General features: G+C 67.3%; 54 protein-coding genes (2 of these 54 only partly in view). 21 read left to right on the top strand and 33 right to left on the bottom strand.

Annotated elements, in window-relative coordinates:
* Together yedA and rarD are read left to right on the top strand one after the other, a co-directional pair.
* Positions 1-230 carry the end of a drug/metabolite exporter YedA gene (gene yedA, locus AC13GI_RS08900; RefSeq protein ID WP_346578470.1) on the top strand. It extends 676 nt beyond the left edge of the window, so only the last 230 of its 906 coding nucleotides appear in the window; the start codon falls outside the window, past its left edge; it ends in the stop codon at positions 228-230.
* Entirely contained in the window at positions 227-1,153 is a 927-nt protein-coding gene (gene rarD, locus AC13GI_RS08895) for an EamA family transporter RarD (protein WP_482996058.1), read from the top strand. Before yedA ends, rarD begins: the two co-directional genes overlap by 4 nt.
* 151 nt (positions 1,154-1,304) lie before the next feature.
* On the opposite strand, the gene AC13GI_RS08890 is transcribed toward rarD, so the two are convergent.
* The 5 genes from AC13GI_RS08890 to AC13GI_RS08870 form a co-directional block, all read right to left on the bottom strand.
* A complete protein-coding gene (locus tag AC13GI_RS08890; protein WP_099819630.1) occupies positions 1,305-4,163 on the bottom strand; it encodes a TonB-dependent receptor plug domain-containing protein in 2,859 nt (952 codons plus the stop codon).
* Between the two features lie 503 nt (positions 4,164-4,666).
* Positions 4,667-5,983, bottom strand: coding sequence for an ABC transporter permease (locus AC13GI_RS08885; protein WP_482996057.1), 1,317 nt, complete (start codon positions 5,981-5,983; stop codon positions 4,667-4,669).
* Positions 5,984-5,996: 13 nt separating this feature from the next.
* Positions 5,997-7,154: an ABC transporter permease gene (locus tag AC13GI_RS08880; RefSeq protein ID WP_099819632.1), complete on the bottom strand. Its 1,158-nt coding sequence runs from the start codon at positions 7,152-7,154 to the stop codon at positions 5,997-5,999.
* A 14-nt stretch (positions 7,155-7,168) separates the two neighbouring features.
* Positions 7,169-7,858, bottom strand: a complete 690-nt coding sequence (locus AC13GI_RS08875) for an ABC transporter ATP-binding protein (RefSeq protein ID WP_025878346.1) — start codon at positions 7,856-7,858, stop codon at positions 7,169-7,171.
* A gap of 102 nt (positions 7,859-7,960) precedes the next feature.
* Positions 7,961-9,208: an efflux RND transporter periplasmic adaptor subunit gene (locus AC13GI_RS08870; protein ID WP_265952129.1), complete on the bottom strand. Its 1,248-nt coding sequence runs from the start codon at positions 9,206-9,208 to the stop codon at positions 7,961-7,963.
* A gap of 202 nt (positions 9,209-9,410) precedes the next feature.
* Here AC13GI_RS08870 and AC13GI_RS08865 point away from each other — a divergent pair, with 202 nt between their 5' ends.
* Genes AC13GI_RS08865 through AC13GI_RS08850 form a run of 4 tightly spaced genes read left to right on the top strand, consistent with a single transcriptional unit; the run spans position 9,411 to position 12,903 of the window.
* Positions 9,411-10,307, top strand: coding sequence for an ABC transporter ATP-binding protein (locus tag AC13GI_RS08865; protein WP_482996056.1), 897 nt, complete (start codon positions 9,411-9,413; stop codon positions 10,305-10,307).
* Positions 10,304-11,083 carry an ABC transporter permease gene (locus tag AC13GI_RS08860; protein WP_482996055.1) on the top strand — a complete coding sequence of 260 codons (780 nt, stop codon included), beginning with the start codon at positions 10,304-10,306 and terminating at the stop codon, positions 11,081-11,083. Before AC13GI_RS08865 ends, AC13GI_RS08860 begins: the two co-directional genes overlap by 4 nt.
* 6 nt (positions 11,084-11,089) lie before the next feature.
* Positions 11,090-12,304 (top strand): sensor histidine kinase, encoded by a 1,215-nt coding sequence (locus AC13GI_RS08855; protein WP_482996054.1) that lies wholly within the window; start codon positions 11,090-11,092, stop codon positions 12,302-12,304.
* A complete protein-coding gene (locus AC13GI_RS08850; RefSeq protein WP_025878350.1) occupies positions 12,301-12,903 on the top strand; it encodes a response regulator transcription factor in 603 nt (200 codons plus the stop codon). Before AC13GI_RS08855 ends, AC13GI_RS08850 begins: the two co-directional genes overlap by 4 nt.
* 566 nt (positions 12,904-13,469) lie before the next feature.
* Here the strand turns inward: AC13GI_RS08850 and AC13GI_RS08845 are convergent.
* From AC13GI_RS08845 to AC13GI_RS08800, 10 genes are all read right to left on the bottom strand, one after another.
* Positions 13,470-14,006, bottom strand: a complete 537-nt coding sequence (locus tag AC13GI_RS08845) for a cytochrome b (protein WP_482996053.1) — start codon at positions 14,004-14,006, stop codon at positions 13,470-13,472.
* Positions 14,003-15,109 (bottom strand): catalase family peroxidase, encoded by a 1,107-nt coding sequence (locus AC13GI_RS08840; RefSeq protein ID WP_482996052.1) that lies wholly within the window; start codon positions 15,107-15,109, stop codon positions 14,003-14,005. Before AC13GI_RS08840 ends, AC13GI_RS08845 begins: the two co-directional genes overlap by 4 nt.
* 193 nt (positions 15,110-15,302) lie before the next feature.
* The gene (locus tag AC13GI_RS08835) at positions 15,303-16,670 is read right to left on the bottom strand and encodes a leucyl aminopeptidase family protein (protein WP_482996051.1); all 1,368 of its coding nucleotides are present in this window, start codon (positions 16,668-16,670) and stop codon (positions 15,303-15,305) included.
* A 3-nt stretch (positions 16,671-16,673) separates the two neighbouring features.
* The gene (locus tag AC13GI_RS08830) at positions 16,674-17,402 is read right to left on the bottom strand and encodes an HAD family hydrolase (RefSeq protein WP_089241387.1); all 729 of its coding nucleotides are present in this window, start codon (positions 17,400-17,402) and stop codon (positions 16,674-16,676) included.
* Positions 17,403-17,470: 68 nt separating this feature from the next.
* Entirely contained in the window at positions 17,471-17,938 is a 468-nt protein-coding gene (locus tag AC13GI_RS08825; protein WP_191078273.1) for a hypothetical protein, read from the bottom strand.
* 93 nt (positions 17,939-18,031) lie between these two features.
* Complete coding sequence (locus AC13GI_RS08820; protein WP_100461931.1) at positions 18,032-19,138, bottom strand: AI-2E family transporter; 1,107 nt, start codon at positions 19,136-19,138, stop codon at positions 18,032-18,034.
* Positions 19,139-19,205: 67 nt separating this feature from the next.
* Positions 19,206-19,649: a protein sip-5 gene (locus tag AC13GI_RS08815; protein ID WP_482996050.1), complete on the bottom strand. Its 444-nt coding sequence runs from the start codon at positions 19,647-19,649 to the stop codon at positions 19,206-19,208.
* Positions 19,646-20,116, bottom strand: a complete 471-nt coding sequence (locus AC13GI_RS08810) for a phage holin family protein (RefSeq protein WP_025878358.1) — start codon at positions 20,114-20,116, stop codon at positions 19,646-19,648. The genes AC13GI_RS08815 and AC13GI_RS08810 overlap by 4 nt, the downstream gene beginning before the upstream one ends.
* An 8-nt stretch (positions 20,117-20,124) precedes the next feature.
* Positions 20,125-20,487, bottom strand: a complete 363-nt coding sequence (locus AC13GI_RS08805) for a hypothetical protein (RefSeq protein WP_025878359.1) — start codon at positions 20,485-20,487, stop codon at positions 20,125-20,127.
* Positions 20,488-20,589: 102 nt separating this feature from the next.
* Positions 20,590-22,023, bottom strand: coding sequence for a Do family serine endopeptidase (locus AC13GI_RS08800; RefSeq protein ID WP_099819644.1), 1,434 nt, complete (start codon positions 22,021-22,023; stop codon positions 20,590-20,592).
* 490 nt (positions 22,024-22,513) lie between these two features.
* Here AC13GI_RS08800 and AC13GI_RS08795 point away from each other — a divergent pair, with 490 nt between their 5' ends.
* Both AC13GI_RS08795 and AC13GI_RS08790 read left to right on the top strand, forming a co-directional pair.
* Positions 22,514-23,428: a histone gene (locus AC13GI_RS08795; protein WP_099819645.1), complete on the top strand. Its 915-nt coding sequence runs from the start codon at positions 22,514-22,516 to the stop codon at positions 23,426-23,428.
* A gap of 137 nt (positions 23,429-23,565) precedes the next feature.
* Positions 23,566-24,258, top strand: a complete 693-nt coding sequence (locus AC13GI_RS08790) for a hypothetical protein (RefSeq protein ID WP_375068401.1) — start codon at positions 23,566-23,568, stop codon at positions 24,256-24,258.
* 15 nt (positions 24,259-24,273) lie between these two features.
* Here the strand turns inward: AC13GI_RS08790 and AC13GI_RS08785 are convergent, their stop codons facing one another.
* On the bottom strand, positions 24,274-24,633 hold the full coding sequence (locus AC13GI_RS08785) for a DUF1428 domain-containing protein (RefSeq protein ID WP_482996049.1): 360 nt from the start codon (positions 24,631-24,633) through the stop codon (positions 24,274-24,276).
* 278 nt (positions 24,634-24,911) lie between these two features.
* On the opposite strand from AC13GI_RS08785, the gene AC13GI_RS08780 reads away from it, so the two are divergent.
* Positions 24,912-25,484 carry an OmpO family porin gene (locus tag AC13GI_RS08780; protein WP_089241369.1) on the top strand — a complete coding sequence of 191 codons (573 nt, stop codon included), beginning with the start codon at positions 24,912-24,914 and terminating at the stop codon, positions 25,482-25,484.
* Positions 25,485-25,674: 190 nt separating this feature from the next.
* Positions 25,675-26,352, top strand: coding sequence for a response regulator (locus AC13GI_RS08775; protein WP_482996048.1), 678 nt, complete (start codon positions 25,675-25,677; stop codon positions 26,350-26,352).
* Between the two features lie 9 nt (positions 26,353-26,361).
* On the opposite strand, the gene AC13GI_RS08770 is transcribed toward AC13GI_RS08775, so the two are convergent.
* Positions 26,362-26,751 (bottom strand): DUF6165 family protein, encoded by a 390-nt coding sequence (locus tag AC13GI_RS08770; RefSeq protein WP_099819649.1) that lies wholly within the window; start codon positions 26,749-26,751, stop codon positions 26,362-26,364.
* A 165-nt stretch (positions 26,752-26,916) separates the two neighbouring features.
* On the opposite strand from AC13GI_RS08770, the gene AC13GI_RS08765 reads away from it, so the two are divergent.
* Positions 26,917-27,615, top strand: a complete 699-nt coding sequence (locus AC13GI_RS08765; RefSeq protein ID WP_482996047.1) for a TorF family putative porin — start codon at positions 26,917-26,919, stop codon at positions 27,613-27,615.
* On the opposite strand, the gene AC13GI_RS08760 is transcribed toward AC13GI_RS08765, so the two are convergent.
* Complete coding sequence (locus AC13GI_RS08760) at positions 27,612-28,760, bottom strand: MFS transporter (protein WP_482996128.1); 1,149 nt, start codon at positions 28,758-28,760, stop codon at positions 27,612-27,614. The genes AC13GI_RS08765 and AC13GI_RS08760 overlap by 4 nt on opposite strands.
* A gap of 145 nt (positions 28,761-28,905) precedes the next feature.
* Between AC13GI_RS08760 and AC13GI_RS08755 the strand changes: the two genes are divergently transcribed.
* A complete protein-coding gene (locus AC13GI_RS08755) occupies positions 28,906-29,793 on the top strand; it encodes a LysR family transcriptional regulator (protein WP_099819652.1) in 888 nt (295 codons plus the stop codon).
* On the opposite strand, the gene AC13GI_RS08750 is transcribed toward AC13GI_RS08755, so the two are convergent.
* Positions 29,762-30,229 (bottom strand): YehS family protein, encoded by a 468-nt coding sequence (locus tag AC13GI_RS08750; RefSeq protein WP_089241357.1) that lies wholly within the window; start codon positions 30,227-30,229, stop codon positions 29,762-29,764. The genes AC13GI_RS08755 and AC13GI_RS08750 overlap by 32 nt on opposite strands.
* Positions 30,230-30,314: 85 nt before the next feature.
* On the opposite strand from AC13GI_RS08750, the gene AC13GI_RS08745 reads away from it, so the two are divergent.
* Both AC13GI_RS08745 and AC13GI_RS08740 read left to right on the top strand, forming a co-directional pair.
* Complete coding sequence (locus AC13GI_RS08745; protein WP_482996046.1) at positions 30,315-30,809, top strand: hypothetical protein; 495 nt, start codon at positions 30,315-30,317, stop codon at positions 30,807-30,809.
* A gap of 88 nt (positions 30,810-30,897) precedes the next feature.
* Positions 30,898-31,650: an SDR family NAD(P)-dependent oxidoreductase gene (locus tag AC13GI_RS08740; RefSeq protein WP_482996045.1), complete on the top strand. Its 753-nt coding sequence runs from the start codon at positions 30,898-30,900 to the stop codon at positions 31,648-31,650.
* Positions 31,651-31,720: 70 nt separating this feature from the next.
* On the opposite strand, the gene AC13GI_RS08735 is transcribed toward AC13GI_RS08740, so the two are convergent.
* The 4 genes from AC13GI_RS08735 to AC13GI_RS08720 all read right to left on the bottom strand — a co-directional run bounded on the left by AC13GI_RS08735 (position 31,721) and on the right by AC13GI_RS08720 (position 35,837).
* A complete protein-coding gene (locus AC13GI_RS08735) occupies positions 31,721-32,608 on the bottom strand; it encodes an SPOR domain-containing protein (protein ID WP_236509358.1) in 888 nt (295 codons plus the stop codon).
* Between the two features lie 21 nt (positions 32,609-32,629).
* Complete coding sequence (argS, locus tag AC13GI_RS08730; protein ID WP_099819656.1) at positions 32,630-34,318, bottom strand: arginine--tRNA ligase; 1,689 nt, start codon at positions 34,316-34,318, stop codon at positions 32,630-32,632.
* 116 nt (positions 34,319-34,434) lie between these two features.
* The gene (radC, locus tag AC13GI_RS08725) at positions 34,435-35,139 is read right to left on the bottom strand and encodes a RadC family protein (protein ID WP_099819657.1); all 705 of its coding nucleotides are present in this window, start codon (positions 35,137-35,139) and stop codon (positions 34,435-34,437) included.
* A 71-nt stretch (positions 35,140-35,210) separates the two neighbouring features.
* Complete coding sequence (locus tag AC13GI_RS08720; protein WP_482996044.1) at positions 35,211-35,837, bottom strand: response regulator; 627 nt, start codon at positions 35,835-35,837, stop codon at positions 35,211-35,213.
* Positions 35,838-36,061: 224 nt separating this feature from the next.
* Between AC13GI_RS08720 and coaBC the strand changes: the two genes are divergently transcribed.
* From coaBC to AC13GI_RS08705, 3 genes are read left to right on the top strand one after another with little or no spacing between them, the layout of a single operon-like run.
* Entirely contained in the window at positions 36,062-37,324 is a 1,263-nt protein-coding gene (coaBC, locus tag AC13GI_RS08715) for a bifunctional phosphopantothenoylcysteine decarboxylase/phosphopantothenate--cysteine ligase CoaBC (protein WP_100461946.1), read from the top strand.
* A complete protein-coding gene (dut, locus tag AC13GI_RS08710; RefSeq protein WP_482996043.1) occupies positions 37,321-37,809 on the top strand; it encodes a dUTP diphosphatase in 489 nt (162 codons plus the stop codon). Before coaBC ends, dut begins: the two co-directional genes overlap by 4 nt.
* Positions 37,810-37,821: 12 nt before the next feature.
* Positions 37,822-40,164: a phosphomannomutase/phosphoglucomutase gene (locus AC13GI_RS08705; RefSeq protein WP_482996042.1), complete on the top strand. Its 2,343-nt coding sequence runs from the start codon at positions 37,822-37,824 to the stop codon at positions 40,162-40,164.
* Between the two features lie 211 nt (positions 40,165-40,375).
* Here AC13GI_RS08705 and AC13GI_RS08700 read toward each other — a convergent pair whose 3' ends face one another.
* The 8 genes from AC13GI_RS08700 to pyrE form a co-directional block, all read right to left on the bottom strand.
* Complete coding sequence (locus AC13GI_RS08700; RefSeq protein WP_025879418.1) at positions 40,376-41,089, bottom strand: response regulator transcription factor; 714 nt, start codon at positions 41,087-41,089, stop codon at positions 40,376-40,378.
* Positions 41,070-43,730 (bottom strand): ATP-binding protein, encoded by a 2,661-nt coding sequence (locus tag AC13GI_RS08695; protein WP_482996041.1) that lies wholly within the window; start codon positions 43,728-43,730, stop codon positions 41,070-41,072. The genes AC13GI_RS08700 and AC13GI_RS08695 overlap by 20 nt, the downstream gene beginning before the upstream one ends.
* Before the next feature lie 51 nt (positions 43,731-43,781).
* The gene (gene kdpC, locus AC13GI_RS08690) at positions 43,782-44,426 is read right to left on the bottom strand and encodes a potassium-transporting ATPase subunit KdpC (protein WP_099819664.1); all 645 of its coding nucleotides are present in this window, start codon (positions 44,424-44,426) and stop codon (positions 43,782-43,784) included.
* Positions 44,423-46,483 (bottom strand): potassium-transporting ATPase subunit KdpB, encoded by a 2,061-nt coding sequence (gene kdpB, locus AC13GI_RS08685; protein WP_099819665.1) that lies wholly within the window; start codon positions 46,481-46,483, stop codon positions 44,423-44,425. The genes kdpC and kdpB overlap by 4 nt, the downstream gene beginning before the upstream one ends.
* Positions 46,484-46,493: 10 nt before the next feature.
* Positions 46,494-48,203: a potassium-transporting ATPase subunit KdpA gene (kdpA, locus tag AC13GI_RS08680; protein ID WP_089241333.1), complete on the bottom strand. Its 1,710-nt coding sequence runs from the start codon at positions 48,201-48,203 to the stop codon at positions 46,494-46,496.
* Positions 48,204-48,215: 12 nt separating this feature from the next.
* Positions 48,216-48,308 carry a potassium-transporting ATPase subunit F gene (locus AC13GI_RS08675; RefSeq protein WP_005407770.1) on the bottom strand — a complete coding sequence of 31 codons (93 nt, stop codon included), beginning with the start codon at positions 48,306-48,308 and terminating at the stop codon, positions 48,216-48,218.
* A gap of 218 nt (positions 48,309-48,526) precedes the next feature.
* Entirely contained in the window at positions 48,527-49,186 is a 660-nt protein-coding gene (locus AC13GI_RS08670) for a hypothetical protein (RefSeq protein ID WP_482996040.1), read from the bottom strand.
* A gap of 18 nt (positions 49,187-49,204) precedes the next feature.
* Entirely contained in the window at positions 49,205-49,864 is a 660-nt protein-coding gene (gene pyrE, locus AC13GI_RS08665) for an orotate phosphoribosyltransferase (protein ID WP_025879424.1), read from the bottom strand.
* Positions 49,865-50,027: 163 nt separating this feature from the next.
* Between pyrE and AC13GI_RS08660 the strand changes: the two genes are divergently transcribed.
* The 3 genes from AC13GI_RS08660 (at position 50,028) to AC13GI_RS08650 (ending at position 52,437) form a co-directional block, all read left to right on the top strand.
* On the top strand, positions 50,028-50,828 hold the full coding sequence (locus tag AC13GI_RS08660; RefSeq protein WP_099819668.1) for an exodeoxyribonuclease III: 801 nt from the start codon (positions 50,028-50,030) through the stop codon (positions 50,826-50,828).
* Entirely contained in the window at positions 50,825-52,129 is a 1,305-nt protein-coding gene (locus AC13GI_RS08655; RefSeq protein ID WP_099819669.1) for an AmpG family muropeptide MFS transporter, read from the top strand. Before AC13GI_RS08660 ends, AC13GI_RS08655 begins: the two co-directional genes overlap by 4 nt.
* Positions 52,130-52,206: 77 nt before the next feature.
* On the top strand, positions 52,207-52,437 hold the full coding sequence (locus AC13GI_RS08650) for a hypothetical protein (RefSeq protein WP_025879428.1): 231 nt from the start codon (positions 52,207-52,209) through the stop codon (positions 52,435-52,437).
* A gap of 55 nt (positions 52,438-52,492) precedes the next feature.
* On the opposite strand, the gene AC13GI_RS08645 is transcribed toward AC13GI_RS08650, so the two are convergent.
* Together AC13GI_RS08645 and AC13GI_RS08640 are read right to left on the bottom strand one after the other, a co-directional pair.
* Positions 52,493-53,620: an anhydro-N-acetylmuramic acid kinase gene (locus AC13GI_RS08645; protein WP_482996039.1), complete on the bottom strand. Its 1,128-nt coding sequence runs from the start codon at positions 53,618-53,620 to the stop codon at positions 52,493-52,495.
* 64 nt (positions 53,621-53,684) lie between these two features.
* On the bottom strand, positions 53,685-55,154 hold the full coding sequence (locus AC13GI_RS08640) for a M23 family metallopeptidase (RefSeq protein WP_380658108.1): 1,470 nt from the start codon (positions 55,152-55,154) through the stop codon (positions 53,685-53,687).
* Between the two features lie 167 nt (positions 55,155-55,321).
* On the opposite strand from AC13GI_RS08640, the gene tyrS reads away from it, so the two are divergent.
* Positions 55,322-56,224 carry the 5' portion of a tyrosine--tRNA ligase gene (tyrS, locus tag AC13GI_RS08635; protein ID WP_482996038.1) on the top strand. The gene runs 306 nt beyond the window's last position, so 903 of the gene's 1,209 nt are visible here — the first part of the coding sequence; it begins with the start codon at positions 55,322-55,324; its stop codon lies off the right edge, out of view.

The raw sequence follows: 56,224 nt of genomic DNA, 5'->3' as shown, positions 1-56,224 counted from the left end.
CCTACCTGTGCGTGTTCGGTTCGATCGTGGCGTTCACCGCCTACGTCTGGCTGCTGCAGAACGTGCGCCCGGCGCTGGCCGGCAGCTATGCCTACGTCAATCCGGTGATTGCCGTCCTGCTGGGTGCGGCGTTGAACGGCGAACGTTTCGGCTGGCGCGACTTCCTGGCGATGGCGGTGATACTTCTGGGTGTGGTGGTACTGACGATGGCAAGGACACGCAAGCGATGAGCATGGACGAGAAAGAACAACGCCGGGGCCTGCTGGTCACCGCGTCCACCTTCGTGCTGTGGGGGCTGGTGCCGGTCTACTGGCATCTGCTGAACGAGGTGCCGTCGTTCCAGATCATCGCCCACCGCATCATCTGGAGCACGGTGCTGGTGGTGGCCTGGCTGCTGATCGCCTCGCGGCTGGGCTGGTGGAAGAAGATCGCCGCGCAACCGCGCGCGCTGCCGATCCTGGCGATATCGAGCCTGACCATCGCCTTCAACTGGGGCCTGTACATCTGGGCGGTCAACGCCGGTCACGTGATCGAGACCAGCCTGGGCTACTTCATCAACCCGCTGGTGAACGTGCTGCTGGGCGTGCTGGTGCTGAATGAGCGCCTGCGCCGCGTGCAATGGGTGGCCGTGGCCATCGCCGCGGTGGGCGTGGCCTGGCTGACCATCGATGCGGGTACGCCGCCGTGGATCGCGCTGGGCCTGGCCTGCTCGTTCGGCTTGTATGGGCTGCTGCGCAAGCTGGTGTCGGTCGACCCGGTGGCGGGGCTGGGGGTGGAAAGCCTGTATCTGTTCCTGCCGGCGCTGGGCTTTGCGCTGTGGGCCGAGAACGGCCATGGCGGCGGCTTCTTCGGTGGCTGGGGCTGGGGCAACGATCTGCTGTTGATCTTCGGTGGCGTGGTCACGGCGGTGCCGCTGATCGGTTTCGCCTACGGGGTGAAGCGCATTCCGCTGTCGCTGGTCGGCATCCTGCAGTACATCGCTCCGAGCCTGCAGCTGCTGCTGGGCGTGTTCTTCTTCCACGAGGCTTTCGACACCGGCAAGGCGATTGGTTTTGCGGCGATCTGGGCCGGGTTGATCCTGTTCGTCGCAGACAACATCCGCACGATGCGCGCGGCGCGGGGTCGGATCCCTGCGCAACGCGGAGGGCTTTGACCCCGAACCCTGGAAAGGCTATGGGGTCAGAGCCCTTCGCGGAGCGAAGGGTTCCGACCCCGCAAAAAAAGAACGGCGCCCCGAGGGGCGCCGTTCTGCTTCCATCCACCGCCAGGAGAGAGATGGCGGTGGCGGGAACGCGGTTGCAGGCTTAGAAGCGCTGCTGGTACTTCATGTACATGAAACGACCGATGTCGAAGCCACCGTAGTAGGTGAAGCTGCTGTTCGGCTGGCTGTACATGATCGGACCCTGGTGGTCGAACACGTTGTTCAGGCCCAGCGACACGGTGCCATCCCACGGCAGGCTGTAACGCACCTGCAGGTCGTGGAAGGTGTTGGAACCCACCTTGCGGCTCGGCTGTGCGTCGGTATACGGCGAGACGAAGTCGGCCATGTTGCAGTCCGGGCCACCGCCCAGATCGTACGAGCAGGCTTCCTTCATGCCCGAGTAGTAACGGGCGGTCCAGCCGATGCCCAGGTTGCCGTACTGCCAATCCAGGTTGAAGGTCGAACGCACGCGGAAGTCGCCGGCCCAGCCCACGCGCTGTTCCACCGGCGTGGTGGCGGCGCTGTCGTTGCGCTGCTCCAGGTAGTCGGTGTAGGTGGTGTTCCAGTTGATGGCGAACTTGCCGTACGCGGTTTCCGGCAGGCGGTAACGCACACCGATGTCATAGCCGGCGGTTTCGCGGTAGCCGGCGTTGACCAGCGAGCGATCCAGTGCCGAGACCTGGCCACGGGTGGCCGCAGCGGTGGAACGGGTGAAGCGACCGCATGCCGAATCCACACCCTGCACGTAGCACTGGTTGAGGATGTCGGTGGCCGACTCGCCGACGATGGCGTTGTCGATGCGGATCTTCCACCAGTCCAGGCTGACGTCCAGGCCCTGCACGAATTCCGGGCTGTAGACCAGGCCGACGGTCCAGGTCTTGGCGGTTTCCGGCTTCAGTTCCGGGTTGGAACCGGAGTTGAAATCGGAGGTGGCCTGCTGGCCCGGGCGGTTGGCAAGGTTGCCGTCCGAACCGGTCTGCTGACGGAAGTTGGCGGGCACGTTCAGCGCCTGGCAACGTGCCGCCACGGTCGGGCTGCTGGCGGCGATGCCGAACTTCGTATCGCACGGATCGGTGAACGAATCGCGGCTGGACACTGCGCCGCCGTAGAGATCGTCGACGGTCGGTGCACGGAAGCCGGTGCCGTAGGTGGCGCGCACCAGCAGGCTGTCGATCGGCTTCCACTTCAGGCCGAACTTGCTGTTGGTGGTCGAACCGAAGGTGTTGTAGTCGGTGTAGCGACCGGCCAGGTCCAGCGACAGCTCGCGGGCGAACGCCATGTCGGCCAGCAGCGGCACCTGCATTTCCAGGTAGACCTCGTTGAGCGAGTAATCGCCACGGGTCGGCTGGCCGGTGGTGCCGGCGATCTGGCCCTTCTGCACCATCAGGTCCGGGGTGTAGCTGGCTTCTTCGCTGCGGTGCTCGAAGCCCATCGCGCCCATGATGTCACCGGCCGGCAGGGTGAACAGCGAGCCGGAGATGTTGGCGCTGGCGACCTTGGTGGTGCTGCGCATCTTGTCGACGAAGCGGGTGAACAGGTAGTCCTGCACATCCTGGTTGCCCAGCGAGCCGGGACCGGTGTAGCCCATCGGCGCAGCCGGATTCCACGGCACGCAGCCGGCGATCACCGCACCCGGCGTACCGCAGCGGGCAACGTCGCCGTCCATGAAGGACGGGCCGACGGCCAGGTTGACGTGCGGCTGGTACATGCTGCCGGTGCCGACGCGCTCGCCTTCATTGCGGTTGTACATGTAGCTGACGTTCCAGTCCCAGTAACGCGAACCGGTTTCGAAGCTGCCTTCCAGGCCGAGGCTGGCACGCTTGGTTTCCAGCGTGTTCTCGGTACCGCGCGGCAGCTCTTCGGTGCGGTGCGAGAACAGCACGTCCTGGCCCCACTTGTTGAAGGTGCTGTCCTTGGACAGCGCAGCGCGGGTGCCGTTGCGCGACTGCGCAGCCGAGACCGAGTACGGGTAGCCGGCCAAGTGCTTGGTCGACTCGCGCTTGCTGTACAGCGCGTCGGCGACGATGCGCAGGTTGTCGGTGATCGAGAAGCCGCCGTTGGCGAACACCGAGGTGCGCTCCAGGCCGCTCAGCAGGCTCATGTTGGTCTTGGCGTTGGCGCCGTCGGCCGGGTTCGGCGTGTGGAAGTTGCCAGCGCTGCTCGGGTCGCCGCCCGGGCCAACGGTCAGCGGCTTGCCACCGACGGTGACGGTGCCCCACTGGGTGGTCGGGCTCAGCGCGTCGACGTCGTCGGCGTGGCGCGGGCCACCGGGGTAACGGCTGAACTCGCGCGCATCGCCGAGGATTTCGTCTTCCTTGGTGCGCTCGGCACCAACGCTGAACCAGCCGCGGTCGAAGGTCTTGCCGAAGGTTGCGCTGTAGGAGCGCTTCTGGCCGTCGCCTTCACCGTACTGGCCGACATAGACGCTGGCTTCGCCACCATCGAAGTTCTTGCGGGTGATGATGTTGACCACACCGGCGATGGCGTCCGAGCCGTACAGCGCCGAAGCGCCGTCGGTCAGCACTTCCACGCGCTCGACGATGGCGGACGGAATCGAAGCCAGGTCGGAGTAACCGCCGGCGCTGACGCCCATGCGGCGGCCGTCGATCAGCACCAGGCTGCGTTCCGGGCCGAGGTTGCGCAGGCTGACATACATGCCGCCGAAATCGCGCGAGGAGCTCAGCGAGGACGAACGGCTCAGGCTCGGTGCGCCGGCTGCAGTGACGTCCTGCAGGATGTCGGCAACGTTGACGTAGCCCTTCTTCTCGATGTCGGCGCGGTTGAGTGCCACCACCGGCTGCGCGGTCTCGACACTGGCCTGGCGGATGCGCGAGCCGGTGATCTCGATGCGGTCGAGGTTGGTGGGGGTATCGCCGGCTTCCTGTGCGAAGGCGGGCGTGGTGCAGCTGGCGGCCAGCGCGATGACGATCGCGTTGCGCAGCGGGGTGGTCTTCAGGGACATCCGTGAAATCTCGTGTTTCAGAAAAAACATGCGTCCGTTCTATGGACGCGTGGGGTGCTGCAAACCAACGTGGGGGCCGGATTCTAGAGTGTTTTCATCGGTAACTGTTTGTCCGCGCGCGCTGTAACGCCGCGAAAATGAATCGCAACCAACAATCCACAGGTGCACTGTGCGCAACGTCACGCGCGTTGTGTCTGCGATGGGCAGAGGCATCGATAGCGGCGGTGTTTGCGCAATCTGTAGCGATGCGAGTGGGCATGCATCCATCCACGCATGGCGTGGATCTACTGGATCCCGCACGCGCCACATCGGTAGATCCACGCCATGCGTGGATAGCCCACAGTAGATCCACGCCATGCGTGGATAGCCCACAGTAGATCCACGCCATGCGTGGATAGCCGCGCAGTAGATCCACGCCATGCGTGGATGGCGCGCAAAACGAAAAAGGGACGGAGCCTTCGCTCCGTCCCCTGCGCAACGCTCATTCCATCAATGCGTGGTGCTCAGGTCTCGCGCAGCGCCGTGGTGATCGGCAATCGTGCCGCACGCAGCGCCGGGAACAATCCGCCCACCAGGCCGATGCCCAGCGCCCACTTCAGTCCGCTCCACAGCAGTTCCGGCGATACATGGAACTTGAACACCACCGCGCTGAAGTTGCTGCCGATGGTGGACACGCTGTAGCCGTTGAACAGCAGCCACGCCACCGCACACCCCAGCAGGCCACCCAGCAGCGCCAACAGCATGGTTTCCAGCATCACCGCAGTCACCACCGGCAGGCCGCGGAAGCCGATCGCACGCATGGTGGCGATCTCTCGCGCGCGCGTGGCCACGGCGGCATACATGGTGTTGAGCGCGCCGAACACGGCGCCTACCGCCATGATGGTGCCGATCACCTTGCCGAGGATGTCGATCAGCTTGGTCAAGCCGCCACCCTGCTTGCTGTAGTAGACACGCGTGGTTTCCACGTCCAGTTTCAGGCGCGGATCGGCGGCGACGGCGGCCTTGAACTGCTCGAAGCCGGCCTTGCCGTCGGTGCGCACGCTGATCGACTGCCAGGCACTGCGCTGGTAGGTGCTGGCCAGCGTATCGGCGTCGGTCCACAGTTCCGAATCATGCGCATCGCCGGTGGCGAACACACCCACGACCGTCCAGGTCTGGTTGCCCAGGGTGAGCGTCTTGCCAACGTCCATGTCGCGGAACTGGCTTTTGGCACCCTGGCCGACCACGATCTCGCGCAGGCCGGCGGCGAACCGGCGGCCTTCGACGATCTTGACCTTGTCATGCACGGCCCACGCCTGCGGGCCGACACCGCGGAACTGCGCGTTGACGTCGGTGCCATCGGCCTTGGACACCAGGTTGACCACCTGCGACAGTTCCGGCGACAGCAGCGGCCCCCCCTGCGCATCGCGGGTGATGCCGGGCAGCGTGGACAGCGTGGGCACCTGTTCGCGGGTGATGACCGAGTTGGTCTCAGCCTGCGAACCGCCGCGCAGCACGATCGCGGTGGTGTCATCGCCGGTGTTGTTGAGCGTGGCCTGGAAGCCTTCGCCCATCGCCAGCATCGCCACCAGCACGCCGACCACGCCGGCGATGCCGACCACGATCACCGAGGACGCGCCCCAGCGCTGCGGCAGGCTGGCAATACCGATGCGGGTGGCGGCCAGCGCCAGCCGTCCACTGCGGGTGAGCGCGAGCCACAGCCCCAGCAGCACCGCGATGGCCAGCACGCCGATCCACGGCAGGCCGATCCACACCGCCAGGCCGACGGCCAGCAACAGCACGGTCACCGCGTTTCCCAGCCATTTCTTGAGCTTGTTCATGTCGGTGTCCTCTTCAGCGGCCGGCGAGCGCGTCAACGATCTTCAGGCGCTTGGCACGCAGTGCGGGCAGCAGCCCGACCACGATGCCGATCACCACGATCAGGACGATGCCCACCAGCCAGGTCGGCGTCGGTACGTGCGGCGGCAGCATGCCCATGCTCTTCGGGCTGATGGCCGGCAGGATCAACGCCGCCAGGCCCATGCCGAGCAGTCCACCGAGGCCGATCAGCAGCACCGATTCGACCATCACCAGGGTCAGCACGGTGCTGTCCTTGAAGCCAAGCGTCTTCAGCGTGGCCAGTTCCGGAATACGCTCGCGCACCGCCTGCGCCATGGTGTTGCCGGTCAACAGCAGCAGGGTGAAGAACACCGCGCCCATGATCGAGGTGACGATCATGCCGATGTCGGCGAACTGCTTGACGAACGCCTGCTGGAACGCCGACTCGGTCTGGGTCTTGGTTTCGTGGTCGGAGTTGGCCGAGATCGCATCGATGGCCTGTGCCACCCGCGACGACTGATCCGGGTTGTCCAGCGTCACCGTGTACCAGCTCACCTGGTTCTTGATGTAGTCGTTGGACTCATCGAAGTACTTCCAGTTCATCATCAACTGGCGTTCTTCGTTGGCCGCCAATGCACGATCCTTCGAGCGGTAGATGCCCTTCAGTTCCAGCGGCCAGTCGTTGCTGCCGCCACGCGGGAAGATGGTGGCCTGCAGCGGGATGGTGTCGCCGACCTTCCAGCCGAACTGCTTGGCCAGCGTCTCGCCGACGATCGCACCGGTGCGGGTCTGCTGCCAGTCCTGCAGCTGCGCCGGGTCGATCTGCAGCTCGCGGTAGACATCGAAGTAGTTGGGCGCCACGGAGAAGTTGGGGAAGAAGTTCTTCGGGTCCTGGTAGATGCCACCGAACCACATGCCGTAGGTGACATCGCGCACGCCACTGACCTGGCGGATCTGCGCTTCCAGGCGGATCGGCAGCGACTGGGTGATCGACAGGCGCGAGGCTGTCACCAGCCGGTTGGCACCTTCCACACTGCCACCGGACGAGAACGCCACGCGGACCGAGTCGAGCATGCCGAACAGCAGGAACGCGGCCACCACCGACAACAGGGTCAACAGGGTGCGGGTGCGGCTGCGGAACAGCTGCGCCCATACCAACGAGAAGTATTTCATCGCTGCGGCCTCCGTCAGTGGGCCAGCGGGGCGTCGGCCAGCTCGCCCTTGTCCAGGTGCACCGTGTGGGTGGCGTACTCGGCGGCCTTCGGGTCATGGGTGACCATGATGATGGTCTTGCCGTGTTCGCGGTTGAGCTGCTGCAGCAGGCCCAGGATCTCTTCGGCGGACTGGCGGTCGAGATCGCCGGTCGGTTCGTCGCAGATCAGGAAGGTCGGGTCGGAGACGATCGCGCGGGCGATCGCCACGCGCTGCTGCTGGCCACCGGACAGTTCGTTGGGGCGATGGCTGCGGCGGTCGGCCAGGCCGACCAGGGTCAGCGCGATCTCCGCGTTGCGCTTGCGCTGCGCCGCGCTGAGGTGGGTCAGCAGCAATGGCAGTTCCACGTTCTTCTGCGCGGTCAGCATCGGCATCAGGTTGTAGAACTGGAACACGAAGCCGACGTGATGGCTGCGCCACGTCGACAGCTGGCCGCCGCTCATCTGGTCGATGCGCTCGCCTTCGATGCTGATCTCGCCGCCAGTAGGGTTGTCCAGGCCGCCGATCAGGTTGAGCAGGGTGGTCTTGCCGGAACCGGACGGGCCCATCAGCGCGACGAAATCGCCGCTGGCGATATCCAGGTCGATGCCGTGCAGCACCTGCACTTTCTCGGGGCCACGCTGGTAGGTCTTGGTGATGTTGCGCAGTGAAACCAGGGTCGACATGGGTGGTTCTCCACGGAAGGCGGGAAACGGGGAAGCGCACCGGCGGAGGCCGCAGGCGTGCGTCGAGCGGTGCTGCCGGCGGCGCCCGTGGGCGCCAGACCGTTACTGCGCTTGTTTCTGTTGCACCTTGGCGCCATCGCGCAGGGTGTCCGGCGGGTTGACCACCACCGACTCCCCCGCGCTCACGCCCTTGAGGATCTGGCGGTCCTTGCCCATCGCCTGGCCGGCCTCGACCGTGCGCTGCTGCACGCGGTTCTGGTCACCCAGCACGAAAGCCACCGACGCGCCCTCGCGCTGGACCACGGCACCGCCCGGCACGCGAACGCCCTGCGGCTTGCTGGCCGCCTGCGGCTGCGCCTGTTCCAGGAAGCTGACCCGCACGCCCATCTCCGGCACGATGCGCGGGTCTTTCACTTTCAGCGCCACCCGCACCTTCACCGTGGCCTTGCCGCGATCAGCGGTGGGAATGATGGCAATCACCTCGGCCGGGATCTTCCAGTCCGGATAGGCGTTGAGCGTGGCTTCCACCGGCATCTTCGGCTGCACGCGGCCAATGAAGGCTTCGCCGACCTCGACTTCGATCTCCAGCGATTCCATGTCGACGATGGTGCCGATGCCGGTACGGGTGAAGCCGCCGCCGGCCGACAGCGGCGAGACGATTTCACCGGGCTGCGCGGCCTTGGCGGTGACCACACCGGAGAACGGCGCGCGCACGATGTTGTTGTCCACGCCGAGATCGGCGATGGACAGCTGGTCGTTCGCCACCTTGACGTTGCGCCGTGCGGTTTCCAACTGCGCACGCAGGCTGTCACGCTGGGCCACGGCCTGGTCGTACTGCGAACGCGAGACCAGCTGCTGGCCGACCAGTGCCTGCAGGCGGCTGGCCTCGGCGGCGGCCTGCTTCTGCTGGGCTTCCAGGCCGACCACCTGGCTGCGTGCGGCCTGCAGCTGCGAGGCATACAGGCTGCGCTGAGCGTCGGCATCGATCGGGTCCAGGGTGGCCATGACCTGCCCCTGTTCCACCCGCATGCCTTCTTCGATCATCACCTCGCGCACCTTGCCGGTGATCTTGGCCGACACCGTGGCCATGCGCCGGGCGACGACGTAGCCGCTGGCATCGAGCACCGAACTGCTGGCGCTGCCCTGCTGGATGGCCACGGCCGGCGCGGTGTCCACTTCCACGGTGGGCGCGCGGCCGAACAGGGCGAATGCACCGCCGGCCAGCAACACGATGATCACGACCACGGCGACCCACAGCCAGCGGCGGCCACCACTGCCACCACTGGAGGCAGGCGGCGGCGACTTGCGGTCGATACGGAGTTCCTTCAACAGCTCGGCAGAAGCGTTCATTCGTTCCATCACAGGCGTTCGGGCGGGTTTGACCGGAAGGGCAGGCAGCGGCGGTTCCGGCGGTGGAGCGTGCGGCACAGCATGAAGGCAGGTGCATCGGCGATGGCAGTGACAGCTGTCATCCGATGTCATTGACGGCGGCAACTGCGAAATGTGACCACGGCGGCACAGGATGGCAACGTCCCCGCTACCGGTACTGCCCATGGATCCGATCGCTTCGTCGCTGGCCCGCCTGCAGCAGGTGCAGGTGCGTTACCGCGACCATACCGCCCTGCACGGCATCGACCTGCAGGTCCGCGCTGGCCAGGTACTGGCCCTGCTGGGCCGCAACGGTGCCGGCAAGAGTACCGCGATCAGCGTGCTGTTGGGCCTGCGCCGCGCCGACGGCGGCCAGGTCGAGCTGCTGGGCGGCGATCCGCAGCAACGCGATCATCGGCTCGGCCTCGGCGTGATGCTGCAGAGCACCAGCCTGCCGCCGATGCTGCAGGTGGATGAACTGGTGGCGCAGGCCAGCGCCTGCTATCCGGATCCATTGCCGCTGGGCGACGTACTGCAGCGTGTGGGCCTGCAGGACCTTGCCCGGCGTCGCTATGGCCAGCTGTCCGGCGGTCAGCAGCGCTGCGTACAGTTCGCCATCGCCATCTGCGGCCGCCCGCGCGTGCTGTTCCTCGATGAGCCCACCACCGGCCTGGACATCCAGGCGCGGCAGGCGATGTGGCAGGCGATCCGGCAACTGGTGGCCGAAGGCTGCGGCGTGCTGCTGACCACCCACTACCTGGAAGAAGCCGAGGCGCTGGCGCAACGGGTGGTGGTGCTGGAGCAGGGCAGGGTAGTGGCCGATGCGCCGCTGTCCGAACTGCGCCTGGCCGACCGCCCGCGACGCATCCGCTGCCGCAGCACGCTGGCCGCCGATGAAGTGCAGCACTGGCCCGGCGTCCAGCAGGTGCAGCGCGACGGAGAACATCTGCAGATGCTGGCCAGCCCGGCCGAGCCGGTGGTAGCCCGGCTGCTGGCCACCGATGCGCAGCTGCGCGAACTGGAAGTACAGGGCGCGGCACTGGCCGACGCCTTCCTCGACCTGACCCGGGAGGCCGCATGAACACCTTGACCCGTCCCACCGCCGCCGGTGCAGCGCCCTCGGTCTGGCGTGCCCTGCGTCCGTATCGCGCCGAACTGCAGGCCGAGCTGCGTCGCGCCTGGCGCTCGCCGTCGTTCGTGCTGCCCTCGTTGTTGTTCCCGGTGCTGTTCTACCTGTTGTTCGGCGTACTGCTGGGCCGTGGCCACGCGCCGGTCTATCTGCTGGCGACTTATTGCGTGTTCGGCGCGATGGCGCCCGCGCTGTTTGGCTTCGGCGTGCAGCTTGCGCTGGACCGCGAAGGTGGTCTGCTGACCCTCAAGCGCGCACTGCCGCTGCCTGCCGCAGCGCCGCTGCTGGCGCGGCTGGCAATGGCCCTGCTGTTCGCGGTGCTGATCGCCGCGATGCTGATGGCGGTGGCGTGCCTCTTCGGCGGCGTGCAGCTGCAGGCGGTGCAGGTACTGCAGCTGCTGGCCGTGGCGGCGTTTGCGGCATTGCCGCTGGGATCGATCGGCCTGCTGATCGGCAGCCATGTCGGCGCCAGCGCGGCACCGGCCATCGTCAACCTGGTCTACCTGCCGCTGGCCCTGCTGTCCGGGCTGTGGCTGCCGTTGTCGGCATTGCCGACGGTGTTTTCGACGCTGGCGCCGCTGTGGCCGACCTGGCACCTGGCGCAGCTGGCCCTGCCCATTCTTGGCCAGCCGGCGCGTGGCGGTACCGTTGGCCATCTGCTGGTGTTGCTGGGTGTGAGTGCGGTCGCACTGCTGCTGGCGCGCCGTCGCCTGCGCCGGGTCGGCTGAACTGGCATGATCGGCAGCGATCGTCCCCGCCTGGAATCTTCCGTGCCACCGAGCTGGCTTGCGTCCCTGCTGCGCCCCGCACCGGATTCGGCAGTGGCCGAACTGCTGCGGCGAGGCAAGTCGCCCTGGAGTGGCGCGATCCATCTGCTGTGGTCGGTCTGGATCTTCCTCACCCCGGTGCTCGGCAATGGCTTCACGCTGCGCTGGTTGTTGCTGACGCTGGCCAGCTATCCGTTGTTCCTGCTGTTCTATGCCAAGGTGATGCTGGCGCCACGGCACCACGCCTGGCGCTACGCGCTGGCCATGATTGCGATGGCCCTGGTACTGCTGCCGTGGTATCCGTCGGGACTGAGCTACTTCGTGTTCGGCTGCGTGATGATCCGCATGAGCAGCCGCGGCGGCTGGTGGGTGTACCTGTTGCAGCTCACTGGCCTGAATCTGCTGTTCTGCAGCACCGCGCTGTACTTCGGTTATCCGTGGCAGGCCATGGTGTGGATGCCGGCGGTATCGTTCATTGTCGGGCTGGTGGTGAACGTGGAGGCCTTGAGCCATCAGCGCGACGTCGCCCTGCAGCTGTCCCAGGATGAGGTGCGGCGCCTGGCGACCACCGCCGAGCGCGAGCGCATCGGCCGTGATCTGCATGACCTGCTGGGGCATACGCTGTCGTTGATCACGCTGAAGCTGGAACTGGCGCGCAAGCTGTACGACCGCGATGACGCGCGTGCCCGGCAGGAAATCGGTGAAGCCGAGGACATCGCGCGCGAGGCGCTGGCACAGGTACGCAGTGCGGTCACCGGCATCCGCGCCAGCGACCTGGCCGGCGAACTGGCCTCGGCACGCCTGCTGCTGGAATGCCAACAGGTACACCTGCAGTACATGCCGCCGCCGCCGATGCCAGTGGAGGTGGAGCGTGGGCTGGCACTGGTGCTGCGCGAGGCGGCGACCAACATCGTGCGCCACGCGCAGGCGACCCGGGTGCAGGTGGATTTCATGCTTGAGGACCGACAGTTGGCGATGCAGATACGCGATGACGGCCGTGGTGGCGTGCAGGCCGAGGGCAACGGATTGTGTGGCATGCGTGAGCGGGCAGCGGCGCTGGGTGGCCAGTTGACGCTGCAGTCGCCGCGCGGGGAAGGCACGCTGCTGACCGTGCGCGTACCCTTGGTGGCCGCGACTATGCCGCTGTCGCCGGCATCGCTGGCACAGGGGGGCGCGGCATGATCCGCATCCTGCTGGCCGAGGACCAGGCGATGGTGCGTGGTGCATTGTCGGCGCTGCTGGGCCTGGAACCGGATATCGAAGTACTGGGCAGTGCAGCCGACGGCGAAGCCGCCTGGCGCATGCTGCAGCAGCTGCAGCCGGACATCCTGGTCACCGACATTGAAATGCCCGGGTTGAGCGGGCTGGAGCTGGCCCAGCGCATCGCCCGCCATGAACTGCCGATCAAGGTGGTGATCGTGACCACCTTCGCCCGCGCCGGTTTCCTGCGCCGTGCGCTGGAAGCGGGCGTGCTGGGCTATCTGTTGAAGGATGCACCGGCCGAGAACCTGGCCGAGGCACTGCGCAAGGTGAAGCAGGGGATCCGCGCGATCGACCCGCAGCTGGCCCTGGATGCCTGGTCGCAGGCCGACCCGCTGACCGACCGCGAGCGCCGCGTGCTGCGCCTGGCGGGCGAGGGCCGCACCGCCAGCGAGATCGCCGAGCAGCTGGGGCTGTCGCACGGCACAGTGCGCAATTACCTGTCCGAATGCATCGGCAAGCTGGGCGTGGCCAACAGGATCGAGGCGTACCGGCTGGCGCGGCAGAAGGGGTGGTTGTAGTAGCGTGCGCCGACGCACCGGTAGCGCCGGGCCATGCCCGGCGGGTCATTTCCGCGACCGCGGAGGGGTGTCACTTTCTTGCTCGTGCAAGAAAGTAACCAAAGAACACGCCGCCAGGTCGCGAGCCGGTGCTGCGCACCGGTGCCCTGCGCTTCTCGGTGAATCAGGGGACGGCGCCGAACTCGCTGCGCTCAGACATCGGCGCCTCTACGCCCCTGATTCCCCTGCGATGCTCGGCTCGCTAGAAGGCGGACCCAACGTCAAACGCCACACCTGCACCCAGTAGATCCACGCCATGCGTGGATGCTGTCGCTGTTGCCCCTCCCGTCCGCCTTGAGCGAGCCGAGCACCGCAGGTCCGGCGAGGGCGCAGAGGCGCGGGTGTCTGAGCGCAGCGAGTTCCCGCGCCGTCCCTCGACGGACCGAGGAGCGCAGGGCACCGGCGTGCGAAGCACGTCGGCTCGCGGCCGGCGGAGCGTTTCTTTGGTTACTTTCTTTGCGCGCAAAGAAAGTGACACCCCCCCACGGTCGCGGAAACGATCCGCCGGGAACAACCGGCGAACCCCGTCAATCCTTCCCGCGTGCCATCGCCTGGAACACGCCATCGCGGCGCACCCACAGGTGGAACAACGCCGCACCCACGTGCATCAGCACCGTGGCGAACAACACATAGGCCAGCAGGCTGTGCGCATTGCGCAGCGCGGCGTACAGTGCCGGGGTGTGCGGCACGATCGGTGGCAGGTGCAGGCTACCGCCCAGCACGATCGGGTAGCCGCCGGCCGACAGCATCGCCCAGCCGATCAGCGGCATCGCCAGCATCAACGCGTACAGCATCCAGTGCGAGGCCTTCGCCGCCAGCACCTGCCACGCCGGAAGATCCGCCGGCAGCGGCGGAGGGCGATGGCGCAGGCGGTTGTACAGCCGCAGCACCACCAGCAGCAGGATGGCGATGCCCAGCGGCCGGTGCAGGTCGATCAGCAGGGGGCGCAGGTGCAGCGAGGCGACCATGGTCACGCCGATGAACAGCATGGCGATGATCATCAGCGCCATGGACCAGTGCAGTACCCGGGCGAGCAGGTTGAAGTGGCCGTTGTCGGTGTTCATTGCACAGCCTCCTTCGGTTGCTCGACGTTGCCGCTGGCGCGCTCGCGTTCGCGGCGGTTGAACGACTGCGAATACACCGCCGAGCGCGCCGCCAGGATCGGGTCATCGCTGCCGCGCACGCCGCTGGGCACGATCAGCGGATCGAAGTTGAGCTGGCCGCAGGCGCCTTCTTCCTGCGACTGCATGCGGTCGAGGCTGAGCACGCCGGCCACCACCTGTTCGCGCGATTCCGGCCACGGCACCGAGGGATCATCGATGGCATCACCGGGCGCGGCCAGGCTGACCACCAGGTTCCAGCGCACCGGGCCGCTGGCCAGGCGCTGCTGCAGTTCCTGGCTGAGGAAATCGACGCTGGCCTGCTTGCGCGTTTCTGCATCCATCTCCACCACCGGCGCCTGCGGCTGCCAGCGCCAGCGCACCGCACGTTTCTGGCCCTGCGCGTTGGTGAACCAGAAGCTGTTGACGCTGTTGAAGGTGGTGTTGGCCCAGCTGCTGGTCCACGGCGCCGTCTTGGCCCACTGCTGGAACGCCTGCGCGCTGGGGTATTTCGCCAGTACGGCGGCCATCTTCTGCGGGTCGGGCTTGCCGGTGGCCGGGTCCGGAATCTGCGCGCGGGTCTGCTCGTAGAAGGCTTCGGCGGTGGGCACGGCGAAGAACGGGAAGCTGTTCATCGCCATCCGCCATTCCTGGCCGTCATCGCCGACCAGCTGCACCGCGATGCTGCGCACGCGTGCGGTGTTGTCGGCGCCGTAGGGGTCACCGCCGCCGATCGACAGCCGGCCCAGCACCGGTACCTTGGCCTGCGAGAACACCCGTGCACTGGACAGTGTGGGCGCCTGCGCGCTGGGTTCGAACCAGCCACTCACGCACACACCCTTGCTGTGCGCGCGGCGGAAGCCGGGATGCGCAGGGCCGGTGGCCTCGATGGTGTCGGTGAAGCGCTGCGCGGTCAGCCGGTCGCGGCCGATCCAGCCGGCCAACCAGGCGAAAGCGAGGGCGACGACGACCAGGATCAGCGCGATCAGGGCGATCAAGGGCAGCGGTGAATGCTTGCGCGGTGACTGCGGCCCTTGGCCGGCACGGGTGTAGCGGAAGAGCGACATGGTCGGAGTCCTGCCTTCACGGACGTGTGGGTGGGCGACCACCACATCCTCGCAGAACCCGGCCGGAGCCGAAATTCAATTTTTCGTCAGAGTTGCCGGGTGATGCGGTGCCGACCAAGGTCGGCACCCACCGTCATCGCGGATCAGCATCCGCACCGGCATCGGTAGCGCCGGGCCATGCCCGGCGGCTGCATCAGGCGTAACGCGCTTTCAGCATCGCCCAGGCCGAACGCAGGGCGAGAGCTTCGCCACCGGTCGGGCGGCCCGGGCGCTCGCCATCGTTCCAGGCATACACGTCCAGATGTGCCCAGCGCTGGCCATCTTCCAGGAAGCGTTCCAGGTACAGCGCGGCGGTCACCGAGCCGGCCATGCGCGAACCGGCATTGGCCAGGTCGGCGATGCCGCTGCTCAGGTAACGCAGGTAGGGGCGCCACAGCGGCATGCGCCAGACCGGGTCGCGGGTCGCATCACCAGCCTGCAGCCATTGCTGGGCAACCGTGTCATCGTTGCTGAAGAGCGCCGGCAGATCCGGGCCCAGCGCGATGCGCGCCGCGCCGGTCAGGGTGGCGAAGTCCAGCACCAGGTCCGGCTTCTGCTCACCGGCGAAGGTCAGCGCGTCGCACAGGATCACCCGGCCTTCGGCGTCGGTGTTGTCGATCTCCACGCTCAGGCCCTTGCGGGTGGCGATCACTTCGCCCGGACGGAAGGCATCCGGGCCGATCGCGTTTTCCACTGCCGGCACCAGCAGGGTCAGGCGCACCGGCAACTGCTGGGCCATCACCAGCCCGGCCAGTGCCAGCGCATGGGCGGCGCCGCCCATGTCCTTCTTCATGTTGCGCATGCCGTCGGCCGGCTTGATGTCCAGGCCGCCGGTATCGAAGCACACGCCCTTGCCGACCAGCGCCAGCGCCGGGTCCGTCTCCTTGCCCCAGCGCAGCACGATCAACCGAGGTGCACGGTGCGACGCGCGGCCCACGGCGTGGATGGCCGGGAAGTTCTGCGCCAGCAGTTCGTCGCCGGTGATCGCTTCAACCTGCGCACCATGCGCTTCAGCCAGGGCACGCGCGGCGTCTTCCAGCTGCTGCGGGCCCATGTCTTCGGTGGGGGTGTTGACCCAGTCACGCACGCGCAGGCTGGCGGCGATCAGGTCGGCCACCTCGCCGGTCGGTGCGGCCACCAGCTGGGCCGGCGTGCGGTTGCGCTTGCGGTAGCGGTCGAAACGGTAGCTGCCCAGGCCCCAGCCCAGCTGCAGCAGCGCCTGTTCGGCAGCCGGCAGTTCGCTGGCCAGCTGCCACACGCTGCCTTCCGGCAGGGCATGCGGTGCATGCGCGTAGCTGTAGGCATCGGCACGATCGCCGACACCGATCACCGCGCCCGCCAGGCCATCGGCGCCGGGCAACAGGGCAACCGAATGCGCGCCGGCAGTGAAGCCCTGCGACTTCAACCACGCCTGGGTCGCGGCGGACTGGCTGTTCTTCCACGCCTCGAACTGGCTGCGGTCCAGCACGTGCAACGGCAGCGCGGCGGTGGTGTCGGCGGTGAAACCAGTGATCTCGCTCATGCGTCAGGTACTCCGGGATTCGTCAGCGTCGGCGGCGTCGAGGTTGGCATCGAGCCAATCGGCCAGGCCGGTGAGGGTGTCGAACTGCAGGTCAGGCTGCAGCTGCGGATGGTTCCAGGTGGCCGCTTCGCGGTTGATCCAGCAGCCGCGCAGGCCGGCAGCCATCGCGCCGGCCACATCCATCTCGACGTGGTCGCCTACGTGCAGCACCTGCGCCGGGGCGACGCCCAGGCGGTCGCAGGCGGCGTGGAAAATGCTTGCTTCGGGCTTGGCCGCGCCATGCTCGCGCGCGCCAAGCTGGAAGCTGAAGTGATGGGCCAGGCCGATCCGTTCCAGGTCGGCGTTGCCGTTGCTCAACGCGGCCACCGGCACCCGCGCGGCGATCCGCGCCAGGGCATCGAGCGCGTCGGGGTAGCACTCCACCTGGTTGCGCGCCGCGTAGAACACTTCATACGCCGGTTCCAGAAGGTCCAGGCTGGCGCCACTGTTTTCCAGCGCCTCCTGGATCGTCAGCCGGCGCAGCGCGCTCAGGTCGAAATGCAGGTGGGGGTTGTCGCGGAACGAGCGCTCGCGCAGTTCGCGCATGGCCGCCACCGGATACATCGCGGCGGTGGCGGGGCTGTGTTCACGCATCCAGTCGAACAGGACCTGGTCGATGCGGGCGCCGATCGGAGCGAACGGCCACAGCGTATCGTCGAGGTCGAGGGTGATGGCAAGGACAGGGAATTTCACCCCGCCATTCTACGCCTGCCCGCGCGCGCTTTCATGCGCGCGACGGGCAGGGGGCACTGCAGGGTGCGTCAGCGCAGGTCGTAGGAGCAGCTGATGGTGGTCTGGCCGTCGAACCGCCGCACATCCAGGTTGTGCCGGCCCACTTCCCGCGTGTAGCTGCCTGCCACCGGGTCGGACAGCTTCGCCAGTGCCGCGATCTGTTCGACGCTGGCGGTGCTGAAGTACGCGGTGAAACTGTCGACGCCATCCTCGCCGCTGTCGCCGTCGTACGCCTGCAGGCGGTTCACTGGCTGGCCCAGCACCATCAGCGGCGTGGTCAACAGGAACTCACCGCTGGACTCCCCGTTTTCCGCCCGCAGCGGCGGCGGCGCCAGCAACTGGGCGATCGTTTCGAACTGCCTGGGGGTGAGGTGGCGCTGGCAGGTGACCGCTTCGACCAGCTGGGCACGCGCCTGCTCGATTGCCGGCGGCGTCGCGGCGAAAGCAGGGGTGGCAAGGCAGGCAAGGGCGAGGCAGCGTGTGGCGAACGAGGTCATCCGAACGGATCCATCCGAAAAAAGGGGGACTATTCTGCCAGTTCTGCCCTGGTTTCCGGCCCTGCCATCGGCGCGATCACGGCCCTGGCCCGCTCACTCCAGCAAGCGCGCCCAGCCCTGCATGCCCTCCAGTCGTGCCAGCACCAGCTTGATGCAGACCAGCAGTGGCACCGCCAGCAGCAGGCCGATCATGCCCCAAGCCCAGCCGAACACCATCAGCGCCAGGATCAGCACCAGCGGTGACAGTTTCATCTGCCGGCCAAGCACGATCGGCGTCACCAGCTGCCCTTCCAGGGTATGCAGGGTCAGGTAGGCGGCCGCAGGCAGCAGCGCCTGCAGCGGGTCGCGGAACTCGACGAAGCCCATCAGCAGCATCAACGCGACGCCGAGCAATGGGCCGACATACGGGGCGAAATTCAGCAGCGCCGCCACGGTGCCCCACAGCAGGGCCTCCTGCAGGCCGATGCCCAGCAGCATCAGCACGCCGGCCAACAGCAGGCCGACCACGGTGTTGATCACGCTGATGGTCAATACGTAGCGTGATACTTCATGCTCGATCGAGCGCAGGATGTCGCTGGTGAAGCGCTGCTGCTGCCGGTTCGGGAACAGGGCAATCGCTGCGCGCTGCAGGCTCTGGCCGTAGATCATGAAGAACAATGTCAGCAGTACGACGGCCAGCACCGAGGCGGCCAGCCGCGGCGCGCGGGTGAGCATGCGGTACGGATCGTCCAGCTGGGTGCGGATCACCTGCACCTTGCGGTTGCCGTCGCCACCGGCCACGCGCGCGAAATTCTCCGCCGCCTGGTTGGCCTGCTGCACCGGCTTGGTCAGGTCCTGCACCTGGCGCGCGACCTTGCGCAGCTGCTGCGGTGCTTCCTGTGCCCAGTCCATCGCCGGGCCGATCAGCTGCACCGCCAAGGCGCCGGTCACGCCCAGTCCGGCGCCCAGCACCAGCAGGGCGCCGAGCGCACGTGGAATCCACAGCTTCTGCAGCAGGCGCAGGATCGGGTTGCCGACCAGGGCGAAGAACATCGCCAGCAGCACCGGCAGGATGATGTCCTGTGCCGCCCATAGGGTGAACGCCACGGCCAAGGTCGCCAGTATCACCAGCGACATCGGGCCACGTGGGCGCGAGGCGGGAGGCAGCGGTGCGGGGGCGTCCGGCGCAGGCGACGACGGGGACAACAGGGACTCGCTCATCGACGCACCGACCGGGAAAAGAAGCCCATTATCGACCCGCCGCGATCAACGCGGCGGGTAAGGATCATCAACGTTCGGACATCTCGGTGGCCGCTTCGGCCGGACGCGGCCCACGCAGCTCGGTGTCCACCGTGGGCGCCGGCTGCGCTGCCGGCCGTGCAGCTGCGGGCGCCGCCTGCTCGGCGGCCTCATCCGCCTGGTCGGCGGCATCGTCTGCGGTTTCCGCCGCCTGCGCCGCCACCACGGTGGCAAACGCGGCCTGTGCGCTGGCGAACAGGCTGGACACCGAACCCACCATCTGCAGCCAACGCGCACCGTTGACCTTGCCTGGAACCTCCAGCTTGCCGGCGATGAAACCGCCGGCCAGGCCGACCAGCACGATGCGCAGTGGTGACCAGCCCTGTCGCCAGACCTGGCTGAGTACGCCCCAGTTGTCCTGGGTCTCGCCGATGCGTACGGCCATCACCTGTTCGCAGCGCTTTACCCGCCGCTGCAGTGCACCGAACTTCATGGCTTGCCCTCCGGAATCTGCACGCCGGCATCGGGATCATCATCGGTGGGCTCATCGAACAGGCCCAACCGGGACAACTGGCGCCGGGTGGCGTGCATGCCGGTGTGGTGGAAGAAGTACGAAACACGCCAGATCGCATAGCCGGTGACGGCCAGGCTCAGCAACGAGGTGATCAGCAGTGCCTGCAGCCAGCTCAGGCCGAAGCTCTGCAGCAGGGCGATCAGGGTGGCGGCCAGCAACAACCAGGCCGAGGCGCCGAATACGATGGCGACGCCGGCCCAGGCCAACGCACGCCCGAACGCACTGCGTGCAAGCGCGAAGTCCGCCGACGCCAACCGGCGCAGCGAACGCAGCGAGTGCTTGGCCGAATCGGCGGTCGCCCGGCCGGCAGCGCCGACCTGGCGGATGCTCTCGTCCAACGGCGGCGTCGCCGCCGGATCCGGACGTTGCGTGGTGTCTTCGCTCACGCCGCAGCTTACTTGTCGCTGCCGCGGGCCAGCTTGGCGATGATCCAGCCGGTAGCGAAGGCCACACCGAACGAGGCCAACGGACGTTCGCGGATCAGTTCAGCGGCGCTGTCGATCAGGTCCTTGCCCTTGTCCATAAGCGCATCGACCTGTTCCTTGGCGGCGGCACCACCGAACTCGGCGGCAGCCAGGCCCGACAGCGCGCTGTCGGACAGTTCAGCCTTGACGTTGGCCTTGCCGATGCGCAGTTCGTCGGTCGCGGCACCGGTAGCGCCCTTGATCGCACCGCCGGCAGCGCTGGCGGCCTGCTTCAGGTGGGAACCGGCTTCACCCAGGTGGTCCTTCAGGTTTTCGGTATTGGTGGGGCTCATCGAATCACTCCTGTTGCGATGGGGGAACGGGCGATCGGCTCAGCCGACCTGGACATACAGAGATAGCATCACGGTGGTATAGGGGGCGTTACGGCCAGGCGATCACCGCATCACCAACTGGCCCTGTTGCTGGCCATTGTTGCGTAGCACGCGCAGCACCAGGGTCGGCGGGCGCTGCTGGAAATTGGCCCGCCAGCTGGCCAGGTCGGCGAACTCGCCAACCGTGGCATCGGTGATGATGTCGCCCTGCTGCAGGCCATTGGTCGCCGCGCGGCTGCCGCGCTTGACCTCGCTGACCAGCACCCCGCCCACGCCGGACTGGCGCAGCGATTCGGGCAGATCGACGAAGCTGGCACCGGTCAGGCGCGGATCCAGGCTCTCGCCGCTGACCACGCGCGCCTGCTCCTTCAGCGTGGCCTTGATCTGCAGCGGCTTGCCTTCGCGGCGAACGTCCAGGGTCAGCACGCTGCCCACCGCCGCCAGGCCTTCCACGTTGTGCAGTGCTTCGGCACTGTCCACCCGCTGGCCGTTGGCCGAGACCACCACGTCGCCCGGCTTCAGCCCTGCGGCGGCACCGGCCGAACCGGCCAGCACGCGGGTCACCAGTGCGCCACGGGTTTCGCCCAGGCCCAGGCCCTGCGCGATCTGCGCGCTCAGGTTCTGGCTTTCGATACCCAGCGTGCCGCGCACCACCACGCCATGCTTGACCAGCTGGTCGACCACGCTGCGGGCCAGGTTCGATGGAATCGCCAGGCCCAGGCCGATGTTGCCGGCCATGCTGCCCTGCGGGTTGAAGCTGGCGGTGTTGATGCCCACCAGCTGGCCCTGCAGGTTGACCAGCGCGCCACCGGAATTGCCCGGGTTGATCGACGCATCGGTCTGGATGAAGTTCTGGTAGCCCAGCCCGCGGATGCCGCTGCGGCCCACCGCCGAGACGATGCCCGAGGTGACCGTCTGGCTGAAACCGAACGGATTGCCGATGGCGACCACGAAGTCGCCGACCCGCAGCTGGTCGCTGTTGCCCAGCTTGATGTCGGTCAGGTTCTGCGCCGGAATGCGGATCAGCGCGATGTCGGTGTCGCGGTCCGAGCCGAGGAACTCGGCCTTGACCGTGCGCCCATCGGCCAGTGTCACCTGCACGTCATCGGCGTTGTCGATGACGTGGTGGTTGGTCAGCACCAGGCCTTCGGTGGCATCGATGATGACGCCCGAACCGAGTGACTCGTTGATCCGCTCCTGCGGAATGTCCGGGAACAGGCGGCGGAAGAACGGGTCGTTGAAGAACGGGTTGCGTACCCGCACCACCTGCTTGGTGTTGACGCTGACCACCGCCGGCATGGCTTTTTCCAGCATCGGCGCAAGCGATGGCACCGCCTGCCCGGCGACCGATGCCGGCAGCGCTGCGGTGGTAGGCAGTACCGCCGGCAGCGGAGCGGCATCGGCACGGTTGTCCAGGTGCGCGTTGAGGCCAGTGGCAACGAAGCCGCCGAAGGCAGCAGCGATTGCGAGCGTAAGCAGGGTGGGAAGCGGTCGCATGGGAGTCGGTTCGCAGGCTGGGATGGGGGCCGTTGACGCATACGGTAGAACAAGCTGAATGAGTGTGTCGCGATCTGGATAAATGCCCCATGAAAATCCGATATCGCGCCGAGGGTGCCGGAGAGGTTCCGAACGCGCCGTATCGCTGTTCGCGACAGCCGCGCGCGAGCGCCACAAGGCAGGCCGACAGCGCCATGACACACCGCGACACTTGCGCAGTTCCGCGCATCCTGACCTTGCAATGACACTCATTGCTGCGCGGACGTGTTGCGGCGGCCAGTGCCTGTATCGGCATGCCGGCAACAGGCAAGCGGCGCAGCACACTGCTTAAAAAAAGGGATTTCCTGACTGCGCGGCGCGTCAGCCGCCGCCATCGCTTACACCAGTTGCGTCGCACCGGATGCGATTGACCGGCCGTGCCCGTTCCACGATAGCCATTGTCGGTATAGCATCGCCCCGTTTTGACAATCCAGGCCCCTAGGAGGGCAACATGAGCAACGGTAATGGTGTGTCGGTCGTGACCGACGCCGTCGAGAACGTGAAAGAAACCGCCACCAACGTCGGCGAGACCATCGCCCACGCCGCCGAAGACGCAGTGAAGTCGGTCAAGAAGACCGTCAAGCGCGCCAGCAAGGCTGCCACCACCCGCGTCGCCAAGGCCAAGAAGGTCGTGGCCAAGGTCGAGAAGACCGTTGCCAAGAAGGCCGAGAAGGCCGCCAAGTCGGTCGGCAAGACCGTTGCCAACGCCAAGAAGAAGCTGGAAGCGGCCAAGAAGAACGCCAAGGCCGAAGCGGCTGCCCTGAAGAAGGAAGTGGCCAAGAAGAAGGCGGCTGCCGGCAAGACCGTGACCAAGAAGGCTGCTGCTGCCAAGAAGACCACCAAGGCTGCCGGCAAGAAGGTCGCCACCGTGAAGAAGGCCGCCACCAAGAAGGTTGCGACCGCCAAGAAGGCTGTTGCCAAGAAGACCGCTGCTGCCAAGAAGGTTGTCGGCAAGAAGGTCGCGACCGCCAAGAAGGCTGTCGCCAAGAAGACCGTCGCCGCCAAGAAGGTTGTCGGCAAGAAGGTCGCGACCGCCAAGAAGGCTGTGGCCAAGAAGACCGTCGCTGCCAAGAAGGTCGCCGGCAAGAAGACCGTCGCTGCCAAGAAGGTTGTCGGCAAGAAGACCGTCGCTGCCAAGAAGGTTGTCGGCAAGAAGACCGCCGCTGCCAAGAAGGTTGTCGGCAAGAAGACCGCTGCTGCCAAGAAGGTCGTCGGCAAGAAGACCGCCGTCGCCAAGAAGGTTGTCGGCAAGAAGGTCGCCGCTACCCGCAAGACCGTGGCCAAGAAGGCTGCACCGCTGAAGAAGACCGTGGCCAAGAAGGCTCCGGCCAAGAAGGCCGTGCGCAAGGCTGCCAAGCGCAAGTAATCGCGCGTGGTTCGAAGGCCCTTCCGCTCATCGGGCGGGAGGGCCTTCTGCGTTTTCGGGGGCGCTCATCCGCGCCTGACGTGGATCTGCGGCAGCAGGCTGGGGCAAGATGAAGCTCTTCCGCAGGAGCCCTGACCATGCGCGGTATCGATTTCAGTTCCTGGCAGGGCGTGCTGTCCACCCTGGCTGGGTTGGTCCTGATCACCCTGCTCGGCGTGGGTATCCGCCTGCTGGTGATGCAGACCCTGCAGCAGCGCCGTGAACGCGAGAACCGCCAGATCAACGAGCGGCTGCGTACCCTGATGGCGGCCTACAAGACGCTGGGGGGTTCCTTCACCGGTGAGCTGGGGGTCGACCCGGCCCATCTGCGCGACCTGCGCCAGCGCGCCCATGAAGAAGGCATCGCCGAGCCGGGCTCGGATCGGGCCCGGCGCATCCGCGATGCGGTTGAAGCGGCGTTGTCGGACATCCTGCTGCTGGGCACCGACGAGCAGGTACGGCTGGCTGCGCGCGCGGCCAGCGAACTGGCGCAGGGGCGCCTGGTGCACACACACGAACTGGTGATCTCGCTGCGCGACTTCGTCCGCGAAGCGCTGGACCTTGCGCCGGTGCCGGCCGACCTGGAGATCCCGCCGCAGGGGCCTACCCGACCCGCAGGTAGCGGTGGCGGAAGTGGCAAGGGCCGCAGCGAGGGCGAAGCCAAGGGCGGTCGCACCGGTGGTGGCGGCGGCGGTGGCATGGGCGCCGGAATGGGTGGGCTGGGTGTTGGCGCGGGTGCTGCGCTGGGTGCCGGCCATGCGGCCGGCGAGGATGAAGCGGGCGCCCGCTGAGGACGCCCGCCCGGGTCAGCGCTTGAGTTCGAAGATCGGCTCGAATCCGCCGTAGATCATCCGCGCACCGTCGAACGGCATGGGATTCTTCGTCGGGTCCAACCGCGGGTCTTCCATCATCTTCTGCATGCCTGCATCGCGGGTGGCCTTGTCCGGCCACTCGATCCAGGAAAACACCACCGTTTCCTCCGCCGTGGCTTTCACCGCGCCAAAGAAGTCGGTGGTCTTGCCGTGCGGCACGTCATTGCCCCAGCACTCGACCACGCGCAGCGCGCCGTATTCGATGAAAACGGGATCACCTGTGCGTGCATGGGCGAGGAACTTCTCCTTGTTGGCGGTCGGCACTGCCAGTACGAAACCATCGATGTAGCTCATCGCTTGCCTCCGGAATGGACCATGCCAGGTGCACGGCCTTCAATGAGTCGACGCTTCAGGGCGCAGGAAATCGACATCGATTGCTGCACCGTTGAATCGAAGCGCGTGCGCGTACCGCGCGCGTATGCCTGAGCCTTGCTGAATCAATGCAAAAAATTCAGCAATGCGAAGACCGCTGTTTTCAGGGAGCGTTGTGGCGAATAACGGAGAATTTACATTCCCGATGCGATGGCGCCCTGGCGCTGCTGCACACCATAAGAAAGTAAAGGTGTACCCCCATGAAGAATTCGCTGATTGCTCTGGCTCTGGCCGCTGCCCTGCCGTTCACCGCTTCGGCCGCCGAGAACCTGTCCTACAACTACGCTGAGGCTGATTACGCCAAGACCGACGTTGACGGCATCAAGGCTGATGGCTGGGGCGTGAAGGGTTCCTACGGCTTCCTGCCGAACTTCCACGCGTTCGGCGAATACAGCCGCCAGGAAGTCGACCACACCAACATCAAGGTTGACCAGTGGAAGGTCGGTGCCGGCTACAACGTCGAAATCGCTCCGTCGACCGACTTCGTTGCCCGCGTTGCCTACCAGAAGTTCGACCGCAAGCACGGCCTGGATTTCAACGGCTACAGCGCTGAAGCCGGTATCCGTACCGCGTTCGGCGCCCACGCTGAAGTCTACGGCCTGGTCGGTTACGAAGACTATTCGAAGAAGCACGGCGTCGACATCGACAGCCAGTGGTACGGCCGTCTGGGTGGTCAGGTCAAGCTGAACCAGAACTGGGGCCTGAACGGCGAGCTGAAGATGAACCGCCACGGCGACAAGGAATACACCGTCGGCCCGCGCTTCAGCTGGTAATTGCATCTACGGCGCGCCCGCGCGCTGTTCGTGCTGCAACAGGCCCGGCATTGCCGGGCCTGTTGCGTTGTGGGGAATCAGAACAGAGTCTGACTGCGATGCGGGCGTCATGTTGCATTGCAATGAATTGGATTCCGCCACCGCCAGTGGCGGCCTACGGTGGATATCCCGTGCTGCCGGATACACCGCGATGCCGCCCGTCCTCCCACCGCTGCTCCCCGATCGGCCGCGCCGCCTGGCACTGCTGGATCCGCATCCGGTGCTGCGGCTGGGGGTGGAGGTGTTGCTGCGCCAGCACAGCGGCGTGCACGTGCGCGGCAGCTACGCCAACGAACGTGACCTGTTGGAACTGCTGGAGAGCGAACCGGGCAGCGTTGACCTGCTGCTGATCGATGCGCTGCCGCTGGGCGATCTTGGCGACGGCCTGCAGCTGCTGCGCCGGTTGTCCCGGCGCTGGCCCAGCGTGCCGATACTGGTGCTGTCGGCACACTGCAATGCCAGCACCGTGGCCACGACGATGCAGGCCGGTGCACGCGGCTTCCTGTCCAAGGCGACCACGCCGGAAATGCTGCTGCGCGCGGTGGACGTGGTGGCCCGCGGGGGGCGTTTCGTGCCCCCGGATCTGCGCACGCAGCTGAATCGATCACGCTCGCGGCGCATGTCGGCGCCCAGCCTGACGCCACTGAGCCGGCGTGAACGCGAAGTGCTGCGGCTGCTGCTGCAAGGCTGCAGCACCGGTGAAGTGGCGCGGCGCTTCCAGCGCTCGGCCAGCACCATCAGCACGCAGAAGAAAGCGGCCTACCAGAAGCTTGGCATCCGCAGCGATGTCGAACTGTTCCGCATCCGCCACCTGCTGGAGTGTGGCTGACGGGCGCGCTTACTCGCCCTGGTACTGCTTTTCCTCGACCAGCGCCGAACCGGCGACACGGTTGATCTCGTTCTTCACCTGCACGCGTTCGCCGTTGGTGCCGTACACGCCGCGCGCCAGCTGGATGAACGCCTCGTCGAACACCTGCGCCGCTTCCTTGTCGCGCAGCTGGTCCTGGATCTCCCACATGCGCTCGTTGATGGCCTTCAGCTGCGTCTTCAGCGCGGCCAGTGCCGGCTGTGCCTCAAGCTGCTGCTGCAGCAGCGGCAGCAGGCCATCAAGTTCGGTGCGCACGTTGGCCAGCTTGGTCGCATCGTCGATGCGCTCGGCCTTGATCTCGAGAATGGTGATCTTGTCGATCAGCTCGCCGATCGATACCGGGGTCAGGATGGCGTCCACGTGGTTGGTTCCTGGAAATAGGCCTGCATGATACCGCGCTCGTTGCGGCGCGGATTTACGCTGAATTTGCGCTGGCGCGGCGGCATCGCCATCGAACCGTTACGGCCATGCCGTCGACACTGCCGTCCCGGCGGACCGACCGCCTTCGACGAGGAAGTGAGTGCAGTGAAGAGCAAGGGGATGATCGTGGCCAGCGCGGCCGCACTGGCGGGGCTGCTGTGCGCCGGCAGCGTGCAGGCGCAGGTGCAGGTGAGTGGCACGGCGGCATTGACCAGCGACTATGTCTGGCGCGGCAGCTCGCAGAGCGACGGCGATCCGGCCGCGCAGGTGGGGGCAAAGGTGACGGTGGGTTCGGGCTGGTATGCCAGCGCATGGGGCTCGAATGTCTCGTTCACGCCGGACAATGGTGCACGCAGCGAGTTCGATCTCGTCGCCGGCTGGTCGGGCGCACTGTCGCCGGACTGGAGCCTGGATGCGAACCTCACCCGTTATGTCTATCCGGGTACCGGTCGCGCACTGGACTGGACCGAACTCAATGTCACCACCACCTGGAAGCGACGCGCCTGGCTGCAGGTTGCCCACTCCAACGATGCCCTGGCCGGCGGCCGTCGCGGCACCTACGCGCAGCTGGGCGTGCGGGTGCCGCTGAACGAGCGCGTGCGCCTGGAAGCAGCGGTGGGGCAGTACTGGCTGGCCACCGCGCAGGGGCCGGACTACCTGCATGGCCAGCTCAGTGCCATCGCCACGTTGACGCCGGCCTGGGAACTGCGCGCCACCGTGCATGACACCGACGGCGGCGCCAAGCGGCTGTTCCCGGGTAATGCCGGTGGACGCTGGGAGCTGGCGCTGCAGGGCAGCTTCTAGTCGGCCGATGCTGCCTGGCGGGTGCGCCAGGCAGAGGGCAGCCACACCAGCAGGGCCAGTACCGCCACCGCGGTACCGGCCACGCACACACCGGTCCAGCCGAAGCGCTGGTAGACCTGCGCCGACAGCAGCGAGCCCAGCGAGCCGCCGATGAAGTAGCCGGTCATGTAACCGGCATTGAGGCGGTTGCGGGCCTCCGGCTGCAGCGCGTAGATCAGGTTCTGGTTGCTGACATGCAGCAGCTGCGCGGCCAGGTCCAGCACCACCACGCCGACCAGCAGTGCCAGCAGCGAGTGCGCCGACAGCCCGAGCGGCAGCCAGGACAGCAACAACAGCAGCAGCGCAATGGCCGTGGCCCGGCCGCTCTGGCCACGGTCGGACATGCGCCCGGCCAGACCGGCAGCCAGGGTACCGGCGGCACCGACCAGCCCGAACAGGCCGATGGTGGCGTCACTGTAGGCATAGGGTGGCTGCGCCAGCAGGAAGGCCAACGGCGTCCAGAAGATCGCGAACATCGCAAAGCTGCAGGCACCGAGCAGTGTGCGCTGGCGCAGCACCGGTTCCTGCAGGAACAGCGTGCCGATCGAGCGCAGCAACGCGAAATAGCCCAGCCCGGCGGTGTGGTGGAAGCGCGGCAGGCCGCGCTGCAGGGCCAGTGCGGTCAGTACCAGCGTACCTGCGGCGATCGCATAGACCAGGCGCCAGTCGCCCAGGCTCGACAGCAGCCCGGCCACGGTGCGTGCCAGCAGGATGCCCAGCAGCAGTCCGCTCATCAGGGTGCCGACCACGCGGCCGCGATGCTCGGGTGCCGCCAGGGTTGCGGCGAACGGCACCAGTACCTGCGCCACCACCGAGAACAACCCGGTGATCGCGGTCCCGGCCAGCAGCCACGGCAACGACGGCGCGCACGCGCTGATCACCAGTCCGCTGGCCGACAACAACGTCATCACCACGATCAGCCGGCGGCGCTCGAACAGATCACCCAACGGCACCAGCAGGATGAGGCCGGCGGCGTAGCTCAACTGGGCAGCGGTGACCACCATGCCGACCTGGCCGAACGGCACGCCGAAGGCATCGGCGATGGTATGCAGCAATGGCTGCGCGTAGTAGTTGCTGGCTACCGCGACGCCGGTGGCGACCGCCATCAGCAGGATCTGCCAGCGCTGCAGGGGAGGAAGGGAAGGGGACACGCGATGTTCCGTTGAAGCAGGGCAGCACAGTGTCCGCCTGCTGCAGGCATGATGGAAATGAATCATCATCATCCCTGTCATCTGGAATTGAGATACCGGCGTGAACCTCAAGCAGCTCGAATTCGCCGTGGCCCTGGCTGAAGAGGGCAACTTCACCCGTGCGGCCGCGCGCTGCCACGTGGTGCAGTCCGCCTTGAGCCACCAGATCGCCCATCTGGAGCAGGAGCTGGGCACCGTGTTGTTCGAGCGACTGCCGCGCCAGGTGCGCGCTACGGCCGCGGGCGAAGCGTTGCTGGTGCATGCGCGGCAGGTGCTGGCCAGCCTGCGCCACCTGCGTGCCGACGTCGCTGCCGTCAGTGGTGAGGTGCGCGGGCTGCTGGCGATCGGGCAGATATCGTCGCTGACCGGCATCGACGTGGTGGCGTTGCTGGCGGGCTTCCAGCAGCAGCACCCGCAGGTCGAATTCCAACTGCGGGTGGACAAGAGCGAGACCCTGCTGGAGCAGGTGCAGTCACGTGCATTGGACGTGGCGCTGGTGGGGCTGGCACCGTCGGCCGATCTTGAAGGCGTCTGCCACCAGATGCTGCAGGAAGAGGATCTGGTGGCCGTACTGTCACCGCAGCATCGGCTGGCCACGCACCGCCGGTTGCCGTTGGCGGCGCTGCAGGATGAGGCCCTGGTCGATTTCCCGCGGGGTACCGGCGCGCGCCGGCAGACCGATGATGCGTTCGCCGCAGCGGGCCTGCCGCATCAGGTGCGTTTCGAGGTCAATCTGATGGAACTGGTCGAGCGCTTCGTCCGCCACGGCCTGGCGGTGGGGATCGTGCCGGTGCTGATCGCCGACGGTTTCGAAGGGGTGGTGCAGGTGCCTCTGCAACCGACCCCGACCCGGCGCGTACATCTGGTCTGGCAGCGCCTGCCGACGCCAGCCGCACGCGCCTTCGTCGATGCCGTGCTCAGCCGCGCAGGCGCAGGCTCAGGCCCTTGAGGAAGTTGCGCAGCATCTGGTCCAGACAGCGCCGATAGTTCTTGTGGCCGGGCTGGCGGAACAGCGCGCCGAGTTCGGATTTGGAGACAGTGAAGCCGATGCTGGTGAAGATCTCCATCATGTCGACGTCGCGCAGCTGGAAGGCCACGCGCAGCTTCTTCAGCACCAGGTTGTTGTCGATGCGGGTTTCCACCGCGCGTGGCGCCTGGCCCTCATCCTGACCGCGCAGGTGCAGGATCAGGCCATCGAGGAAGTGCGCCAGCGCACTGTCGCTCATCGGCTGGAAGCCCGGCTCGTCTTCACGCAGCAGCCAGGCCTTGGCCTGCTCGACATCCACGTCGAACGCCGGATCGGCCATCTGGCACAGGGTCACCACGTGATGGTCGCCGAGGTCCAGGGAGTAGCGCACGCTGCGCAGCACATCATTATTGATCATGGCCCATTGTAGCGGCCCGGCGGCTGTAACCGGACTGTCACCGGATTGCAGCATCGTGAGCGCTGTTCTGCAGGGATTCCCTTCGATGCGCCGGTACCTCCTCTCCCTTCTGCTGGTCGCCAGCAGCTTCGCCGCCACCGCCCAGGACCGCTACGTACCCGTGGAGCAGCGTCTCAGCGCGGCCCAGCTGGCCGAAGTGGGCCTGGACGCGACCCAGCTGCAGACCCTGAACCGCGTGCTGCGCGAGGCCGAAGCATCGACGCCCGCCGCCGCCCGGGCGCCGGTTGCTGCCAACACCGGCGCGCCCTTGCCGGCCAACGTTCCCGCCCCGGCGGCGATGCACCTGGGCCTGGAAGAGGGCCCGGTCAGCGCCCGCGTGGTCGGCGACGTTGCGGGCTGGGAACCGGGCACGGTGTTCACCCTCGACAACGGCCAGCAGTGGCAGGTGATGAAGGGCCAGATGAAGCTGCGCAAGACCCTGCAGGCGCCGCAGATCGAGGTGATCCCGGGTATCGCCGGGCGCTGGTTCCTGCAGGTTGACGAAGACCTGCCGAAGGCACGCGTGTTCCGCCTGCGCTGACCGCGCGCACCGCAGCGGGCCGATCAGGCAACGCAGCCGTGGACCGACGGTGCCAGAATGGCGGTCTGGTTTCCCACGGAGTTGTCTGATGACCCGAACCGTCCTGATTACCGGCGCCACTTCCGGCTTCGGCGCCGCTGCCGTCCACCGCTTCGCCCAGGCGGGCTGGAAAGTGATCGCCACCGGCCGTCGCAGCGAACGCCTGCAGCCGCTGGTCGAGCGCTACGGCAAGGAGGTGGTGCATGCGGCCGTGTTCGACGTGCGTGATCCGGTCGCGATGGAAGCGGCGCTGCTGGCCCTGCCGCCGGCCTTCGGCGACATCGACCTGCTGGTCAACAATGCCGGTCTCGCCCAGGGCACCGCGCCGGCGCAGAGCGCCAGCCTGAAGGACTGGACGACGATGATCGACACCAACATCACCGCGCTGGTCACCCTGACCCATCGCCTGTTGCCGCAGCTGGTGGAGCGCAAGGGCGCCATCATCAACATTTCGTCGGTGGCCGGTGTCTATCCGTATCCGGGCGGCAACGCCTATGGCGGCACCAAGGCCTTCGTCAGCCAGTTCTCGCTGGGCCTGCGTTCGGACCTGCACGGTACCGGCGTACGGGTGACCACCATCGAGCCGGGCATGGCCGAAACCGAGTTCACCGTGGTCCGCACCCATGGCGACCAGGTCGCCTCGGACAAGCTGTACTCCGGCGCCAATCCGATGACCGCCGAGGACATCGCCGAGCAGATCTTCTGGGTAGCGAGCCTGCCGCCGCACCTGAACATCAATCGCCTGGAACTGATGCCGGTCAGCCAGTCGTTCGCCGGCTTCCAGGTTGCCCGCGAGGGCTGATCTGCGCCCTGGATGCGTACAGGCAAAAAAAAGCCGGGCAACGCCCGGCTTTTCATTCATGCCCGCAGACTTACTGCGCCTTGATCGCCATCGCCTGCAGGCCGGTGCCATCCAGCTTCTGCTTGGCTTCGGAAAGCTCACCGGCGCTGCCATAGGGCCCCATGCGCACGCGGTACACGGTCTTGCCGTTGATCTGCGCCGACTCAACGCGTGCAGCCAGGCCCATCATCGCCAGCTTGGCCTTGGTCGCTTCAGCATCACCGGAAGCGCCGAATGCACCTGCCTGCAGGATGTAGCGGGCATTGTCGGCCGGTGCCGGGGCTGCCGCAGCGCTGGCGGCGGCCGGCGCGGCTTCGCTGCGTGCCGCAGGAGCGGCGGCAACGGTGCTGGCCGGCGCAGTGGTGCCGGCTGCTGGCGTCGCTGCTGCCGGGCGTTCACTTACCGGGGTCGGCAGCGGACGGCTGGTGGCGGTCACCGGCGCGGTGCTGGCAACGCTCGCCGTCGCCGCAGGTGCGGCGGCCGCAACCGCCGGCACCGGCTTGCCTTCCAGTGCGGCCTGCGCGCGCTGCGCTTCGGCCTTGGCCCGGCGCTGGTCTTCGGCACGCGCGCTGGCGGCCAGTTCGGCGTCGGACATTTCAACTTCCTTGCCCGGCAGCAGGGTGTAGAAGTCGTACTGGGTGGCGGCAGGCTTTTCCGGTTCGGCCGGTTTCGGCGTGGCCGGCTGCGTGGCCGGCTGGGTGCCGACATCGCTTTCGCCATCGGCCACCGGCGCCGGCTGCGCGTTCGGGTTCGGCTGCGGACCGGCGCGCAGGAAGCCATCACCCTCGCCCTTGAACAGGTTCGGCGCCGCCAGGAACACCACGGCGGCGATCGCCACGCCGGCAACCAGCCACACCCATCCGGGCGTGCCTTGGCTGCTGTTGCGCCGAGCCTGTGTCTTGCCGCGTCGTGCTGCCATGTCTACTGCGTCTCCTGAGACTTACATTTTTTCCGGGGCGGAAACGCCCAGGAGGTCGAGGCCGTTGGCCAGTACCTGGCGTGCGGCGCAGGCCAGGGTCAACTTGGCATTGCGATCGGTCGCGTCGTCCACCAGTACCGGCGTCCCGTGATACCACGTGTGGAACGCGTGCGCCAATTCGCGCAGGTACTGCGCGACCAGGTGCGGCTCCAGCGCCACGCCGGCCGCTTCCACCACTTCCGGATAACGCGAGATCTCGTTCATCAGGGCCAGCGATGCGTCATCGGCCAGACGGCCCAGGTTGGACAGGCCGGTACCCTGTTCGTAGACCAGACCCTTCTCCTGCGCCTGGCGCAGCAGGCTGCAGACGCGGGCATGCGCGTACTGCACGTAGAACACCGGGTTGTCGTTGCTCTGCTGGCGGGCCAGGTCGATGTCGAAGGTCAGCTGCGAATCGGGCTTGCGCGCGATCAGGAACCAGCGGGTCGCGTCGCGGCCGGCTTCTTCGATCAGGTCGCGCAGGGTGAAGTAGCTGCCGGCACGCTTGGACAGCTTCACTTCCTCGCCGCCGCGCATGACGGTCACCATCTGGTGCAGCACGTATTCCGGCCAGCCCTGCGGGATGCCCACTTCCATCGCCTGCAGGCCGGCACGCACGCGCGCCAGCGAACCGTGGTGGTCCGCGCCCAGCTCGGTGATCGCGCGCTCGTAGCCGCGCTGCCACTTCGACAGGTGGTAGGCCACGTCCGGCACGAAGTAGGTGAAGGTGCCGTCGGACTTGCGCATCACGCGGTCCTTGTCGTCACCGAAGTCGGTGCTGCGCAGCCACAGCGCGCCGCCTTCTTCATAGGTATGGCCGGACGCCTGCAGCTTGGCCACCGCCTCGGCCACCTTGCCGTCGGCGTACAGCGAGCTTTCCAGGAAGTAGATGTCGAAATCCACGCCGAACGCGGCCAGGTCCAGGTTCTGCTCGTTGCGCAGGTAGGCCACGGCGAAGCGACGGATCGCCTGCATGTCGTCCGGGTCCTTGGCACCGACCACGAGGGTGCCTTCCAGGTCGACGCTGGCGCCGGACATGTAGGCGCGCGCCACGTCGGCGATGTAGTCGCCGCGATAGCCGCCTTCCGGCCAGCCTTCCTGGTCCGGAGCGATGCCCTTCACCCGGGCCTGGGTCGACAGCGCCAGATTCTCGATCTGCACGCCGGCATCGTTGTAGTAGAACTCGCGCTTGGCGTTCCAGCCGTTGGCATCGAGCACGCGTGCCACGCAGTCGCCGATGGCCGCAGCGCGGCCGTGGCCGACATGCAGCGGACCGGTTGGGTTGGCCGACACATACTCCACGCCCACCGTGCGGCCATTGCCGGACAGGTTGCGGCCGTAATCGGCGCCTTCCTTGATCACGGTGACGGCTTCACGCTGGTACGCGGCCGGTGCCAGGTGGAAATTGATGAAACCGGGGCCGGCGATCTCGACCTTGCTGACGTCTTCGCTGCGCGGCAGCGCCTCGACCAGCGCCTGTGCCAGTGCGCGCGGATTGCTGCGCGCGGCTTTGGCCAGCAGCATCGCGGCGTTGGTGGCGAAGTCGCCATGGTCGCGGGTCTTCGGGCGCTCGACCACGAAGTCCGGCGGCAGGGAGTCGACGGGCAGGGTGCCATTGGCGCGCAAGGCTTCGATGCCTTGGCTGATCAGGGCGCGGAGGAGATTTTTCACGAGGCCTGCTGTGAGAATGAGCGGCGGAATCGCCCATTTTAGCGCAGATGCCGGCCCCAACGCTGACCGGGGCCTGCGTGCCAGGGTCGGCCTGGCCACCGGCTGCTGCCGGGGGCTCATCCGACCAGGCGGGCCTGCAGCGGTGGTAGAAGGCCTCGTTCAGCAAACGAAACGGGACGCCCCTCGCCCACCACGAAGTGGTCCAGCAGGCGGATGTCGACCAGGGCGAGGGCCCGCTGCAGCTCTTCGGTGATCTGTGCGTCGGCGGCCGAGGGTTCCGGGTCGCCGGAGGGGTGGTTATGGCTGAGGATGACCGCGGCGGCGTTGTGCAGCAGGGCTCTGCGCACCACTTCGCGGGGGTAGACCGGGGCTGCGTTGATGGTGCCGGCGAACAGTTCCTCGCAGGCGATCAGGCGGTGGCGGTTGTCCAGGAACAGGACCACGAACAGCTCCCGGGCCTGCCCGCGCAGACGGTGCTGCAGGTAGCGGCCGACGGTCACGGGATTGTTGCCGACCGCCTCGCCCTGCTGCAGTTCAGCGGCCAGGTAGCGGTGGGCCAGTTCCAGCCCTGCGGCCAGCGTGCAGCTGCGCGCCGGCCCCAACCCGGGCAGTTTCGACAGTTCGCGGGCGGGGCGGTCCAGCAGCACCCGCAGGGGACCGTGGGCGAGCAACAGGTCGCGCGCGGTCTGCACCGCGTCCCGGCCGCCAAAGCCGGAACCCAGGAACAGGGCCAGCAGTTCGGCATCGGACAGCGACGTGGGCCCGCGGGCCAGCAGCTTTTCGCGGGGACGCTCTTCTTCGGGCCATTCATGGATGGGCATGGCACCCATCATGGCGATCCTCGTCGACCGCTCCCATAAGCCCTTGCCACATCTGTGGGTCGGCCAAGTCCTCAGTCGCGCCGGGTCTGCAGGTAGTCGTACAGCTCCTGGTTGCTCTGCAGGCCAAGCTTGCGCATGGCTTCGGCCTTCTGCCGGCTGATCGTCTTCGGGCTGCGACCGCTGCGGTCGGCGATGGCATTGATGTTCAGGCCGTCGGTCAGCAGTTGCAGCACTTCCAGTTCGCGTGTCGACAACGCAGCCGGTGGATGCGGAAACAGCAGATCGCGGGCCTGCAGGTGGCGCCGCAGCTGATCGGAAACGAACACCTGCCCCGCCATGGCGGCATGCAGGGCCTGCGGTAGTTCGGCGAAGTCGGCGCTCTTGTCGACCAGGCCGTGTACGCCATCGCGTAGCAGGCCATCGAGCAGGCCCGGGTGCCGGGCCCCGGTCAGCACCACCACGGGAAGGTCGGGATGGCGTTGCCGCAGCACGGCCAGCAGTGCGGGACCGTCCGGGCCGGGGCCGGGCATGGACAGGTCGGTGAGTACGGCGTGGCAGGGCTGCTGCAGCAGCAGCTGCAGTAATCCGGCACCGTCGGCAGCGGCACCGGCCACATCCATCTGGTGACGCTCAAGCACGATTCGGATGCCGTGCAGTACGACCGGATGGTCGTCGGCAATGATGATGCGCGGTTGCACGGGGAACTCCTGGGAAATCGAACGGCACACCGAGGTGGCCAGTGACGATTCTGCAAAGCGGGGACGCGAAGAGGTATAGGAAAGTTCCGAAACGGCGTGCAGCAAACCCGGAAAACTCCGTGGGGGCTGTCCATGTGCTGATAGCCGCCCGCTATGTGCTGCGTGCACCGGGACGTTGCTGGCCTTCGGGTAAGCTAACGCCCTCGTTTGCACAGGAATTCCAGGTGGCTGATTCTCCCAACGCTTCCCCGACGCGGATCCGCGCGCTGGAAGGCCAGAAACTGCTCTTGTGTGTCGGCGGCGGAATCGCGGCCTACAAGGCCCTGGAGCTGGTTCGACGCCTGCGTGATGCCGGTGCGCTGGTGCAGGTGGCGATGACGGCCGGCGCCCAGCAGTTCGTCACGCCGCTCAGCTTCCAGGCCCTTTCCGGCCAGCCGACCCGCACCACGCTGTGGGACAGCGCCGCCGAACAGGCCATGGGCCACATTGAACTGGCACGCTGGGCCGATCGCATCGTGATCGCGCCGGGCACCGCCGACCTGCTGGCACGCCTGGCCCAGGGCCACGCCGACGACCTGGTCAGCACCCTGTGCCTGGCCAGCACCGCGCCGCTGACCGTGTGCCCGGCGATGAACCATCGGATGTGGCTGCATCCGGCCACCCAGGCCAATATCGCCCTGCTGCGCCAGCGTGGCGCGCAGGTGATCGGTCCGGTCGATGGGCCGCTGGCCGAAGGCGAGTCCGGCCCCGGCCGTCTGGCCGAGCCGGGCGACATCGTCGCCGCCCTGGCTGCCAACGGCACTGCTGCTGCCGCCACTGCGGCGCCGGAAACGCGCGCGCTGCAGGGCCTGCGCCTGCTGATCAGCGCCGGCCCGACCTATGAAGACATCGATCCGGTGCGTTATGTGGGCAACCGCAGCAGCGGCAAGATGGGCTACGCGCTGGCCGCCGCTGCCGCCGGGCTGGGTGCCCAGGTGGTGCTGGTCAGTGGCCCGGTGCAGCTGCCGACGCCGCCCGGCGTGCAGCGCATCGATGTGCGCTCTGCCGCGCAGATGCGCGAGGCGGTACTGAATGCGCTGCCGGCCGACATCTACATCGGTGCTGCCGCCGTTTCCGATTACACCCCGCGCCAGGTGGCCGCGCAGAAGCTGAAGAAGACCGCCGACAGCCAGTCGCTGGTGATCGAGCTGGTGCGCACCCCGGACATCCTCGCCGAGGTTGCCGCGCAGACGCAGTCGTTGAAGCTGGTGGTCGGCTTTGCCGCCGAGACCCACGACGTGGAGAAATATGCGCGCGGCAAGCTGGTCGACAAGCGCCTGGACCTGGTGATCGCCAACCAGGTGGGCATCAGCGGCGGCGGTTTCGAAAGCGACAACAACGCCGCCACGGCCTTCTGGCAGGATGGCGAACAGGTATTCCCGGCTACTTCCAAGCGTGAGCTGGCCGAACAACTGCTGGCGCTGATCGCGCGGAGGCTTCAGGCATGACCCAGGCAAGCAACACCCCCGGATTCTCCCCTCAACCGTTGCAGGTCAAACTGCTCGACCCGCGCTTCGGCGACAGCTGGCCGCTGCCGGCCTATGCCACCGAAGCCAGCGCCGGCATGGATCTGCGCGCGGCGCTGGAAACCGCGCTGACCCTGCAGCCGGGCGATACCGCACTGGTCCCCAGCGGGCTGGCCATCCATATCGCCGATCCGCACCTGTGTGCGGTGATCCTGCCGCGTTCGGGCCTGGGCCACCGCCATGGCATCGTGCTCGGCAACGGCACCGGCCTGATCGACGCCGACTACCAGGGGCCGCTGCTGATCAGTGTCTGGAACCGTGGCCGCGAGGCCTTCACCATCGAGCCGGGCGATCGCATCGCGCAGCTGGTGGTCGTGCCGATTGCCCGCGTCAGCCTGCAGGTGGTGGATACTTTCACCGACAGCGTGCGGGGAACGGGTGGATTCGGCCATACCGGGGTGCGTTGACAGGGGACATCGATGAGCGGCATCGGGGAAGCACAACGGGGAAAGTCGTTGGGACGTAGCGCGCCCTTGCTGGGCGTGCTGCTGGTACTGCTGGCTGGCTGGTTCGGCTGGAGCGCGGTACAGCAGTGGCGACAGGCGGCCAGCGGGGACGCGCTGGAACAGGCGCGCGACCAGGCTGTGCAAGGGCTGCAGCAGGCTGCCGCCGGCCAGCTGCAGCAGCTGCAGCAGCAGTTGAAGGGCGACCGCGTCCAGCAGGCGCTGCAGGCCGGTGATGCCGCCGGCGCCGCGCTGGCGCTGCGGGAAAGCTGGACCGGCGTCGAGCAGGTGGAGGTGCTGGGCGCTGACCTGGCTGCGGGCTACGCCGATGCGGCCACCTTTGGATACGCACGCCTGGCCCTGCTGGAATCGGCGCTGGCCGACGGCAAGCCAACCCTGCGCGTGGTCCGCGATGGCGGCGGCAACCGCCTGGGCCTGGCCGCGCCGGTACAGCTGGCCGGTGTCGGGCCGGCGGTGGTGTATGTGCGCCAGCCGCTGCTGCGGTTGACCGCACCGCTGGACCAGGTGCAGGCCCCCGGCAACGGTTTCCTGGCGCTGCGCCAGGGAGCACACAACATCGTGGCGCAGGGCGATACCGGCCTGTCCGAGAGCGCTGAAGCAATTGCGCGCCCGGTCGCCGGAACCCCGCTGCGACTGGCCGCCGGGGTGCCCAATGTGGAAGCCGGCCCGCTCGGGTTGGGTGCCCTGGCCAGTGCGATTGTCGCCCTGCTGCTGGCCTTCATCGCGGTGCTGCTGGTGGTAGGCCGTGGCCGACTGCCGAAGTCACTGCCGCTGCCGAGCCGGCGCAGCGCGGTGGCCGACGCCGATCACGGCCCGACCCTGCGTGAAAGCCTGCAGATGGCCCCGCCAACGGTACCCGGCGAGGCGGCGGCCGAGGCTGCGCCGCCGCCACCGGTTCCCGCCGAGGAACTGGCTGCGGGCATCTTCCGCGCCTATGACATCCGCGGCGTGGTCGGCAGCGAACTGACGCCGCGCACCGCCGCGCTGATCGGCCAGGCCATCGGCACCGTCGCCCTTGAGCAGGGCCTGCGCGAGGTCGTTATCGGTCGCGACGGGCGCCTGTCTGGTCCCGAACTGTCGGCCGGTCTTGCCGAAGGCCTGCGGCGAGCGGGCTGTGCGGTGATCGATATCGGCCTGGCTCCGACCCCGGTGGTGTATTTCGCGGCCTTCCATCTGCGCACGGGTACCTGTGTAGCGGTCACCGGCAGCCACAATCCGCCGGACTACAACGGTTTCAAGATCGTCATCGGTGGTGAGACCCTCTCCGGCGATGCGATCACCGATCTTTACCAGCGCATTGTCGAAGGCCGTCTGGTGCAGGCCGCGGAACCGGGTGACTACCAGCAGCGCGAGGTCGCCGTCGACTACATCCAGCGTATTGCCGATGATGTGCAGCTGGACCGCCCGTTGAAGGTCGTCGCCGACGCGGGCAACGGCGTGGCCGGTGCCTTCGCGCCGCAGCTGCTGGAAGCGATCGGCGCCGAGGTCATCCCGTTGTACTGCGATGTCGACGGCACCTTCCCCAACCACCACCCCGATCCCAGCGAACCGGCCAACCTGGAAGATCTGGTGCAGACGGTCAAGCGCTTCGGCGCCGACCTCGGCGTGGCGTTCGATGGTGATGGCGATCGCCTTGGCGTGGTCACCGGTGAAGGCAAGATCATCTACGCCGACCGTCTGCTGATGCTGTTCGCCGCCGATGTGCTGATGCGCAACCCGGGCGCGATGGTGATCTACGACGTGAAGTGCACCGGCAAGTTGTCCGATCACGTGCTGCGCAATGGCGGCAGCCCGTTGATGTGGAAGACCGGGCACTCGCTGATGAAGGCGAAGATGCGCGAGACCGACGCCGAACTGGCGGGCGAGATGAGCGGCCACTTCTTCTTCAAGGAACGCTGGTTCGGCTTCGACGATGGCCTGTACGCCGCCGCGCGCCTGCTGGAGATACTGGCCCAGCGCGAAGAAACACCTGACGAGGTGCTGTCCGAACTGCCGGAAATGGTGGCAACGCCGGAGCTGAAGGTGGCGGTGGCCGAGGGAACCCCGCATGCGCTGGTGGCGATGCTGGTGACCGCTGCGCAGTCGCCGGACAACCCGTATGTGGGTGGTCGCCTGTCGACCATCGACGGCCTGCGGGTGGACTTCGCCGACGGCTGGGGCCTGGTGCGCGCGTCCAACACCACGCCGGTGCTGGTGCTGCGCTTCGAAGGCAACGACGAAGCGGCACTGGAGCGCATCCAGGCGCTGTTCCGCAGCCAGCTGCAGCCGGTGCTGGGCGACACCCCGCTGGGCTTCTGAGGTGGCGCCGGGCTGCGCCCGGCACCCGCCGAATCCAAGGCAACAGCCGGACCCATCCCGCCTTCGACGGATTTCCGGCTGCTGTTGGTAGGTGTCGACCTTGGTCGACACGGTAGATCCACGCCATGCGTGGATGCGCTTCGATGGATGTCCATCCACGCATGGCGTGGATCTACGTGTCTGGTGGGTGCCGACCGTTGGTCGGCACGCCTCACCCCTTGAACCGCAACCCCACGCCCGGTTCGGTGAACAGGTAGCGTGAATCCAGCGCCGAGTCGCCCAGCTTGTGCCGCAGCTTGCCGACCAGGATGCGCAGGTAGTGGGTGTCGTGCTGGTGGGTGGGTCCCCAGATTTCCTGCAGGATCTGCGGCTGGGTCACCACCCGCCCGGCATTGCGCAGCAGCAGCGACAGCAGCGCGTACTCCTTGCGGGTCAACGCCACCAGCTCGCCGTCGATTGCCACTTCGCGGCGCACCAGGTCCACGTGCAGGTGGCCATCGTCGAACACCGGCGGCGTGCCATCGGTCGGCACGCTGCGTGTGCGCAGCAGCGCCCGCACCCGCGCCATCAGCTCCTGGGTACCGAAGGGTTTGGTCACGTAGTCGTTGGCGCCGTTGTCCAGCGCACGCACCTTCTCGGTTTCGCCGGCACGCACGGTCAGCATGATCACCGGCACCTGGCTCCATTGCCGCAGCTGCTCCAGCACCTCGTGGCCTTCCATGTCCGGCAGGCCGATGTCCAGGATCACCAGGTCCATGTCCTCGCTGGCGGCCATCTGCAGGCCTTCCTGGCCGGTCGCAGCCTGGCGCACCTGGTAGCCCTGCGCGCGCAGGCTGATGTCCAGGAACCGGCGGATCTGGGTTTCATCGTCGATCACCAGCACGCGCGGGGCCGGCGCGCTGGCATCAGTCGGGGTCGGACTCATCGTGAGAGGCTGGCTTGAGCAGGGGCAGGGTGATGCGGATCAGGGTACCGCGACCGTCGCGCCCGGGCAGCGCCTGCACGCTGCCGCCGTGGGCGCCGATCATGCCCTGGCAGATGGTCAGGCCGAGGCCGGTGCCGTGGCGGCCGCGGTCGCCGCGTTCGACGCTGTAGAACATGTCGAAGATGCGCGCGCGTTCGTCGTCGGGAATGCCGGGGCCGGCATCGATCACGTCGATGCGCAGCTGACCGTCCAGTTCGCGCGCCAGCACCTGCACGGCGGCATCGGCTGGCGAGAACTTGGCAGCGTTCTCCATCACATTGAACACCGCCTGCTCGACCAGTGCCGGATGCACCCAGATCGGCGCCAGCGTCGCCGGGATATCCAGCTCCAGCCGTACCTTTGGCTGGTAGCGCTGCAGGCGGCGGGCGGCAGAGCCAATCAGCTCATCCACGCCTATCCAGTCGCGGTTGATCTTCAGGCCCTCGTGGCCGAGCCGGGTCATGTCCAGCAGGTTCTGGATGTAGCGGTCCAGGCGTTCGCCTTCGATCAGGATGGTGTCCAGCAAGGCGCGGCGGTCGGCCAGATCCATCGCCGCGCCGTAGCTGGCCAGGCTGTCGGCCGAGCCGATCATCGCCGCCAGTGGCGAACGCAGGTCATGCGACACCGAGGAGAGCAGGGCAGAGCGCAGCCGCTCGGTCTCGTTGCTGACGTGCGCCTGTTCCAGCTCGGCCACCAGGCGCGTGCGCAAGGCGGCCTGGGCGATGTCATCAACCATCGCTTCGGCCAGTTGGCGCTGTTCGGGCAGCAGCCGCGCCTGCGCACCCGGCAGGTACAGGCCGGCCACGCCGATCGCACGGTCTTCGCCGTCCAGCAGCGGCAGGAACCACCATTGCGCACCAGCGAGGGTATCGGTGAAGCGGCCACTGGGCTGGCCATGGCGCAGTGCCCAGTCGGCCGCTGCCAGATCGGTATCACCGGGCAGGTGACGGCCACCGGCGGCGATATCGGCGCCGATCCGCAGCCATGCCGGAACATCCATGGCCTGTTCCAATGCCTGCCGCCCGGCCTGCGCCACTTCACCGTTGCCAGCCGCACTGGCCAGTTGCCGGCCCAGCTGCTGGCGCGCGCGCGCATGGCGGTTGGCCGCGCGCAGGGCGATCACCTGCATGCGCAGGCGCGACGCCAGGCGTCCGGCAACCAATGCCGCCGCCAGGAACAGGAACACGGTGATCACGCCCTGCCGTGCGCCGATGGCGAAGGTGAAGCGCGGCGCGATGAACAGGAAGTTGTAGGCGAGGAAACACAGGATCGCCGCCATCACCGCGACGCTGGCGCGGGTGCGCGCGGCTACCAGCACAACGGCCACGATGAACACCATCGACAGATCGGCCATGCCCACCCAGCGTTCGGCCAGCCACGCCACCAGGCAGGCCAGCGCAGTAGCCAACAGCGCCTGCAATGGCTCGTGGCTGATCCCACGCATCGGTGGCAGCAGGCCTTCACGACGGGAACGCGCCCGCGCCTGCGGCGTGCTGATGATGGTGATCTCGTAGTGCGCGCCGCGCTGGATCAGCTGCTGGGTCAGGGTGCGGTTGAACATCCGCGCCAGTGGTCGCTCGCGGGTGCGGCCCAGTACCAGCGTCGATACGCCGTTGTGCGCGGCGTGGTCGAGCAATGCATCGGCGATGCTTGAACCGTGCAGCAGCTCGGCTTCGCCACCCAAGCGGCGGGCCAGCGCGAACGCCGCATCGATCTCGCGCCGGGTTGCTTCGTCCTGGCGGCGACCCTGCACCGTCACCACCGTCCACGGTGCATCGCGGCGTTCGGCGATGCGTCGCGCCACCCGCACCAGATATTCACTCTGACCGCCGCCATCGATCGCCACCAGCACGCCGCGACGCAGCGGCAGATTGCTCTCGCCGCGGGCGGCGCGCGCTTCGCGCAGGCTGCTGTCGACGCGGTCGGCCGCTTCCTGCATCGCCAGTTCGCGCAATGCAGTCAGGTTGGCTGGCGAGAAAAACGCCTGCAGTGCCTGTGCGGCCTGCTCGGGCACGTACACCTTGCCCTGCTGCAGGCGCGCGATCAGTTCGCGTGGCGGCAGATCGACCAGCACGATGTCGTGCAGGCGGTCGAGCACGCCGTCGGGCACGGTCTCACTGACGCGTACGCCGGTGATGCGCATCACCACATCGTTGAGGCTTTCCAGATGCTGGATGTTGACCGTGGTCCAGACGTCGATGCCGGCGTCCAGCAGTTCCATCACGTCCTGCCAGCGCCGTTCATGGCGGCTGCCCGGCGCATTGCGGTGGGCCAGTTCGTCCACCAGCACCAGCGCCGGCCTGCGTGCCAGCACGGCGTCCAGGTCCATCTCCTGCAGGTCGTGGCCATGGTAGGCCACGTCCTTCAGCGGCAGCCGTGGCAGGCCTTCCAGCAGGGCCTGGGTATCGGCACGGCCGTGGGTCTCCACCAGCCCGACCACCAGGTCCACGCCACGGCGCAGCTGTTCCTGCGCACGGGTCAGCATCGCGTAGGTCTTGCCTACGCCGGGCGCAGCGCCGAGGAACACGGTGAGCTTGCCACCGGCTTCGCGTTGCAGGCCTTCCACCAGGGCATTGGCCTGGCGGGTCCGCAGATCAGTCATGGGAGCCGCTGTCATGGCCGCCATTGTGCGCGCAGCGGGTGCAGCCCTGCATCACGGCGCGCGTGCCGCGTGGTCCAGGGCGAAGTTCAGTGTCACCACGTTCACCCGTGGCTGGCCGAACACGCCCCATTGCCGGCCCTGCGTGTTGGCCTTCACCAGCGCCTGCACGCGCTCCACCGGCAGGCCTCGTGCACGCGCCACGCGTGCCACCTGCAGCTGTGCTGCCGCCGGCGACAGCTGCGGATCGAGGCCACCGCCGGACTGGGTGACCAGATCGGCAGGTACCTGCGCAGGCGCTACGCCTTCGCGCGCGGCCACTGCCGCAGTGCTCGCCGCCACGCGTTCGGCCAGCGCCGGGTTGCTGCGAGCCAGGTTGGAACCGGCCGCCGCCATCGGGTCGTAGTTGGCCGCCGACGGCCGCGCCTGGAAGTAGCCATCGCCGGTAAACGGCTGCGACAGCCATGCCGAAGCACGCACCTGGCCGCTGCCATCACGCAGCAGGCTGCCTTCGGCCTGCGTCGGGAAGGACAGGCCGGCGAATCCGGTGGCGATGCCGGCGTAGACCGCACCGGCCAGCAGCAGGGTAGCCACGCCCAGGCCGATGGCCGGGCGCCAGCTGGCACCATCCTGCAGCGTGGCCACGCGTGCCTCGCGCTTCAGCTCGCGGGAAAGGGAAGGGGAGTCAGAACGGTTCATGCGCCGAATACCAGGACAAGAAGAAGGTCGATCAACTTGATCGCCGCGAACGGCAGCAGCACGCCGCCCAGGCCGTACACCAGCATGTTCCGGCGCAGCAGCGCCGTTGCGGTGGCCGGGCGGAAGCGCACACCGCGCAACGCCAGCGGAATCAGGGCGGGAATCACCAGGGCATTGAAGATCAGCGCCGCCAGCACCGCATTGCGCGGGCTCGACAGCTGCATCACGTTCAACGCGGCCATCGCAGGCACGGTGGCGGCAAACAACGCCGGCAGGATCGCGAAGTACTTGGATACGTCGTTGGCCAGCGAGAACGTGGTCAGCGCGCCGCGGGTGATCAGCTGCTGCTTGCCCACCTCCACCACCGCCAGCAGCTTGGCCGGATCCGAATCCAGGTCGACCATGTTGCCGGCCTCCTTGGCCGCCTGCGTGCCCGAGTTCATCGCCAGGCCGATGTCGGCCTGGGCCAGCGCCGGCGCATCGTTGGTACCGTCGCCGACCATCGCCACCAGGCGGCCACCGGCCTGCTCGGCACGGATGCGTGCCAGCTTGTCCTCCGGCCGCGCCTCGGCGATGTAGTCGTCCACACCGGCTTCGGCGGCAATCGCGGCGGCCGTCAGCGGGTTGTCACCGGTGATCATCACCGTGCGGATGCCCATCGCCCGCAGCTGCGCGAACTTCTCGCGCATGCCGTGCTTGACCACGTCCGACAGCTCGATCACGCCCAGCACATGGCGGCCCTCGGCCACCACCAGCGGCGTAGCACCGTTGCGTGCGACCTGGTCCACGCGACCGGCCAGTTCCGCCGGTACGCTGCCGCCGAGCGCCTGCACATGGGCGCGGATCGCATCGGCAGCGCCCTTGCGGATCTGCCGACCGTGCAGCAGGTCGACACCGGACATGCGGGTCTGCGCACTGAAGGCCAGGTAGTCGGCCTGGTCCGGCTCAGCGGTGGTGCAGCCCTGCTCGCGCGCCAGGCGCACGATCGACTTGCCTTCCGGGGTCGGGTCGGCCAGCGAAGAGAGCAGTGCCGCCTCACGCAGCTGGTCGGCGTCGATCCCGGCCAGTGCATGGAAGTGGCTGGCCTGGCGGTCGCCGTAGGTGATGGTGCCGGTCTTGTCGAGCAGCAGCACGTCGACGTCACCGGCCACTTCCACCGCCTTGCCCGACTTGGCCAGTACGTTGGCGGCCAGCGCACGGTTCATGCCGGCGATGCCGATGGCCGGCAGCAGGCCACCGATGGTGGTCGGGATCAGGCACACCAGCAGCGCGATCAGCAGCAGCGGATCCACCTTGACGCCCACCGAAGCACCGATCGCCGGCAGCGTCGCCACCACCACCAGGAAGGTCAGCGTCATCGCCGCCAGCAACAGGGTCAGCGCGATTTCATTCGGCGTCTTCTGCCGGTTGGCGCCTTCCACCAGCGCGATCATCCGGTCCAGGAAGCTGTGCCCCGGCTCGGCGGTGATGCGCACGACGATCTGGTCGGACAGCACCTTGGTGCCGCCGATCACGCCGGAGCGATCCGTACCCGCCTCGCGCAGCACCGGTGCCGACTCGCCGGTCACCGCTGCTTCGTTGATGGTGGCCAGGCCCTGCACGATCTCGCCGTCGGCCGGCACCAGCTCGCCGGCACTGACGATCACGTGGTCACCGGGACGCAGTTCGGCGGCCGGCACCTGGGTTTCGCTGGCACCGGCCTGCGCCGACGCCAGACGGCGCGCCACCAGGTCCTGGCGGGCGCGGCGCAGCGAGGCGGCCTGGCCACGGCCACGTGCTTCGGCCACGGCCTCGGCGAAATTGCCGAACAGCACGGTGACCAGCAGGATCGCCGTCACCGCCAGGCCGAAGCCCAGTGGTGCATTGCCGGTCAGGGTGATGATCGCGGCGACGATCGTGCCGGCCATCACCACCGCCATCACCGGGCTGCGCACCAGGTGCATCGGCGACAGCTTGCGGACGGCCTCGACGAGCGCGCGGCGCAGGCCGGCGGCATCGAGCAGGGCCGGGCGGGACGCCACGGAAGAGGAACGGTTTGCGGTTGCGTGACTACTCATGGGGGTGTCCTCAGTGCAGTCCCAGGCTCAGGTGGTCGGCGATCGGGCCGAGTACCAGCGCCGGCATGAACTGCAGCACGGTCAGGATGACGATCACCGAGACCAGGGTCAGGGCGAAGGTCGGGGTTTCGATCTGCAGGCTGCCGGCCGATTCAGGCGCCTGCCGCTTGGCGGCCAGCTGCGCGGCCACCACCAGCGGGATGATCAGCAGCGGGAAGCGGCCCAGCAGCAGCACCAGCGAGCAGCTCAGGTTCCACCAGGGCGTTGCGTCGCCCAGGCCCTCGAAGCCCGAGCCGTTGTTGGCGTAAGCCGAGACATACTCGTAGAACACCTGGCTGATGCCGTGGAAACCGGGATTGGAGGTGCCGGCCAGACCGGGCACGGCCAGCGTGATCGCGGTGAACAGCAGCAGGGTGATCGGCTGCAGCAGCACCAGCAGGGCCAGCAGGCGCACCTGTGGTGTTTCCAGCTTGCGGCCGAACAGTTCCGGCGTACGGCCGGTCATCAGCCCGGCCAGGAACACGCCCAGCAGCAGGTACACGATGAACTGCTGCAGGCCGCAGCCGATGCCGCCCCAGATCGCGCTGACCAGCATGTTGACCATCGCCAGGCCGCCAGACAGCGGGCTCAGCGAATCGTGCATGCCGTTGACCGAACCGTTGGAGACCTGGGTGGTCACCGCCGCCCACAGCGCGGTGCCATCGGCGCCGAAGCGCACTTCCTTGCCTTCCATCAGCAGCGGCGTGGCCGCGCTGGCGCTATGGCCCTCGCTCCACACCATCGCGCCGGTGGACAGCAGCGACATGCCGAGCATGCAGCTGAACACCAGCGCGCCGAAACGACGGCGCCCGGTGAACGCGCCGATCATGAAGATCACCGCCATCGGCACCAGCAGGATGCCGATCACCTCCAGCATGTTCGACACCGGGGTCGGGTTCTCCAGCGGGAAGCTGCTGTTCGGGCCATACCAGCCGCCACCATTGGCGCCCAGTTGCTTGGCCGCGACCATCGCCGCAACCGGGCCCAGCGGCAGCTTCTGCTGCGCCATGCCGGCACTGGCGTCGATCGGTGTGGCCTGCGGGCCACCGGCCATCGTGGAGGGCACGCCCTGGCTGGTCAGCAGCAGCGTCCATACCAGGCACAACGGCAGCAGGAAGCGCACGCACAAGCGCACGACGTCCGCGTAGTAGTTACCCACCGCCACCTGGCGGTCATCGCCCGCGACAGGCGCGGTGACCGATTTCGGCGCACGCGAGAACAACGCACGCAGCGTCGCCACGGCCAGCGCCAGGCCCATCATCGGCGTCACCACCTGCAGGCCGGTGATGCCGGTCATCTGCGAGAAGTAGGACAGCTGCGCCTGGCCGGAGTAGTGCTGCTGGTTGGTGTTGGTCAGGAACGAGATCATCGTGTGCAGCGCCGTGTCCCAGCGCATGTTCGGGATCTGGTCCGGATTCAACGGCAACCATGCCTGGGTCATGAACACGGCCTGGGTCAGCACCGCGATCACCACGTTGCTGAGCACGAACGCCAGCACGTAGCCCCGCCAGGACATCGAACGTGAGGGATCGACGCCGAGCACCTTGTACAGCGGCTTTTCGATCCAGTGGAACAGCACGTCGACCTTCATCGGCGTGCCGCGCATCACCCGGGCAAGATAGAGGCCCAGGGGCCAGGCCAGCAGCAGGCTGGCGGCAAGAATGGCAAGAATTTCAGTCATGGCAGGCTCCGCTCAGAACGACTCGGGCCGCAGCACGACATAAAGAAGATAGGCGGCGGCAACCAGCACCAGCACGCCACACAGCAACGACAGCCAGGGGGACATGGAATTGAGACCTGGTGGAACCCCTCCACCTCAGGCCGTCATCGTCGTCCCCACCCCCATAAACGCACTACGTGCCGGACCGGGCCGACGCGTAAAGAGTGCATAAATTCCGTGGGCCAACCCGTAACCAGCCCCGCCTGCTGTAGAGCCGAGCCTACGCTCGGCTGCTCATTCCCGAGGTCAAGCGGAGCCGAGCGTGGGCTCGGCTCTACCGGCAATCACGGGGCTTGGCTCGCCGGTGCCAATCCCTTCAGCTGCCGATAGCGCTGCAGGCTGCTCTCGATCTCGACCTTCAATGCCTGCTGCTGCTGTTCGAAACTGGCCAGCAGCCGCTGCTGCGACTGCAGCTGCGCATGGCGCTGGCTGATCGCCTGGGCCTGCTTGTCGGCCACCTTGCCGCCGGCCAGTTCGCGGTCACCGGCGGCAGCAAGCAGGGCCACCAGCGAATCGCGCAGGCTGGCCACGTTGTACTGGGCGGTCTTGAGGTTGTTGTCGAGCACCTCCTGGCGCTCGGCGAACACGCGCCGCAGCGCGTTCTCATCACCGTAGGTGGTCAGCATCGCCTGTTCGGTGCGCTGGCGGGTCTGTTCGGCCATCTGGTCCAGCTGGGCCTGCGCCGCCGCCGTGCTGGCGGCAGCGCGTTCCTCATCGCTCAACGCGCGCTGCACCTGCGCGTTGCGCAGGCCGCTGTTGGCGCTGAACTCATCGCGGGCGTGGTTGACCGCATCGGCCGGCAGCGCATCGCTGCAGATCCGCTCCTTGCCCTCGTTCCAGCAGTACAGCTTCTTGTCTGCGGCCTTGCCGCCGGACTGTGCCAGCAGCGTCTGCGGCATCACCAGCAGCAGGCTGGCAGCAACGATGGCAGGAACTCGGAACATGCGACCTTCCCCTGATGGTCAGCGCGTGGAACGGACGCCGTACTGGGCGCGATAGGCCTCCAGCGGCTGCCGGTAGCCTACAAGTTCCGGATTTCCGGACGCGAAATCAAGCAGGTCGGCCAGTGTCGCCACGGCGATCACCGGGATGCCGGCTTCTTCGGCCACGGCCTGTGCGGCCGAGCGATGGTCGCTGTCCGAGGCGATCTCCTGGCGGTCCAGGGCCACCACGATGCCGGCCGGAATGCCGCCCGCAGCGCGGATGATCGCCAGCGCCTCGCGGATGGCGGTGCCGGCGGTGATCACGTCGTCGACGATCAGGACGCGCTTGCCGGTCATGTCGGCGCCGATCAGCTGGCCGCCTTCACCATGGTCCTTCACTTCCTTGCGGTTGAACGACAGCGGCAGGTCGCGGCCACGCTGGGCCAGCTCGCAGGCCATTGCGGTGGCCAGCGGAATGCCCTTGTAGGCCGGGCCGAACACCACGTCGTACTTGATCCCGGTGGCGTCGATGGCGTCGGAATAGCACGCGCCCAGCTGCGACAGCAGGGAGCCGGAGTCGAAACGGCCGGCGTTGAAGAAATAGGGGCTCAGCCGGCCGGACTTGAGGGTGAACTGGCCGAAGCGCAGGGCATCGGCGGTCAGGGCCAGCTGCAGGAAACGGTGACGGTGGTCGCTCATCAAAACTCGATTCATCTTCATTTGGAGCGCAAATCCTAATCCAGCTGGGCTTTCTGCGCTCGTCCAGCGCCTTCACGCGGGTGTCCAGAGCTGCCCCCGCGGGCTGCTCAGCCCGGCAGGCAACCGGTATGCTTGCCCGGTTTCCCGCCGTAGGTTCTTCCGCATGCGCATCATCAGTTTCAATGCCAATGGCATCCGCTCGGCCGCCACCAAGGGCTTCCTCGACTGGTTCCGTGGCCAGGATGCCGACGTCCTCTGCATCCAGGAGACCAAGGCCCAGGAAGACCAGCTGACCGACCCGATGTTCCGCCCGGACGGCCACCATTGCTTCTACCGCGATGCCATCACCAAGAAGGGCTACAGCGGCGTGGCGATCTACAGCAAGCGCGAACCGGACCAGGTCATCACCTCGCTGGGCTGGGCCCCGTTCGACGACGAAGGCCGTTACATCGAGGCACGCTTCGGCAACCTCAGCGTGGTCTCCTTCTATATTCCGTCCGGCAGCTCGGGTGACCTGCGCCAGGGCTTCAAGTTCGAAGTGATGGAGTGGCTGCGGCCGATCCTCGAAGAGTGGGCGCGCAGCGGCCGCGACTATGTGCTATGTGGCGACTGGAACATCGTCCGCTCGGCGCTGGACATCAAGAACTGGAAGTCCAACCAGAAGAACTCCGGCTGCCTGCCCGAAGAACGCGACTGGCTCAATGCCCTGTGCGCCGACCACGGCCAGGCCACCGATGTGGCCAGCGGTCGCGGCTGGGCCGATGCCTATCGCCTGCTCAATCCGACCGGCGAGGACTACACCTGGTGGAGCAACCGTGGTGCCGCCCGTGCCAACAACGTCGGTTGGCGCATCGACTACCAGTTCATCACCCCGGGCCTGCGTGACCGCCTGCGCAGCTGCTCGATCTACCGTGACCAGCGCTTCTCCGACCACGCACCGTTCATCGTGGACTACGACCTGTGACCGAGGCTGCCAAGCCGGCCGGCTACAAGGGCTGGGCCGGCATCAAGCGTGCGTTCGGCACGCCCTCGGCGCTGACCATGGCCCTGCTGGGCTTCGGCAGCGGCCTGCCGTTCCTGCTGATCGCCTCGCAGACCCTGTCCACCCGCCTGCGCGATGTCGGCCTCGATCTGGGCAGCATCGGCCTGATCAGCCTGGCCAGCTTCTTCTACCTGCTCAAATTTGTCTGGGCACCCCTGCTGGATCGCTACGCGTTTCCGTTGCTGGGTTTCCTCGGCCGCCGCCGCTCGTGGCTGCTGGTCTCGCAGATCCTGGTGCTGGTGGGCCTGGTTGCACTGGCGTTCGTGCGGCCGGAGCAGGGCGTCTGGCCGCTGGTGGCCTGGGTACTGGTGGCGTCGTTTGCAGGCGCCACCCAGGATTCGGTGGTCGACGCCTACCGCATCGAGATCGCGCCGCAGACCGCGCAGGCCGCCCTGGCCGCCACGTACACGCTGGGCTATCGCATCGGCCTGATCCTGGCCGGTGCCGGCGCGTTGTATCTCGCGCAGTTCGAAGGCTGGATCATTGCCTATCTGGCCATGGCCGCCCTGATGATCCTGCCGATCATCACCACCCTGTTCTGCCGCGAGCCCGAGCGTCCGGCCAACGCCGTGCAGCGCCGCATCGACATTGCCGAAGCGTTCGTACAGCCGATCACCAGCTTCTTCAGCCGCAACGGCATGGCACTGGCATTGGCATTGCTCGCGTTCGTCGGGTTCTTCAAGTTTCCCGACCAGGTCATCGGCGTGATGGCCGGTCCCTTCTATCTCGACTCGGGCTTCGACAAGGCCGACATCGCCACCGTATCGAAGCTGTTCGGCGTGTGGATGGGTATTGGTGGCGCGTTCATTGGCGGTATTGCCGTCGCCGCCTTCGGTTTCCGCCGGATGCTGCTTGTCGCAGCGTTGGGTGTGGCCCTGTCCAACCTGGCCTTCCTGCTGATGGCGCACAATCCGGGGCAGTTGTGGGCGTTCTACGCTGCGCTCAGTGCCGACAACCTGTTCCAGGGCTTCGCCGGCACGGTGCTGGTGGCGTTCATGTCTTCGCTGACCGATCGCAACTTCACCGCGACCCAGTACGCCCTGCTGGTATCGCTGGCCAATCTGCCGGGCAAGTTCGTCGGCGGCGTCTCCGGCTACATCGTGGAAGCGACGTCCTACAGCACCTTCTTCATGCTCAGCGCCGTCACGGTGGTGCCGACCATGCTGCTGCTGGCCTGGCTGTGGCCACGCATCCTTGACCGTGGGCCGTCGCCCGCCGCCTGATTGCCTGTCCGCGCTTACTGCGGGATGATCGCCCCGACGCGCCGAGGGGGCGGTGCCTTGCGAACGGGGAAGTGAGCATGGCCGACGTAGTGCTGCGGGACCTGGACCCGCTGCTGCTGGAACGCATCAAACGGGTCTCGGTTGCCCGCGGCTGGACCCACGAACAGACCTGCGCGGTCCTGCTGGAGCAGGGCCTGTTCAGCAGTGAACTGGAGGTCCGCTCCGGCTTCGGCGATCCCGAAGTCGACGCCCTGTCCGACGCGATTGCCGCACTGCAGGCCCTCCCTGCCGGCCAAGGCTTCGATTAGCTGCCGCAGGGCCGGCTACCAGTAGATCCACGCTATGCGTGGATGGCGCCAACCCTCACGCCAAGTGAATCGCCCCGAGAATCCGCGGCCCCTTCGCCCCGGTCACGCTCGGCAGGTTGCCCGGCAGCCCGTCCATCGTCCGCTGCGCCAGCCACGCAAACCCCATCGCCTCCACATACTCCGGGTCCAGTCCGTGCAGCGCCGTGGACTCGACCACCACGCCCGGCAGTCGCGCCGCCAGCCGCCGCATCAGCTGCGCGTTGCGCACACCACCGCCGCACACCAGCACCCGTCGGGTGTGCGGCTGCTGGGTCAGCAGCGCATCCACCACCGTCGCCGCGGTCAACTCCAGCAGCGTCGCCTGCACATCGGCGGCAGCAAACTGGCCTTCCTCCATGTGCGCTTCGGCCCACGGCAGGTGGAACTGCTCGCGTCCGGTGCTCTTGGGCGGCGGCAGCGCGAACCACGGGTCCGCACGCCAGCCGGCCAGCAGGCTGTCATCCACCGCACCACTGGCCGCGTAGGCACCGTCAGCGTCGAAGCTGCGCCCGGTATGGCGCTGGCACCAGGCATCCATCAGCGCATTGGCGGGGCCGGTATCGAAGCCACGCACGACGCCTTCGCGCGGAATCAGGGTCAGGTTGGCGATCCCGCCCAGGTTCAGCACCGCACGGTCCTCATCGGCTGCACCCAGCATGCCCAGGTGGAAGGCGGGCATCAGCGGCGCCCCGTGGCCGCCGGCGGCAACGTCGCGGCGGCGGAAATCGCACACCGTGGTGATGCCGGTCAGTTCGGCGATGCGGTTGCCGTCGCCCAGCTGCAGGGTGAAGGCCGGGTCGGCCAACGGTCGATGGCGCACGGTCTGCCCGTGCGAGCCAATGGCCCGCACCTGCGAACGGTCGACACCGGCCTCGTCCAGCAGCTGGTTGGCGGCGGCGGCGAAGCTGATCGCAATCCGCGCGTCCAGCTCGCCCAGCTCTTCCAGCGACTGCAGCGGACCGCCTTCACCGAGGGCTACCAGCCGCGCGCGCAGTACCGGCTCCCAGCGGGCGGTCAGCCCATGCACGAAGCGGCAACCTCCGTCGGCGGGGAACTGCACCAACGCGGCATCGATGCCGTCAGCGCTGGTGCCCGACATCAGGCCCAGGTAGAGGGGAAGGGACGGATCGGCAGTGGTGTTCATGGCGGGCATAAAAAAAGGACACGGCAAGCTTGTGCTGCCGTGTCCTCCTTCGTCAACGCAGAGCTCAGCCGCGCTTGCGGCCTGCCGGCGCCTTGTCCTTGGCGCTGGCCACCTCGGTGGTCGCGCTTTCGGCGGCCGGGGCGGGGCTGGCGTCGGCGTAGATCAGCTTCTCCATGCCCTGGATGCGGGCCATCGCCGGCGCGGTCTGCGCCCGGAAGGCCACCAGCTCGGCACCCTTCAGCGGCTCCGGCGGCGGCATGGTCACCGTCAGCGGGTTGCGGTGTTCGCCATTGACCCGGAACTCGTAGTGCAGGTGCGGGCCGGTCGCCAGGCCGGTCGAGCCGACATAGCCGATCACCGTGCCCTGGGCCACGCGCTGGCCGGTCTTGATGTTCGCGAAGCGCGACATGTGCCCGTACAGGGTGGTGTGGCCTCGGCCGTGGTCGAGGATCACCACGTTGCCGTAGCCGCGCTGCACGCCGGCGAACTGCACGCGGGCATCGCCGGCGGCCATGATCGGGGTGCCGGTGCGCGCGGCGTAGTCCACGCCCTTGTGCATGCGCATCTTGCCCAGCACCGGGTGCTTGCGCGCGCCGAAGGTCGAGCTCAGCCGCGCGAAGGGGATCGGCATGCGGATGAAGCTCTTCTTCAGCGAACGGCCGTTGATGTCGTAGTACTCGGACTTGCCGTTGCGGTCGAAGCGGAAGCCGGAATAGGTCTTGCCACCGGTGGTGAAGGTCGCCGCCAGGATCTTGCTGGTGTCGACCTTCTCGCCCTCGCGCCAGGTCTCGTCCATCACCACGCTGAAGCGGTCGCCCGGCTGCAGGTCCTTGGAGAAGTCGATGTCGTACTTGAAGATGTCGTCGGTCATCGTCGCGATTGCCGATGGCGACAGTCCGGCGCGGCGTGCAGCCGCATACAGCGAACTGGTGATCTCGCCGCTGGTGACCACCGTCCGCGTGGACGTCTCGCGTTTGGTCACCGTTTCCTTGATGTCATCGCCGCTCAGGCTCAGCTCGACCCGGTTGTCGGCATCGCGGTCGAAGCGGATGCTGCGCAGGTCACCGGACAGCGGCATGTCGAAGGCGATCTCGGCGCCCGGGCGCAGCTTGGTCAGCGATTCGCGCGCCCCCGGATGGTCCAGCACCCGGTGCAGGGTGGTTGCCGGGATGCCGGCCTTGTCGAACAGGTCGCTCAGGGTCTGCCCGCGCTGTACCCGCAGCACCTGCCAGCTGTCGCCGGGAATCTGCTGCTGGCGGGCCATTGCCAGCGGCGGCAACGGCAGGGCCAGGCTGGTGTGGCTGTCGGCGTAGGGGGCATCGATGGTGTGCGAGAAGCCCGGCACGATCGTGGCCACCAGTGCGCCGATGGTCACAAACAGGCTGGCATGCATCCAATGACGGCGCGTCCAGCGCTCATTGAACGCAGCGGGGAGGTGTTGCCTCAGCTTCCGGTGCAGGGCGTTGTCGTGCAGGACGTGGAGTCGTTCCTGGAAGCGCTGCTTGCGTGCGCGGCCTTGATCGGAATTGAGCATCAGATGTCGGTCTCTGGCTGACCCGGGAACGCGGGCCCAAACGCCGGTAACATAGACACCTAACAAATTCGCGTCAAACCCTTGTGCCTATTGGCTTTTGTGAAGCCGATCGGGTTAACTTCGCTTTAACACCCCATATAAGAAACGGCGTTGCCGGGAGTAGTCACGTGTCCTCGATTGAAGAAGCCCTTGCCCTGATCGGCCGCGGTGCCGACGAGATCCTCAAGCTCGAGGATCTGCGCGCGCGCCTGCAGGAAGGCCGCCCGCTGCGCATCAAGGCCGGCTTCGACCCCACCGCGCCAGACCTGCATCTGGGCCACACGGTGCTGCTGAACAAGATGCGTCAGTTCCAGGACCTCGGCCACCAGGTCATTTTCCTGATCGGCGACTTCACCGGCATGATCGGCGACCCCTCCGGCAAAAGCCTGACCCGCAAGCCGCTCAGCCGCGACGACGTGCTGGCCAACGCCCGCACCTATGAAGAGCAGGTGTTCAAGGTGCTGGACCGCAGCCGCACCGAGGTCCGCTTCAATTCGGAGTGGTTCGGCAAGATGAGCGCGGCCGACATGATCCGCCTGGCCGGCCAGCACACTGTGGCGCGCATGCTCGAGCGCGACGACTTCGCCAAGCGCTACGCCGCCCAGCAGTCCATCGCCATCCACGAATTCCTGTACCCGCTGGTGCAGGGCTACGACTCGGTGGCCCTGGAAGCGGACGTCGAGCTCGGGGGGACCGACCAGAAGTTCAACCTGCTGATGGGGCGTGGCCTGCAGGAACACCACGGCCAGAAGCCGCAGGTGGTGCTGACCATGCCGTTGCTGGAGGGCCTGGATGGCGTCAACAAGATGTCCAAGTCGCTGGGCAACTACATCGGTATCAGTGAACCGGCCATCGACATCGTCACCAAGACCATGAAGGTGGATGACGCCCTGATGTGGCGTTGGATCGAGCTGCTGTCCTTCGATATCAGTCAGGCCGAAGCGGCTTCCCTGCGCGAGCAGATCGCCGCTGGCCTGAACCCGCGCGTGGTGAAGCTGCGCCTGGCCCGTGAACTGGCGACCCGGTTCCAC

The sequence above is a fragment of the Stenotrophomonas sp. 82F1 genome (assembly GCF_056861525.1).
This window is presented reverse-complemented; position numbering and strand designations above follow the sequence as displayed.

Coding starts and splice junctions, on each gene's coding strand:
- rarD (WP_482996058.1), top strand. CDS start 227: ATGAGCATGGACGAGAAAGAACAACGCCGGGGCCTGCTGGTCACCGCG.
- AC13GI_RS08890 (WP_099819630.1), bottom strand. CDS start 4,163: ATGTCCCTGAAGACCACCCCGCTGCGCAACGCGATCGTCATCGCGCTG.
- AC13GI_RS08885 (WP_482996057.1), bottom strand. CDS start 5,983: ATGAACAAGCTCAAGAAATGGCTGGGAAACGCGGTGACCGTGCTGTTG.
- AC13GI_RS08880 (WP_099819632.1), bottom strand. CDS start 7,154: ATGAAATACTTCTCGTTGGTATGGGCGCAGCTGTTCCGCAGCCGCACC.
- AC13GI_RS08875 (WP_025878346.1), bottom strand. CDS start 7,858: ATGTCGACCCTGGTTTCACTGCGCAACATCACCAAGACCTACCAGCGT.
- AC13GI_RS08870 (WP_265952129.1), bottom strand. CDS start 9,208: ATGAACGCTTCTGCCGAGCTGTTGAAGGAACTCCGTATCGACCGCAAG.
- AC13GI_RS08865 (WP_482996056.1), top strand. CDS start 9,411: ATGGATCCGATCGCTTCGTCGCTGGCCCGCCTGCAGCAGGTGCAGGTG.
- AC13GI_RS08860 (WP_482996055.1), top strand. CDS start 10,304: ATGAACACCTTGACCCGTCCCACCGCCGCCGGTGCAGCGCCCTCGGTC.
- AC13GI_RS08855 (WP_482996054.1), top strand. CDS start 11,090: ATGATCGGCAGCGATCGTCCCCGCCTGGAATCTTCCGTGCCACCGAGC.
- AC13GI_RS08850 (WP_025878350.1), top strand. CDS start 12,301: ATGATCCGCATCCTGCTGGCCGAGGACCAGGCGATGGTGCGTGGTGCA.
- AC13GI_RS08845 (WP_482996053.1), bottom strand. CDS start 14,006: ATGAACACCGACAACGGCCACTTCAACCTGCTCGCCCGGGTACTGCAC.
- AC13GI_RS08840 (WP_482996052.1), bottom strand. CDS start 15,109: ATGTCGCTCTTCCGCTACACCCGTGCCGGCCAAGGGCCGCAGTCACCG.
- AC13GI_RS08835 (WP_482996051.1), bottom strand. CDS start 16,670: ATGAGCGAGATCACTGGTTTCACCGCCGACACCACCGCCGCGCTGCCG.
- AC13GI_RS08825 (WP_191078273.1), bottom strand. CDS start 17,938: ATGACCTCGTTCGCCACACGCTGCCTCGCCCTTGCCTGCCTTGCCACC.
- AC13GI_RS08820 (WP_100461931.1), bottom strand. CDS start 19,138: ATGAGCGAGTCCCTGTTGTCCCCGTCGTCGCCTGCGCCGGACGCCCCC.
- AC13GI_RS08815 (WP_482996050.1), bottom strand. CDS start 19,649: ATGAAGTTCGGTGCACTGCAGCGGCGGGTAAAGCGCTGCGAACAGGTG.
- AC13GI_RS08805 (WP_025878359.1), bottom strand. CDS start 20,487: ATGAGCCCCACCAATACCGAAAACCTGAAGGACCACCTGGGTGAAGCC.
- AC13GI_RS08800 (WP_099819644.1), bottom strand. CDS start 22,023: ATGCGACCGCTTCCCACCCTGCTTACGCTCGCAATCGCTGCTGCCTTC.
- AC13GI_RS08795 (WP_099819645.1), top strand. CDS start 22,514: ATGAGCAACGGTAATGGTGTGTCGGTCGTGACCGACGCCGTCGAGAAC.
- AC13GI_RS08790 (WP_375068401.1), top strand. CDS start 23,566: ATGCGCGGTATCGATTTCAGTTCCTGGCAGGGCGTGCTGTCCACCCTG.
- AC13GI_RS08785 (WP_482996049.1), bottom strand. CDS start 24,633: ATGAGCTACATCGATGGTTTCGTACTGGCAGTGCCGACCGCCAACAAG.
- AC13GI_RS08780 (WP_089241369.1), top strand. CDS start 24,912: ATGAAGAATTCGCTGATTGCTCTGGCTCTGGCCGCTGCCCTGCCGTTC.
- AC13GI_RS08775 (WP_482996048.1), top strand. CDS start 25,675: ATGCCGCCCGTCCTCCCACCGCTGCTCCCCGATCGGCCGCGCCGCCTG.
- AC13GI_RS08760 (WP_482996128.1), bottom strand. CDS start 28,760: ATGGCGGTCGCCACCGGCGTCGCGGTAGCCAGCAACTACTACGCGCAG.
- AC13GI_RS08750 (WP_089241357.1), bottom strand. CDS start 30,229: ATGATCAATAATGATGTGCTGCGCAGCGTGCGCTACTCCCTGGACCTC.
- AC13GI_RS08745 (WP_482996046.1), top strand. CDS start 30,315: ATGCGCCGGTACCTCCTCTCCCTTCTGCTGGTCGCCAGCAGCTTCGCC.
- AC13GI_RS08740 (WP_482996045.1), top strand. CDS start 30,898: ATGACCCGAACCGTCCTGATTACCGGCGCCACTTCCGGCTTCGGCGCC.
- AC13GI_RS08735 (WP_236509358.1), bottom strand. CDS start 32,608: ATGGCAGCACGACGCGGCAAGACACAGGCTCGGCGCAACAGCAGCCAA.
- radC (WP_099819657.1), bottom strand. CDS start 35,139: ATGCCCATCCATGAATGGCCCGAAGAAGAGCGTCCCCGCGAAAAGCTG.
- dut (WP_482996043.1), top strand. CDS start 37,321: ATGACCCAGGCAAGCAACACCCCCGGATTCTCCCCTCAACCGTTGCAG.
- AC13GI_RS08705 (WP_482996042.1), top strand. CDS start 37,822: ATGAGCGGCATCGGGGAAGCACAACGGGGAAAGTCGTTGGGACGTAGC.
- AC13GI_RS08700 (WP_025879418.1), bottom strand. CDS start 41,089: ATGAGTCCGACCCCGACTGATGCCAGCGCGCCGGCCCCGCGCGTGCTG.
- AC13GI_RS08695 (WP_482996041.1), bottom strand. CDS start 43,730: ATGACTGATCTGCGGACCCGCCAGGCCAATGCCCTGGTGGAAGGCCTG.
- kdpC (WP_099819664.1), bottom strand. CDS start 44,426: ATGAACCGTTCTGACTCCCCTTCCCTTTCCCGCGAGCTGAAGCGCGAG.
- kdpB (WP_099819665.1), bottom strand. CDS start 46,483: ATGAGTAGTCACGCAACCGCAAACCGTTCCTCTTCCGTGGCGTCCCGC.
- kdpA (WP_089241333.1), bottom strand. CDS start 48,203: ATGACTGAAATTCTTGCCATTCTTGCCGCCAGCCTGCTGCTGGCCTGG.
- AC13GI_RS08675 (WP_005407770.1), bottom strand. CDS start 48,308: ATGTCCCCCTGGCTGTCGTTGCTGTGTGGCGTGCTGGTGCTGGTTGCC.
- AC13GI_RS08670 (WP_482996040.1), bottom strand. CDS start 49,186: ATGTTCCGAGTTCCTGCCATCGTTGCTGCCAGCCTGCTGCTGGTGATG.
- pyrE (WP_025879424.1), bottom strand. CDS start 49,864: ATGAGCGACCACCGTCACCGTTTCCTGCAGCTGGCCCTGACCGCCGAT.
- AC13GI_RS08660 (WP_099819668.1), top strand. CDS start 50,028: ATGCGCATCATCAGTTTCAATGCCAATGGCATCCGCTCGGCCGCCACC.
- AC13GI_RS08650 (WP_025879428.1), top strand. CDS start 52,207: ATGGCCGACGTAGTGCTGCGGGACCTGGACCCGCTGCTGCTGGAACGC.
- AC13GI_RS08645 (WP_482996039.1), bottom strand. CDS start 53,620: ATGAACACCACTGCCGATCCGTCCCTTCCCCTCTACCTGGGCCTGATG.
- AC13GI_RS08640 (WP_380658108.1), bottom strand. CDS start 55,154: ATGCTCAATTCCGATCAAGGCCGCGCACGCAAGCAGCGCTTCCAGGAA.